Annotated in this window: 56 protein-coding genes and 2 tRNA genes (2 of these 58 only partly in view); 34 read left to right on the top strand and 24 right to left on the bottom strand. The window is 66.6% G+C overall.

Annotated features, from left to right (window positions below):
* Positions 1-81, bottom strand: the start of a protein-coding gene (gene selD, locus CDN36_RS10170) for a selenide, water dikinase SelD (RefSeq protein ID WP_150555274.1). The gene continues 999 nt to the left of window position 1, outside the view; only the first 81 of its 1,080 coding nucleotides appear in the window; the start codon lies at positions 79-81; the stop codon falls past the left edge of the window.
* 326 nt (positions 82-407) lie between these two features.
* Here selD and CDN36_RS10165 point away from each other — a divergent pair, with 326 nt between their 5' ends.
* Together CDN36_RS10165 and CDN36_RS10160 are read left to right on the top strand one after the other, a co-directional pair.
* A complete protein-coding gene (locus CDN36_RS10165) occupies positions 408-1,556 on the top strand; it encodes a transglutaminase-like domain-containing protein (protein WP_287496653.1) in 1,149 nt (382 codons plus the stop codon).
* A 33-nt stretch (positions 1,557-1,589) separates the two neighbouring features.
* Positions 1,590-2,180, top strand: coding sequence for a TlpA family protein disulfide reductase (locus tag CDN36_RS10160; protein ID WP_287496652.1), 591 nt, complete (start codon positions 1,590-1,592; stop codon positions 2,178-2,180).
* Between the two features lie 77 nt (positions 2,181-2,257).
* Here CDN36_RS10160 and CDN36_RS10155 read toward each other — a convergent pair whose 3' ends face one another.
* Positions 2,258-3,184, bottom strand: coding sequence for a LysR family transcriptional regulator (locus tag CDN36_RS10155; RefSeq protein WP_150555277.1), 927 nt, complete (start codon positions 3,182-3,184; stop codon positions 2,258-2,260).
* A gap of 155 nt (positions 3,185-3,339) precedes the next feature.
* On the opposite strand from CDN36_RS10155, the gene CDN36_RS10150 reads away from it, so the two are divergent.
* Both CDN36_RS10150 and CDN36_RS10145 read left to right on the top strand, forming a co-directional pair.
* A complete protein-coding gene (locus CDN36_RS10150; protein ID WP_150555278.1) occupies positions 3,340-4,026 on the top strand; it encodes a chromate transporter in 687 nt (228 codons plus the stop codon).
* On the top strand, positions 4,023-4,553 hold the full coding sequence (locus CDN36_RS10145; protein ID WP_287496670.1) for a chromate transporter: 531 nt from the start codon (positions 4,023-4,025) through the stop codon (positions 4,551-4,553). The genes CDN36_RS10150 and CDN36_RS10145 overlap by 4 nt, the downstream gene beginning before the upstream one ends.
* 47 nt (positions 4,554-4,600) lie before the next feature.
* On the opposite strand, the gene CDN36_RS10140 is transcribed toward CDN36_RS10145, so the two are convergent.
* Entirely contained in the window at positions 4,601-5,968 is a 1,368-nt protein-coding gene (locus tag CDN36_RS10140) for a hypothetical protein (RefSeq protein ID WP_287496651.1), read from the bottom strand.
* 336 nt (positions 5,969-6,304) lie between these two features.
* Between CDN36_RS10140 and CDN36_RS10135 the strand changes: the two genes are divergently transcribed.
* The 3 genes from CDN36_RS10135 (at position 6,305) to CDN36_RS10125 (ending at position 9,921) form a co-directional block, all read left to right on the top strand.
* Entirely contained in the window at positions 6,305-6,931 is a 627-nt protein-coding gene (locus CDN36_RS10135) for a LysE family translocator (RefSeq protein WP_150555280.1), read from the top strand.
* Between the two features lie 260 nt (positions 6,932-7,191).
* Positions 7,192-7,866 carry a DUF3047 domain-containing protein gene (locus tag CDN36_RS10130; RefSeq protein ID WP_150555281.1) on the top strand — a complete coding sequence of 225 codons (675 nt, stop codon included), beginning with the start codon at positions 7,192-7,194 and terminating at the stop codon, positions 7,864-7,866.
* 270 nt (positions 7,867-8,136) lie between these two features.
* A complete protein-coding gene (locus CDN36_RS10125) occupies positions 8,137-9,921 on the top strand; it encodes a peptidoglycan D,D-transpeptidase FtsI family protein (protein ID WP_287496650.1) in 1,785 nt (594 codons plus the stop codon).
* A 319-nt stretch (positions 9,922-10,240) separates the two neighbouring features.
* Here the strand turns inward: CDN36_RS10125 and CDN36_RS10120 are convergent, their stop codons facing one another.
* The 5 genes from CDN36_RS10120 to CDN36_RS10100 all read right to left on the bottom strand — a co-directional run bounded on the left by CDN36_RS10120 (position 10,241) and on the right by CDN36_RS10100 (position 15,437).
* Positions 10,241-10,606 (bottom strand): cytochrome o ubiquinol oxidase subunit IV, encoded by a 366-nt coding sequence (locus tag CDN36_RS10120; protein WP_174966338.1) that lies wholly within the window; start codon positions 10,604-10,606, stop codon positions 10,241-10,243.
* Complete coding sequence (locus CDN36_RS10115) at positions 10,607-11,233, bottom strand: cytochrome o ubiquinol oxidase subunit III (protein WP_174966339.1); 627 nt, start codon at positions 11,231-11,233, stop codon at positions 10,607-10,609.
* A gap of 2 nt (positions 11,234-11,235) precedes the next feature.
* Positions 11,236-13,215 carry a cytochrome o ubiquinol oxidase subunit I gene (gene cyoB, locus CDN36_RS10110; protein ID WP_150555348.1) on the bottom strand — a complete coding sequence of 660 codons (1,980 nt, stop codon included), beginning with the start codon at positions 13,213-13,215 and terminating at the stop codon, positions 11,236-11,238.
* A gap of 15 nt (positions 13,216-13,230) precedes the next feature.
* On the bottom strand, positions 13,231-14,292 hold the full coding sequence (gene cyoA / locus CDN36_RS10105; RefSeq protein ID WP_150555283.1) for a ubiquinol oxidase subunit II: 1,062 nt from the start codon (positions 14,290-14,292) through the stop codon (positions 13,231-13,233).
* A 518-nt stretch (positions 14,293-14,810) separates the two neighbouring features.
* A complete protein-coding gene (locus CDN36_RS10100; RefSeq protein ID WP_150555284.1) occupies positions 14,811-15,437 on the bottom strand; it encodes a LysE family translocator in 627 nt (208 codons plus the stop codon).
* 280 nt (positions 15,438-15,717) lie between these two features.
* Here CDN36_RS10100 and CDN36_RS10095 point away from each other — a divergent pair, with 280 nt between their 5' ends.
* Both CDN36_RS10095 and CDN36_RS10090 read left to right on the top strand, forming a co-directional pair.
* Positions 15,718-16,182: an Lrp/AsnC family transcriptional regulator gene (locus CDN36_RS10095; RefSeq protein WP_150555285.1), complete on the top strand. Its 465-nt coding sequence runs from the start codon at positions 15,718-15,720 to the stop codon at positions 16,180-16,182.
* 179 nt (positions 16,183-16,361) lie between these two features.
* A complete protein-coding gene (locus tag CDN36_RS10090; protein WP_150555286.1) occupies positions 16,362-17,825 on the top strand; it encodes a sensor domain-containing diguanylate cyclase in 1,464 nt (487 codons plus the stop codon).
* Here the strand turns inward: CDN36_RS10090 and CDN36_RS10085 are convergent.
* Complete coding sequence (locus CDN36_RS10085) at positions 17,750-18,796, bottom strand: LysR family transcriptional regulator (RefSeq protein ID WP_287496649.1); 1,047 nt, start codon at positions 18,794-18,796, stop codon at positions 17,750-17,752. The genes CDN36_RS10090 and CDN36_RS10085 overlap by 76 nt on opposite strands.
* Complete coding sequence (locus tag CDN36_RS10080; protein ID WP_287496648.1) at positions 18,793-20,268, bottom strand: MFS transporter; 1,476 nt, start codon at positions 20,266-20,268, stop codon at positions 18,793-18,795. Before CDN36_RS10080 ends, CDN36_RS10085 begins: the two co-directional genes overlap by 4 nt.
* Positions 20,269-20,333: 65 nt before the next feature.
* Here CDN36_RS10080 and CDN36_RS10075 point away from each other — a divergent pair, with 65 nt between their 5' ends.
* Positions 20,334-20,999, top strand: coding sequence for a helix-turn-helix transcriptional regulator (locus CDN36_RS10075; RefSeq protein ID WP_287496647.1), 666 nt, complete (start codon positions 20,334-20,336; stop codon positions 20,997-20,999).
* A 46-nt stretch (positions 21,000-21,045) separates the two neighbouring features.
* Here the strand turns inward: CDN36_RS10075 and CDN36_RS10070 are convergent, their stop codons facing one another.
* Entirely contained in the window at positions 21,046-21,363 is a 318-nt protein-coding gene (locus CDN36_RS10070; protein WP_150555290.1) for a YnfA family protein, read from the bottom strand.
* A gap of 103 nt (positions 21,364-21,466) precedes the next feature.
* Between CDN36_RS10070 and CDN36_RS10065 the strand changes: the two genes are divergently transcribed.
* Entirely contained in the window at positions 21,467-21,673 is a 207-nt protein-coding gene (locus CDN36_RS10065) for a SlyX family protein (RefSeq protein WP_150555349.1), read from the top strand.
* A gap of 201 nt (positions 21,674-21,874) precedes the next feature.
* On the top strand, positions 21,875-22,567 hold the full coding sequence (locus CDN36_RS10060) for a DUF1439 domain-containing protein (RefSeq protein ID WP_306440557.1): 693 nt from the start codon (positions 21,875-21,877) through the stop codon (positions 22,565-22,567).
* Positions 22,568-22,778: 211 nt separating this feature from the next.
* Here the strand turns inward: CDN36_RS10060 and CDN36_RS10055 are convergent, their stop codons facing one another.
* The 4 genes from CDN36_RS10055 to CDN36_RS10040 all read right to left on the bottom strand — a co-directional run bounded on the left by CDN36_RS10055 (position 22,779) and on the right by CDN36_RS10040 (position 27,738).
* Positions 22,779-23,204, bottom strand: a complete 426-nt coding sequence (locus CDN36_RS10055; RefSeq protein WP_150555291.1) for an organic hydroperoxide resistance protein — start codon at positions 23,202-23,204, stop codon at positions 22,779-22,781.
* Positions 23,205-23,649: 445 nt separating this feature from the next.
* Complete coding sequence (locus tag CDN36_RS10050) at positions 23,650-24,234, bottom strand: TetR/AcrR family transcriptional regulator (protein WP_287496646.1); 585 nt, start codon at positions 24,232-24,234, stop codon at positions 23,650-23,652.
* Between the two features lie 117 nt (positions 24,235-24,351).
* Positions 24,352-26,622 carry a TonB-dependent siderophore receptor gene (locus tag CDN36_RS10045; RefSeq protein WP_287496645.1) on the bottom strand — a complete coding sequence of 757 codons (2,271 nt, stop codon included), beginning with the start codon at positions 26,620-26,622 and terminating at the stop codon, positions 24,352-24,354.
* Positions 26,623-26,805: 183 nt separating this feature from the next.
* Positions 26,806-27,738 (bottom strand): LysR family transcriptional regulator, encoded by a 933-nt coding sequence (locus CDN36_RS10040; protein WP_150555294.1) that lies wholly within the window; start codon positions 27,736-27,738, stop codon positions 26,806-26,808.
* 139 nt (positions 27,739-27,877) lie between these two features.
* Here CDN36_RS10040 and ilvD point away from each other — a divergent pair, with 139 nt between their 5' ends.
* The 10 genes from ilvD to CDN36_RS09990 all read left to right on the top strand — a co-directional run bounded on the left by ilvD (position 27,878) and on the right by CDN36_RS09990 (position 39,787).
* Complete coding sequence (gene ilvD, locus CDN36_RS10035; protein ID WP_150555295.1) at positions 27,878-29,578, top strand: dihydroxy-acid dehydratase; 1,701 nt, start codon at positions 27,878-27,880, stop codon at positions 29,576-29,578.
* Complete coding sequence (locus CDN36_RS10030) at positions 29,575-30,942, top strand: MFS transporter (protein ID WP_150555296.1); 1,368 nt, start codon at positions 29,575-29,577, stop codon at positions 30,940-30,942. The genes ilvD and CDN36_RS10030 overlap by 4 nt, the downstream gene beginning before the upstream one ends.
* Positions 30,943-30,976: 34 nt before the next feature.
* On the top strand, positions 30,977-31,855 hold the full coding sequence (locus tag CDN36_RS10025) for a TauD/TfdA dioxygenase family protein (RefSeq protein WP_287496644.1): 879 nt from the start codon (positions 30,977-30,979) through the stop codon (positions 31,853-31,855).
* An 80-nt stretch (positions 31,856-31,935) separates the two neighbouring features.
* Positions 31,936-33,225 (top strand): aconitase X, encoded by a 1,290-nt coding sequence (locus CDN36_RS10020; RefSeq protein ID WP_287496643.1) that lies wholly within the window; start codon positions 31,936-31,938, stop codon positions 33,223-33,225.
* Positions 33,222-33,710: an aconitase X swivel domain-containing protein gene (locus CDN36_RS10015; protein ID WP_150555298.1), complete on the top strand. Its 489-nt coding sequence runs from the start codon at positions 33,222-33,224 to the stop codon at positions 33,708-33,710. Before CDN36_RS10020 ends, CDN36_RS10015 begins: the two co-directional genes overlap by 4 nt.
* A 23-nt stretch (positions 33,711-33,733) precedes the next feature.
* The gene (locus CDN36_RS10010) at positions 33,734-35,044 is read left to right on the top strand and encodes an FAD-dependent oxidoreductase (RefSeq protein WP_287496642.1); all 1,311 of its coding nucleotides are present in this window, start codon (positions 33,734-33,736) and stop codon (positions 35,042-35,044) included.
* 178 nt (positions 35,045-35,222) lie between these two features.
* Positions 35,223-36,593: an MFS transporter gene (locus tag CDN36_RS10005; protein WP_150555299.1), complete on the top strand. Its 1,371-nt coding sequence runs from the start codon at positions 35,223-35,225 to the stop codon at positions 36,591-36,593.
* A 98-nt stretch (positions 36,594-36,691) separates the two neighbouring features.
* On the top strand, positions 36,692-38,005 hold the full coding sequence (locus tag CDN36_RS10000) for a porin (RefSeq protein ID WP_287496641.1): 1,314 nt from the start codon (positions 36,692-36,694) through the stop codon (positions 38,003-38,005).
* A 365-nt stretch (positions 38,006-38,370) separates the two neighbouring features.
* The gene (locus CDN36_RS09995; protein WP_150555300.1) at positions 38,371-38,850 is read left to right on the top strand and encodes an Lrp/AsnC family transcriptional regulator; all 480 of its coding nucleotides are present in this window, start codon (positions 38,371-38,373) and stop codon (positions 38,848-38,850) included.
* Complete coding sequence (locus CDN36_RS09990; protein ID WP_150555301.1) at positions 38,843-39,787, top strand: DMT family transporter; 945 nt, start codon at positions 38,843-38,845, stop codon at positions 39,785-39,787. The genes CDN36_RS09995 and CDN36_RS09990 overlap by 8 nt, the downstream gene beginning before the upstream one ends.
* A gap of 54 nt (positions 39,788-39,841) precedes the next feature.
* On the opposite strand, the gene CDN36_RS09985 is transcribed toward CDN36_RS09990, so the two are convergent.
* On the bottom strand, positions 39,842-40,600 hold the full coding sequence (locus CDN36_RS09985; protein WP_150555302.1) for an SDR family NAD(P)-dependent oxidoreductase: 759 nt from the start codon (positions 40,598-40,600) through the stop codon (positions 39,842-39,844).
* Between the two features lie 239 nt (positions 40,601-40,839).
* On the opposite strand from CDN36_RS09985, the gene CDN36_RS09980 reads away from it, so the two are divergent.
* Complete coding sequence (locus tag CDN36_RS09980) at positions 40,840-41,745, top strand: LysR family transcriptional regulator (protein WP_287496640.1); 906 nt, start codon at positions 40,840-40,842, stop codon at positions 41,743-41,745.
* A gap of 61 nt (positions 41,746-41,806) precedes the next feature.
* On the opposite strand, the gene CDN36_RS09975 is transcribed toward CDN36_RS09980, so the two are convergent.
* A complete protein-coding gene (locus CDN36_RS09975; RefSeq protein WP_150555304.1) occupies positions 41,807-42,466 on the bottom strand; it encodes a TetR/AcrR family transcriptional regulator in 660 nt (219 codons plus the stop codon).
* Positions 42,467-42,704: 238 nt separating this feature from the next.
* On the opposite strand from CDN36_RS09975, the gene CDN36_RS09970 reads away from it, so the two are divergent.
* The 4 genes from CDN36_RS09970 (at position 42,705) to CDN36_RS09955 (ending at position 45,623) form a co-directional block, all read left to right on the top strand.
* On the top strand, positions 42,705-43,124 hold the full coding sequence (locus CDN36_RS09970; protein ID WP_150555305.1) for a YybH family protein: 420 nt from the start codon (positions 42,705-42,707) through the stop codon (positions 43,122-43,124).
* A 109-nt stretch (positions 43,125-43,233) separates the two neighbouring features.
* Positions 43,234-43,662, top strand: coding sequence for a VOC family protein (locus CDN36_RS09965; protein ID WP_150555306.1), 429 nt, complete (start codon positions 43,234-43,236; stop codon positions 43,660-43,662).
* 261 nt (positions 43,663-43,923) lie between these two features.
* Positions 43,924-44,853, top strand: a complete 930-nt coding sequence (locus CDN36_RS09960; protein ID WP_150555307.1) for an ABC transporter ATP-binding protein — start codon at positions 43,924-43,926, stop codon at positions 44,851-44,853.
* An 8-nt stretch (positions 44,854-44,861) separates the two neighbouring features.
* Complete coding sequence (locus tag CDN36_RS09955) at positions 44,862-45,623, top strand: ABC transporter permease (protein ID WP_150555308.1); 762 nt, start codon at positions 44,862-44,864, stop codon at positions 45,621-45,623.
* 54 nt (positions 45,624-45,677) lie between these two features.
* Here CDN36_RS09955 and CDN36_RS09950 read toward each other — a convergent pair whose 3' ends face one another.
* A complete protein-coding gene (locus CDN36_RS09950; RefSeq protein WP_150555309.1) occupies positions 45,678-46,292 on the bottom strand; it encodes a glutathione S-transferase in 615 nt (204 codons plus the stop codon).
* A gap of 283 nt (positions 46,293-46,575) precedes the next feature.
* Between CDN36_RS09950 and CDN36_RS09945 the strand changes: the two genes are divergently transcribed.
* Together CDN36_RS09945 and CDN36_RS09940 are read left to right on the top strand one after the other, a co-directional pair.
* Positions 46,576-47,265: a type 1 glutamine amidotransferase domain-containing protein gene (locus CDN36_RS09945; protein ID WP_287496639.1), complete on the top strand. Its 690-nt coding sequence runs from the start codon at positions 46,576-46,578 to the stop codon at positions 47,263-47,265.
* Entirely contained in the window at positions 47,262-47,795 is a 534-nt protein-coding gene (locus CDN36_RS09940) for a GNAT family N-acetyltransferase (protein WP_287496638.1), read from the top strand. Before CDN36_RS09945 ends, CDN36_RS09940 begins: the two co-directional genes overlap by 4 nt.
* Before the next feature lie 69 nt (positions 47,796-47,864).
* On the opposite strand, the gene CDN36_RS09935 is transcribed toward CDN36_RS09940, so the two are convergent.
* A complete protein-coding gene (locus tag CDN36_RS09935; protein WP_287496637.1) occupies positions 47,865-48,386 on the bottom strand; it encodes a DUF1993 domain-containing protein in 522 nt (173 codons plus the stop codon).
* Positions 48,387-48,734: 348 nt separating this feature from the next.
* On the opposite strand from CDN36_RS09935, the gene CDN36_RS09930 reads away from it, so the two are divergent.
* The 3 genes from CDN36_RS09930 to CDN36_RS09920 all read left to right on the top strand — a co-directional run bounded on the left by CDN36_RS09930 (position 48,735) and on the right by CDN36_RS09920 (position 50,701).
* Positions 48,735-49,472 carry a YoaK family protein gene (locus CDN36_RS09930; protein WP_287496636.1) on the top strand — a complete coding sequence of 246 codons (738 nt, stop codon included), beginning with the start codon at positions 48,735-48,737 and terminating at the stop codon, positions 49,470-49,472.
* A gap of 233 nt (positions 49,473-49,705) precedes the next feature.
* Positions 49,706-50,209, top strand: coding sequence for a hypothetical protein (locus tag CDN36_RS09925; RefSeq protein ID WP_150555355.1), 504 nt, complete (start codon positions 49,706-49,708; stop codon positions 50,207-50,209).
* Between the two features lie 174 nt (positions 50,210-50,383).
* Positions 50,384-50,701 carry a VOC family protein gene (locus tag CDN36_RS09920; protein ID WP_150555313.1) on the top strand — a complete coding sequence of 106 codons (318 nt, stop codon included), beginning with the start codon at positions 50,384-50,386 and terminating at the stop codon, positions 50,699-50,701.
* Between the two features lie 65 nt (positions 50,702-50,766).
* Here the strand turns inward: CDN36_RS09920 and CDN36_RS09915 are convergent, their stop codons facing one another.
* Positions 50,767-51,693, bottom strand: a complete 927-nt coding sequence (locus CDN36_RS09915) for a DMT family transporter (protein ID WP_150555314.1) — start codon at positions 51,691-51,693, stop codon at positions 50,767-50,769.
* 126 nt (positions 51,694-51,819) lie between these two features.
* On the opposite strand from CDN36_RS09915, the gene CDN36_RS09910 reads away from it, so the two are divergent.
* Positions 51,820-52,587, top strand: a complete 768-nt coding sequence (locus tag CDN36_RS09910) for an AraC family transcriptional regulator (RefSeq protein WP_287496635.1) — start codon at positions 51,820-51,822, stop codon at positions 52,585-52,587.
* Positions 52,588-52,624: 37 nt separating this feature from the next.
* Positions 52,625-52,921, top strand: coding sequence for a YciI-like protein (locus CDN36_RS09905; protein WP_150555315.1), 297 nt, complete (start codon positions 52,625-52,627; stop codon positions 52,919-52,921).
* A 185-nt stretch (positions 52,922-53,106) separates the two neighbouring features.
* On the opposite strand, the gene CDN36_RS09900 is transcribed toward CDN36_RS09905, so the two are convergent.
* From CDN36_RS09900 to CDN36_RS09885, 4 genes are all read right to left on the bottom strand, one after another.
* Positions 53,107-53,182, bottom strand: a tRNA-Glu gene (locus tag CDN36_RS09900).
* 15 nt (positions 53,183-53,197) lie between these two features.
* Positions 53,198-53,273, bottom strand: a tRNA-Ala gene (locus tag CDN36_RS09895).
* 89 nt (positions 53,274-53,362) lie between these two features.
* Complete coding sequence (locus tag CDN36_RS09890; protein ID WP_502920355.1) at positions 53,363-54,568, bottom strand: DSD1 family PLP-dependent enzyme; 1,206 nt, start codon at positions 54,566-54,568, stop codon at positions 53,363-53,365.
* A gap of 160 nt (positions 54,569-54,728) precedes the next feature.
* Positions 54,729-55,263, bottom strand: partial view of an FAD-binding and (Fe-S)-binding domain-containing protein gene (locus tag CDN36_RS09885; RefSeq protein WP_287496634.1) — the end only. The gene runs 2,513 nt beyond the window's last position; 535 of the gene's 3,048 nt are visible here — the last part of the coding sequence; its start codon lies off the right edge, out of view — the gene reads right to left on this strand; its stop codon occupies positions 54,729-54,731.

Raw genomic sequence — 55,263 nt, 5'->3', positions numbered from 1 at the left:
GCAGCCGCCGCCGTGCGAAAGCGAAGTCAGACGCGGAGCCGCCGCTGCGGCGCCCGCTTGAGTTGCATCGTTTGCGGTCATGGTGGTTGGGTTCGTTGAATGGCCGGAGCGCGCCGCCAGGCCGTCTGCCGTGCGCGCAGCGCACACGGGCTCCGGAATGACGACAGTTTGCCAAAAGTCGACGTATTATGGTGCAGCTTTGGCGCCCTGACTCGTTGTGATGCGTCGCGATTCGTGGTGACTCGTGGTGATTCGTCGTGATGCGCTCCGATGCGTCCCGAAATGGCTTCGATCCGGCGGTCGACGGCGTCCATGCTACCGCTTCACATCGTCCCTGCATGGGACATTCGAGCGCAGCACCCTAACCACCATGCGCCGTGAGCGCTGACGCACAAGGGGACTTCATCATGCAACGCCGTCGTTTTCTCTCGCTGGGCGCCTGCGCCCTTCCCGTATCCTTCCTGTCCACCTCGCTCGTCACGGGCGGCGCACATGCCGCGCCCGCACGCGCCGCGGCGCCGAGCGCCGCCGAAGGCTGGCGCACGTTCGAGCTGACCACGCAGGTCGACCTGCCGGCAACGAGCGCGCCGGCCAATGTCTGGCTGCCCGTCGCGACCACGCCGTCCGGCGGCTATCAACAGGCGCTCGGCGCGCGCTGGGAAGCCCCCGGGGCGAACGCCGAGGTGCGCACGGTGCGCGGCGCCGCCGGCATCGACGTGCCGATGCTCGCCGTAGCGTGGCCCGGCGGCGGCGAACCGACGGCGCGCCGGGTGACGCTCGTCAACACTTTCGCCACACGCGATCGCCACGTCGATCTGTCGCGGCCGCCATCGGCCAACGCGCCGCGCGAGTCGCCGCAGGTACTGCGCCGCTACCTCCAGCCGACCGAGCTTCAACCGACCGACGGTCTCGTGCGCGAGACGGCCGAGAAAATCACACGCGCTCGGCAAGGCGACGTGGAGAAGGCGCAGGCCATCTACCAATGGATCGTGGAGAACTGTCGCCGCGAAGGCGCCGTGCGCGGCTGCGGCACGGGCGATGTGCGCTACATGCTCACCACCGGCAATCTGGCCGGCAAGTGCGCCGACATCAACGCGCTCTTCACCGCGCTCGCCCGCTCGGTCGGCATCCCGGCGCGCGACGCTTACGGCGTGCGCGTGGCGAGCTCGCGCCATGGCTTCAACAGTCTGGGCAAGGCGGGCGACGTCACCCGGGCGCAGCACTGCCGCGCCGAGTTCTACGCCGCCGGTTACGGCTGGGTGCCCGTCGATCCGGCCGACGTGCGCAAGGTCGTGCTCGAGGAAGTGCCCGGCGGCCTGCCGCTCGATGACCTCAAGGTGCGTGCCGCGCGCGCAATGCTCTTCGGTCAGTGGGAGATGAACTGGGTGGCGTTCAACCACGGCGCCGATATCGCGTTGCCCGGGGCGCGGACGGCCGGCGACGGCACCGTGCCGTTTCTCATGTATCCGAACGGCGAAGTGGCGCACGCGCGGCTCGACAGCCTCGATCCCGACACGTTCCGCTATCGCATGACCGCTCGCGAGCTCACTGCCTGAGCGGCGCCCCCGCTCGCCTGGGAGAAGATCACGATGCAACGCCGTCATTTTTTCCACACGCTCGCCGCCGGGGCCGCTTGCGCGCTCGGCGGACCGGGCGCGCGGGCCTTCGCGGCCGGCGCCCCGGGCAGCGCAGTCGACGACCGCACGCTTGCCGGCACGTCCGGCGGCACGCTCTCGGCCTGGCGCGGCGAGACGCCGGCGTTCACGCTCGAGGCGCTCGACGGCAAGGCGCGATCGCTCTCCGACTGGCGCGGCAGCGTCGTCATCCTGAATTTCTGGGCGACGTGGTGCGGGCCCTGCCGCGAGGAGATCCCGGCGATGGGGCGGGTCGCGCGCCAGTATCGCAGCCGCGCACTGGCGCTCGTGGCCGTGAACTACAAGGAGCCGCCCACGACCGTGGCGCCATTCATCGCCCGGCTGCCAATCGACGGCACAGTACTGCTCGACCGCGACGGCGCGGTCTACAGGCGCTTCGGGTCGCTGGGCCTGCCCGCGACGTATCTCGTCGATCGCGAAGGCAAGGCCCGCTTCTGGCGCATGGGCGAACTCGACTGGAGCGACGTGGGCCTGCACGGACACATCGAGGCCCTGCTCGGCAAGCAAGGCGGTGCGGTGACGTGAGCGCCGCGAGCGCGCGAGACGCCGGCACATGCGCGAGGCGCACCGAAGGCCGAACGGTCCGGTTGCCCCCGTCCCTTTCAGGGTCTGGCAACGAACGATTGCGCCGTGGCCCGCACGTGATCGAGCAGGCGCGCGCTCGGCCCGGCAAGCACGCCTTCGCGATAGGCGAAGTGCAGCGGTGCGCGCGGCGCGGGCGAGAGCGGCCGATAGACGATGCCCTCGATCTGCATGCGCATGAGCGAAGCGGGCACCACCGACACGCCGAGCCCTGCGGCGACCAGCGAGAGCGTGGAGAGCAGGCGCGGCGCCTCCTGTTCGATGTTCGGACTGAAGCCCGCGCTGTGGCACGCGGCGATGATGGCGTCGTATAGCCCCTGTCCGGTGCGGCGCCGATAGAGGATCAGCTTTTCCGCCGCGACGGCCGTCATCGGCACGGCCGCTTTGCCTGCACGCCCCGTCAGCGCGAGCGCATGCGCCGAGGGCACCGCCAGCACCATCGCTTCCTCGAGCACCGGCACGAACGCGATCTGCCCGATGTCGCCTTGCGGCTGACGGATGAAGGCCGCGTCGAGCTGCCCGTCGCGCAGGCCGTCGAGCAGCTCGCTGGTGCTGCTCTCGTCGAGCATGAGCGAAACCGACGGCGCGTCGCGTCGGAAGGCGCGAATGACCGTCGGCACGAACGGATGCAATGCCGATGAACTCGTGAAGCCGACCGACAGGCGCCCCTTGATGCCGGCAGCGACGCGGCGCACGTCGTCGACGGCCTGATCGAGCTTGCGCACGACCTCGCAGGCGTCCGCGAGAAAGGCCTGGCCGGCGTCCGTGAGCGCCATGCCGCGTGGCAGCCGGTCGAACAGCGTAACGCCCAGTTGCGTCTCGAGCACGCGGATCTGCTGCGAGAGCGGCGGCTGCCCAATGCCCAGGCGCTCCGCGGCGCGCGTCATGTGCCCCGTTTCGGCCACTGCAATGAAATAGCGCAACAGGCGCACGTCGATATTTGCCATATTGATCCAATATGAATTAAGTCACTTCCATATATTGGACAATATAGCGCAATCGACCTACGCTGACGGTATCCCGTGCGGCACGCGCACCACGCCTTCTCGGTGGCGCGGCAGCCTGACGGCCCCACAGCAGTTGCGCTTTCAGAAGATTCGCCATGAGTATTCCGGCTCCCTCCTCTCCCCCTGCCGGGCAGGACGCCAGCCCCGTCCCCACCCCGTCGTCCCCGTCTCTCGAACGACGCAGGCCGCGCGAACCTCGCGCTGCCCGCGAATCCCGGGATTCGCGCCCTCCCGACGCGACCGACGCCATCGGCACGCCGAGCCTGCGCGCCCTCTTTCTCGGCTTTCTCGGCCTGGGCATGACCGCCTTTGGCGGCGCGTTGCCGCTCGCGCGACGCATGGTCGTCGAGAAGCACCGCTGGGTCTCGCCTGGCGAATTCACCGATCTGCTGGGTCTGTGCCAGTTTCTGCCCGGCGGCAACATCATCAACCTCTCGGTGGCGCTCGGCATGCGCTTTCACGGGTGGCGCGGCGCGCTCGCGTCGATCCTCGGACTGATCGCGGCGCCCTCGGCGGTGGTGATCGTGCTCGGCATGATCTACCAGCGTTTCCAGAACGATCCGCACGTGAAGCATCTGTTCGCGGGGCTCGCGGCCGCCGCAGCGGGGTTGCTCGTTCAGATGGCGTGGAAGGTGGCGTGGCCGCTGCGCAGGTCGGTCGTGCTCGGCGGCGTGGCGCTCGCATGTTTCATTGCGATTGCCGTGCTGCGCGTGCCGCTCGTCCTGACCATGCTCGTGATGACGCCGATTTCGATCTATGCCACATGGCGGGTGTCGCAATGACCGGCACGCTCGTCTCGCTTGCGCTCATCTTCACGCAGTTGTCCGTACTGGCGTTCGGCGGCGGCAACGCCATCCTGCCCGAGATGGAGCGCCAGGTCGTGGACCTGCACCACTGGATGACGTCCGAGGAATTCAGCGCGCTGTTCGCGCTCGGGCAGGCCGCGCCCGGGCCGAACCTCATGATCGTGACACTGGTCGGCTGGCATGTTGCCGGCTGGCAGGGCATGCTCGTCACGTCGCTGGCGAAGTTCGGACCGTCGTCGCTCATTACGGTGGCTGTGCTGCATTTGTGGGAGCGCTTCCGGGACCGGCCGTGGCGCCGCATCGTCCAGGCTGGTCTGGCGCCGATGACGGCCGGTCTCGTGGCCGCGAGCGCCGCACTCATCGCCCAGGCGTCGGCCACGTCGTGGTTGCTGGCGGGAATCACCGCGAGCGTGGCCGTGCTGGCCATCCGCACGCGCGTGCATCCGCTGTGGTGGCTCGCGGCGGGCAGTGTCGCGGGGCTGCTGGGCGGCGCCTATCTTTGACGTCCGTCACATTTGCCACATCCACCACTTCAGCCACTTCAGCCACTTCAGTCGCTTCGGCCGCCCCCGGGGAGGCGCGCCTCGCCGGCTTGGCGGCCGACGGCCACGACGCGGGCATATGACGTGCGCCAGTGATCGCGCCCCAGTTCGCGGATGCCGTCGACCAGATGCACCCACTCGAGCGAGCCGATCACCAGCGCCGGCGGTGTGTCGCCGCGGGCGAGCGCCGCCAGGCGGGGCGGACACGGTTCGCGCCGGGGCGGCATGCCCGCGAGCAGCATGAGCCGCGCGATCCACTGAGCGGTGTCCATCGACAGCGCGGGCGCGACGCCGTCGCTGCGGCGCGGCGTCGGTTCGTCCGACCAATGCCAGAGGCGGCGCGCGCTGACGCCCGAGCGTGTGGCGGTCCCGAGCGCCGCGATTACGTTCTCGCAGCACAGACCGCGTTGGGCCGCCAACGCCAGCGCGCTTTGCGCCAGAGCGCGCCAGTCGCCGACGCCGCCGCAGTCGTTGCGCACGCTCGCGGCAATCAGGCGGACGACGCGCGATCGCACGCGCCGCAACGCTCCGGGGTCGGTCAGACGAAGGCGGGCGGCGCGGGTCTCGTCCGACAGATCGGCGGTCGTTTCGGCCGGATCGAAAAGCTGCACGTCCACGGGGTGGACGCTGAACGTCGGCGAATCCTCCTCGTCGTGGCGCCAGTCGGGCTCCAGACGTTCCCGCAGCAATGTGAAGGCGTCGTCGAAGCGGATCAGCGACGGCTTGTCGTCGTCGATCCGGAGCGCGCGACGGCAGGCGCCGGGCAGGCGAAAGCCCAGGCCGTGTGCGAGCAACTGACTCAATGCCATCACGCGATCGCTTTGCGCGAGCGAGCTTTGTGGTGCATCCGCCACGTGCAGGACGAGCGCTTGCGCGATTTCCCGTTCGGCGAGTTGGCGACGGTTCACGGGATCCGGGTAACGGCTGTCGTGCGTGGCCTCGAAGGCGGCGAAGCACTGGCGCATGGCGCTCGTGTCGCCCAGCGTGCGGCGGCGCAGTTGCGCGTGCGTCTGCGCGCCCCAGCGGCGTTGCGCCGGCTCGCCCGATGCGAGAGCCGCTTCGAGGGCGCGCCATTCCGGAGCAAGGCATCGATACATTGCACCGATCGTGAGGACGCCCAGCGCGCAGGCGAACGCGACGTCGAGCGAGCCTGGCAGGCCCGCGCCGTTGGACGCGGCGTATGCCCCCCCGGGGCCGGCCCCGCCCCATGTGCCGGCGAATGCGGCGTCGGGCGCCTGCAGCGCGCCTTCGCGCGGGCCTTGTCGGGCGCTCACGAAATTGTCGCGAAATCCTCCACAGACGCCGTGGGCCGCCTGCACGCCGGCGCGCAGAACGGTGCCCATCGTGGCGGATACGGCATCGGCCATCCACGGCATTTCGGATCTCCTTGGCCGCGTTGCGGCGGGTGTCAAAGGCGGCATGCTGCGCCGCGCCGACGCGGCGCGCTTCAGGATTCGCCCGGCGGCCGGCGCTTTTCGGCGGGGTCCGTCGCGCCCGGGAGAGGCAGGCGCCAAGGCGGGCAAGAGAGCCAGCAAGGGGCCAAGTGAGCGGCCAAACGCGGGGCCAAGCGAGGGGTCAAGCGAGAAGCCAAGCAAGGGAGCCGGAAGGGGACGCCGGCAAACCGGCCCGGAATCTGGGATGATGTCGCCTGTCACCCCATCGCGCGCGGCCGGCCTGGCAGTTGGCGGCGCGCCCGACGCTACGGAGCTGCCATGCCGACCATTGCCACGCTTGCCACGTTTGTCGCAGTCGTTCTCGGGCTGTTTCTCATTCCGGGCCCGGCGGTGCTGCTCACCATCACGCGGACCGTCCAGGGCGGGCGCCGGGCAGGTGTCATGACCGGCATGGGCATTGCGATGGGTGATCTTGTCCACACGTTATGTGCCGCCGTGGGACTGTCGGCAGTGCTGATGACCTCGGCGTTGGCGTTCGACGTAGTGAAATACGTGGGCGCGGCCTATCTCGTCTATCTGGGCGTCAAGGCATTGCGCGAGCGTCCCTCCGATCCGCGGCTGCCTGGCGCGCCGAGCGTGTCGCCTTCGCGGGCATTCGTGCAGGCGGTGGCGACCGAGGTGCTCAATCCCAAGACGGCGCTGTTCTTTCTGGCGTTCATGCCGCAATTCGTGCACGCGAGCGAGGGCAACGTGTTTCTGCAGTTCTTGGTGCTGGGCCTCGTGTTCGTGGCGATGAGCGCGATATACACGTCGGCGATCGCACTGTCGGTGCGACCGCTTGGCAAGTTCGTGCGCCGCTTCACGTGGCTGCTGCGCTGGCAAGGCAAGATCATCGGCGCCCTCTTCATCGGCCTGGGATTGCGAGTGGCGCTGCAACAGCGCTAAGCGCCCGGTCGCCTGGGTAACGTTGCAACCTCACAATGCCGGAGTCGTCTGCCATGGCTCGCCCTTCATCAGGTTCATTGCTGAGTTTGTTGCCGGGTCCGCCGTCGCGCACGGATGCGCCCGCCCTGCCGTGTCGGCCGTGTCGGCCGTGGCGTTCGCGCGGGCGCGGCGGGACGCTCGCCCCTTCTCTCTGGCTTTCTCTGTGTCTGTCGTTCGCGACGTCGCTCACGTTCCCGGCGGCGGCGCAGGCGGCCGAAGGAATGGCCGATGCGGGCGGCGCCACTGTATTTTCCAGGGCGGCGGCGGGTACGGCGTTACCGGCAGGCTGGCAAAACCTGCCGGTCGTGAAGGGCAAGAAGCTCACGGCGTACACCGTCGTGGCCGACGGCGGGCGCAACGTCATCGAAGCGAAGTCGGCCGACTCGGCCTCGGCGCTGATGGCCAAGGGGGACGGGATCGACGTGAGCGCCACGCCGATCGTGTCGTGGCGGTGGAAGGTGGAGCAGGCGATTCCCGGGGCGGATAACCGGGTGGCCGACAAAGAGGATTCGCCGGCGCGGCTGGTCTTTTTCTTCGACGGCGACAAGTCGACGTTGCCGTTCGGCGACCGGGCGGCGATGACATTGGCCAAGGCCGGCGGTGAAGACTTGCCGTATGCCACGCTCATGTACGTCTGGTCCAACGATGCAGCGCCGGGCGGGGTCATCGAAAATCCGCATACCGATCGCGTGCAGATGATCGTGGTGGCGGGTGGCGAGGCGTCGTTGGGCAAGTGGCAGACGTTCACGCGCAACCTCGCAGCCGACTACGAACGCGTCTACCGGGAGAAGCCGGGCAGGCTGCTCGGATACGGCCTATTCACTGACAGCGACAATACCCATGCGAGCGCGCATGCGTGGTATGGCGACGTGCGTTTCGGCACAGTGAAGCCGTGAGCCCGATGGGGAGCGGCAAGGCGCAGGGCAAGACAGCGGGCAAGGCGCAAGGCAGGAATACCGGACAAAATCCGCTTTCGGTTTCACCTGTCGACACCCTTGCGAAAGTCTTGCCCCGACGGCTCGAAAAAAACCTTGAAAGCCCCGTCCGACGGGGCTTTTGCGCTATTGCAACTGGCGCTTGCGTGCTACGCTATCTCGCCTAGAATTCCAGCCAGGGTCTTCCCCCGGACCCGATGCTGTTCACGCATCTCACGCCCCGCGAGCGCCATGCAAAAGAAACGCCAATCCAAGGACGTCACGTTCTCCTCCAGTCCTGTTTTGCAGTCGCGCATGTCGCTTTGGCGCTCCAAGCTGGTCGTCATCATGATCACCCTGGCCTTCATCGGACTGGTGGTTCGGGCGTTCTGGATCGCCGGCCCGGGCAATGATTTCTACATCGCGCAGGGCGAGAAGCGTTACGAGCACACCATCGTGATGCCGGCGGTGCGCGGCAAGATCGAGGATCGCGATGGCAGGGTGCTGGCGACGAGCCTGCCGATGCGCACCGTGTGGGCCGTCCCGGCCGAGGTGCCGGACGACTTGTCCGACAGCGACATCCAGAAGGCGAGCAAGCTGCTCGACATCCCGGCCAGGGAACTGCGCACCAAGCTGATCGGCGAGAAGAAGTTCGTCTACATCAAGCGCCAGGTGTCGCCCGAGATCGGCAAGCAGGTCGAAGCGCTGGGTATCCCGGGCGTGTACGAAAGCAGCGAATACAAGCGCTTCTATCCCGAGGGGGAAGTGGCGGCGCATGTCGTGGGCTTCACCAACGTCGAGGACAAGGGCCAGGAGGGAATAGAACTGGGCGAGGAGCCGCTGCTCGAGGGTACGGCGGGGGTTCGCCGCGTCATCAAGGACCGGATCGGCCGCACCATTCAGGATCTCGACGACTCCAGCCCGCCGCGCGACGGCAAGGACATCCGGCTGACGCTCGACACGCGCGTGCAGTACATCGCCTACGAGGCGCTCAAGAACGCGCTCGAGCGCACCGGCGCGAAGGCGGCGATGGCGGTCGTCATCGACGCCAAGTCGGGCCAGGTGCTCGCCCTGGCCAATCTGCCGACGTACAACCCCAATGATCGCGAGCACCTGACCGGCGAACAATTGCGCAACCGCGTATTTACCGACGTCTTCGAGCCGGGGTCGATTCTCAAGCCGTTTACGATGGCGTTGGCGCTGGACTTGCACCGCCTCACGCCGACGACCCTCATCGACACCGGCCCCGGTCGATACGTGTTCGAGGGCGCGACCATCAGCGACGACAGCGCAAACGGCGTATTGACCGCGGCGGGCGTGATCCAGAAGTCCAGCAACATTGGCATGACCAAGGTGTCCACCATGTTGCGCGCCGAGGAAATGTGGGACATGTTCACCGAGATCGGACTGGGCCAGCAGCCGAAGCTCGGCTTCCCGGGCGCCGTCTCGGGCCGCCTGCGTCCCTACAAATCATGGCGTCGGATCGAACAGGCGACGATGGCATATGGCTACGGGATTTCGGCGTCGCTGTTCCAACTGGCGCGCGCATACACCATCTTCGCGAACGATGGCGTGATGATGCCGATTTCCATCGTCAAGCCCGATACGCCGGTGCAGCCCGAGGGCGTGCGGGTCATCGATGCGCGCACGGCCGCGGAGATGCGCAAGATGCTGGCGAGCGTCGTCGATACGGGAGGTACGGCGACCACCGCGCAGGTGGCCGGATACAGCATTGGCGGGAAGACCGGCACGGCGTACAAGGCGGGTGCGCATGGGTATGACCATTCCAAGTACCGTGCGTCGTTCGTGGGGATTGCGCCGTTGTCGGCGCCGAGGCTCGTGATCGCCGTGTCGGTGGACGAGCCGAAGGCGTCTCAGCACTTTGGCGGTCAGGCGGCGGGCCCCGCGTTTGCCGAGATTGCATCGCAGGCGTTGCCGTTGCTCGGAATTCGGCCGGATTTGCCCGTGCGGCCCGGGGTGATTCTGGCGGCGCCGACCTCCGATACGCCGCCGGACGACAAGGCGTCGCACGGGTAAGGGAATAAAGCGGACTGGCGTCCGCGGGTCCGCACCCGCTTCATCCGCCGCGCACCAGATCCAGTTGGCGGCCGCTAATCCGCTAATCCGCTAATCCGCTAATCCGCTAATCCGCTAATCCGCTGACGGGGCGACCTCAAGGCGGAGCGCAGTCACTGAGCGGCAACCGGCGCGGCGCGTCAACGAAAGAAAAAAACAAACCCCGGAGCCGGCAGAAAGCCGACATCCGGGGTATGACGAAGGCGCGACAAGCGCCTCCGGGCAAGCCCCCTCTCCGGTCGTCCTGCACCGCTGCACCGGAAAAAGGGGGGGGGCGGCATTACATGCCCGGCATCATCAGCGAGTTGGCGTTGTGCATGATCCACAGCGAGCCGACGAGCACGATCGCCACGATCAGCACGGTAAACAGGAACGCCATCACGTTCCAGCGCTGTTCCGACGAGCGGTCCATGTGCAGGAAGTAGACCAGATGAACGATGATCTGCACCAGCGCCGCGCCGAGGATCAGCGGGAGCACCGTCGACGGCGGCATCGTGCCGTCCATCACCAGCTTGAACGGCACGACGGTCAGAATCACCGCGAGCACGAAGCCGATCAGGTACGACTTCACGCTGCCGTGGCTGCCGCCCGCCGCGTTGTGGCCAGCTTCGTGGCCATGCGATTGCACCGAATTCGTATTGCTCATTTACATCGCTCCCATCAGGTACACGACCGTGAACACGCCGATCCAGACCACGTCCAGAAAGTGCCAGAACAGCGACAGGCATTGCAGGCGCGTCGTGTTCGTCGAAGTCAGGCCCTTCTTGCCGATCTGGAACATCAGCACGGCCATCCACAGCAGGCCCGAGGCCACGTGCAGACCGTGAGTCGCCACGAGTGCGAAGAACGACGACAGGAAACCGCTGCGGTTCGGGCCCGCGCCTTCCAGGATCAGGTGATGGAATTCGTACAGTTCCATCGCCACGAAGGCGGCGCCCAGCAGCCAGGTGATCGCCAGCCAGCCCTGCACGGCGCCCTTCTTGCCGTTGTGCAGGCCAACCATCGCAAAGCCGTATGTGATGGACGAGAACAGCAGGATGAACGTTTCGACCAGCACGAACTTCAGGTCGAACAGTTCCTTGCCGGTCGGGCCGCCCGCCGTGGCGTCGCGCAGAACCGCGAACGTCGCGAACAGGCTGGCGAACAGCACCAGGTCGGTCATCAGGTACACCCAGAAACCGAAGATCGTGTTGCCTCCGGTGTCGTGGTGCGCGTGGTCATGCGCATGCGCATCGGCATGCGCGCCAGAGTGTTTGAGAACTTCGCTCGTCATGATTATGCCTTTGCTGCTGCGGCCAGCGCCTGGTGGTGAGCCGTTTCAATGGCCACCACTTCCGGCGATTGCACGTAGTAGTCGATCGAATCGTCGTTGCTGCGGCAGATGAACGTCACGATCATGCCGACGAAACCGACGATGGCCAGCCACCAGATGTGCCAGATCGCGGCGAAACCGAACACCAGCGAGAACGCGCTGATGATGAAACCGGCGCCCGTGTTCTTCGGCATGTGAATCGGTGCGTAGCTCGTCTTCAGATCGCTCTTGATGCCGTGTTCCTTGCGATAGGCCAGCTCGTCGATGTCATGCACGCGCGGCTCTTCCGCAAAGTTGTAGAACTGCGGCGGCGACGACGTCATCCACTCCAGCGTGCGGCCGTTCCAGGGGTCACCCGTCGTATCGGCCAGCGCCTTGCGGTTCTTGATCGAGATGACCAGTTGCAGCACCTGGAAGCCGATACCCGCGGCGATGAACAGCGCCCCCACCCAGGCAGCAATCAGCCACGGCTGCCAGGCGGCGTTCTCGTAGTGGTTCAGACGGCGCGTCATGCCCATCAGGCCCAGCACGTACAGCGGCATGAACGCAAGGTAGAAGCCGATCAGCCAGCACCAGAAGCTTGCCTTGCCCGTGCGCGAATCCAGCTTGAAGCCGAAAGCCTTCGGGAACCAGTAGTTCATGCCGGCGATGTAGCCGAACAGCACGCCGCCGATGATCACGTTGTGGAAGTGAGCGATCAGGAACAGCGAGTTGTGCAGCACGAAGTCCGCGCCCGGCACGGCCAGCAGCACGCCCGTCATGCCACCGATCACGAACGTGACGATGAAGCCCAGCGTCCACAGCACCGGCACCGTCATCTGCACGCGACCGCGGTACATCGTGAACAGCCAGTTGAAGATCTTCACGCCGGTCGGGATCGAGATGATCATCGTCGCGATACCGAAGAAGGCGTTCACGCTCGCGCCCGAACCCATCGTGAAGAAGTGGTGCGCCCACACGAGGAACGAGAGCACCATGATCGCTGCCGTGGCGTACACCATCGACTTGTAGCCGAACAGCTTCTTGCCCGAGAACGTCGCGATGATCTCCGAGAAGATGCCGAACGCCGGCAGAATCAGGATGTACACCTCCGGGTGACCCCAGATCCAGATCAGGTTGATGTACATCATGGGGTTGCCGCCCAACTCGTTCGTGAAGAAATGGAAGTCGAGGTAGCGGTCGAGCGAGAGCAGCGCCAGGGTCACCGTCAGCACCGGGAACGCGGCGCACACCAGCACCATCGTGCACAGCGACGTCCAGGTGAACACCGGCATCTTCATCAGGTTCATGCCCGGAGCGCGCATCTTCAGGATCGTCACCACGAAGTTCACCCCGGTGAGCAACGTCCCCAGCCCCGATATCTGCAAGGCCCAGATGTAGTAATCCACCCCCACGCCCGGACTGTATTGAATGCCCGAGAGCGGCGGGTAAGCCAGCCAGCCCGTGCGCGCGAACTCGCCCACGCCCAGCGACAGGTTCACCAGCGCCGCGCCGGCCACGAACAGCCAGAACGAGAGCGTGTTCAGGAACGGGAAAGCCACGTCGCGCGCGCCGATCTGCAGCGGCACCACGAGGTTCACCAGCCCGGTCATGAACGGCATCGCCACGAAGAAGATCATGATCACGCCGTGGGCGGTGAAGATCTGATCGTAGTGATCCGGCGGGAGCACGCCCGGCGAGTTGTGCGCGAGCATGAGCTGCGTGCGCATCATGATGGCGTCGGCAAAGCCGCGCAGCAGCATGACGAGCGCCACGAGCACGTACATCACGCCGATCTTCTTGTGATCGACCGACGTGATCCACTCGTTCCACAGGTATTTCCACTTGCCGAAGTAGGTGAGCAGCGCAATGATGCCCAGCCCGCCCAGCACCATCATGCCGACCGCGCCGACGATGATCGGCTCGTGGTACGGGATGGCTTCGAGAGTCAGTTTGCCAAACAGCGTTGACATTGTCGTTTACTCCTTATGCGCGTGCGCAGCCGTGCCGGCGTGCATCGCGTGCGCGCCGGCGTTGTCCATGGCCATGGTCATCGACTGGCCGTTGCGCACCTCGGCGGCGGCGGCCGGAGCCGTCGCGGCGTCCGTGCCCGCGCCCTTCATTTCCATCTTCATGTCCATGCCCTTCATTTCCATGGCGCCGTGGTTTTCATGACCTTCATGCTGCTTGGCCATGGCGGCTGCCATCGGGGCGTGCACGATCGACTGGAACATGTTCGCGTCGACCGAGCTGTAGTACGTGACCGGCGAGTTCTCGCTCATCGGCACCAGCGAAGCGTAGGCCTCCTTGTCGAGCACCTTCTTCGACTCGCGCACCTTCTTCACCCACTGCTGGAAGTCGTTGTCGCTCATCGCCAGCGTCTTGAAGCGCATGCCCGAGAAGCCGCCGCCGCTGTAGTTCGCCGAAATCCCGTCGTACTCGCCGACGTGGTTCGCGATCAGGTGCAGCTTCGTTTCCATGCCGGCCATCGAGTAGACCTGGCTACCCAATTGCGGAATGAAGAACGAGTTCATGATCGATTCCGAGGTGATCTTGAAATTCACCGGGGTATCGACCGGAACGGCCAGCTCGTTGATCGTCGCGATGCCCTGTTCCGGGTAGATGAACAGCCACTTGTAGTTCATCGACACCACTTCGACCGTGATCGGCTTCACGTCGCTCTCCAGCGGCTTGTAGGGATCGAGCTCGTGAGTGGAGACCCAGGTGAGGCGGGCCAGAATCACGATGATGATGATCGGCACCAGCCAGACCACGACCTCGATGGCCGTCGAGTGCGACCAGTTCGGCTCGTAGCGCGCCGACTTGTTGCTCGCGCGGTACTTCCACGCAAACCACAGCGTCATCAGGATGACCGGAATCACCACGATCAGCATCAGCCACGTGGCCGTGAGGATCAGGGACTTGTTCTCCACTCCGATCTGCCCTTTCGGGTCGAGCAGCGTCATGTTGCAGCCGGCCAAAAGCAGCGGCGAACACAAGGCGAGGAGCCTAAACAATCGCGGGTTTCTGTGTTTCTTCATGTCACACGACAGGTTGAGTTGGCCAGCGAGCGGCGCAACACGGGCTTACCGGCCTGATGCAGGGTCGCAGTAGGTTGGCAAGGGTTAAGGGGACGGGAGCAGTCGTCGCGCCGGTATTGCACCGGTCGAACTACGACGACTGTGTCATCGAAAAGACGGGAACCGGGGCAGAGTGCCGCCCGCAGACCTCAAGTCACTGTCCGACTTCTTGTCTTTTACTTCCATCACGGTGCGGCATTATGCCGAAGTTTAATTAGGCCGGACATCGACCTGCGGCCGGCGCGACAATGTGTCGCGCGGCCCTCCCGCGTACGCGCGCGAGCTTTTCCAAGCAGATCGGCACCTTTTTGGCGGTAAACGCTGTGCAATGCAGCAACGCGGGAACGTTCACTGGTTTCAAAGGGTGCGACGTTGTGTCGCACCCGGATTTGCGGTGTTGCAGCGAATTCAGGCGACATGCACCAATATAGTGCAACCGCATCGTCCGTCCGGTCGGACTGGCGGTTGTGCACCGCCGGTCAGTCGAGCGACAGTCGCACGGCGAAGGCCATGAGCGCCGCCGCGAACGACCAGCGTTGTACTTTTTGCGCAAACGGGCGCGTGCGCAGCCAGTGCGCGATGCGAGCCGCACCGAAGGCGAGCGTGACGTCGAAAATGGCGCCCACGAGCAGCAGCAATACGCCGAGTTCGAGCACCTGGGTCCAGACCGCGCCCGCCTCTGCACGCACGAACTGCGGCAGCAGTACCGAACAGAACAGAAGCGCCTTGGGATTGAGCACGCTCGAGAGCACGCCGCGCCGCACGGCGTGTCCCAACGGCGGCGCCTCGCCCGAAGCCTCGGCCGGTGCCATGCCGAAGACCGGCGAACGCCAGATCTGGATCGCGATCCACGCAAGGTAGAGGGCGCCCGCAATGCGCACCGTCTCGAACAGCCACGGGGCGGCGCGCAGCAGCGCGGCCACACCGCAAGCCGAGAGTATGACGTGCCCCGCGCGCGCGAGCGCCAGCCCGAGCGCCGTGGCCAGGCCGTGCCGCACCCCTCGCGTCATGCTCGTCTGCATCACCAGCGCCATGTCCGGCCCCGGCAGGGCGTAGACCACGATCAGGGCGCCGACGAAAACCGTGAGCAACTGCAGCGAAACCATGGTGGAAGTCCCCTGTGAAGCCATGGGTAAAACATGGGTAAAAGGAGCAGACATGATCGCGCCAACCGCGTAGCGATAGATGGCGTTTTCCTCCCCAATTTCCCGCCCACGCGGCTGGTTTCAACCAAGAAAATGCGCCCAGCAAAGCAATTCCATCTCGCCCTCCCGGGCGCCGGAACCGGCCAGCCTAGGCCGCGCGGATGAGGGCAACACTTCCCCGCAGGCCCGGTTCGTGGTGGAATGCCATCTTCGCAGTTGCTTTTGTAGCGGGATACCCACAATGAACGAACTCGACGCTATCGACCGGGCGATCCTCGCCATCGTCCAGCGCGATGGCCGCATCTCCAACGCTCGCCTCGCCGAGCGCGTGTCGTTGTCCGAAACACCCTGCGCCCGACGTCTCAAGCGCCTCGAAGCCGAGGGCTACATCACCGGCTACCGGGCCGAGCTCTCGCATCGGGCGCTGGGTCTTGGCGTGATGGCATTCGTGCATGTGCGCTTCGCGGTCCACGATCGCGCGCTCTCCGAGCAATTCGAGCGCGAAGTGCAGGCGATCGATCGCATCGTGTCGTGCCACAACATCTCCGGCAGCGCCGACTATCTGCTCGGCGTGGTCGCCACCGACCTCGACGACTACGGCCTGTTCACGCGAGACGTGCTGCGCGCGCTGCCCGGCGTTTCGTCCATCGAATCGATGCTCTCGCTGCGCGAAGTCAAGCGCGACACCGGCGCACCGTTGCTCTAACGCCCCCGGGCATGGCGCGGCGCTCGTTTGCCCTTAGAATGGCGGCCTGACCCGACCTCAGGTGCCACATGCCGGACGCCACGCCTGCCGTACCTTCTCAGCCGCCTTCGTCGTCGACCACGCCTCCAGCGGCGCCGTCGCTGCCGTCTCAGCCCTCCCCTGCCAGCGACGACGCCCTAATGTTCGACCTCGCGCCGGTCTCGCTCTGGCTCGAGGACTTCAGCGGCGTGCAACAACTGTTCGACATCTGGCGCGCGCAAGGCGTGGCCGATCTGCGCGCGCATTTCAAGGCGGATCCGGCGCACGTGTCGGCGTGTTCGCAGCGCATTCGCGTCATCAAGGTCAACCGGCGCACGCTCTCGATGTTCAATGCGCCGTCGCTCGACACGCTCGTGGCCAACTTGCCGCGCGTGTTCCGCGACGACATGCTCAAGACGCACATCGAAGAGCTCTGCCAGCTCTGGGACGGCCGCACGCACTTCACCAGCAAGACCGTCAACTACACGCTCGACGGCCGTCGCCTGGACGTACTGCTCAACGGCACCGTCCTGCCCGGCCACGAAGCCACGCTCGCGCGCGTGCTGATTTCACTCGAAGACGTGACCGAGCTTGAACACGCCCGCCAGCGCGTGACCATGGGCGAGCAATACGCGCGCGGTCTGTTCGAATACTCGCCGGTGTCGCTGTGGGTGGAAGATTTCAGCGCCATCAAGATGCTGCTCGACGACGCACGCGCGCGCGGCATTACCGACTTCCGCACGTTTACCGACGTCCACCCCGAATTCGTCGAGCGCTGCATGACCGAGATTCACGTGCTCGACGTGAACCGTCATACGCTCGCGATGTTCGTCGCGCCGGACAAGGCCACGTTGCTCGCGCACCTGCCGGACGTGTTTCGCGACGACATGCGCCAGAACTTTCGCGAGCAGCTCATCGACCTTTGGGACAACAAGCTGTTCCAGCAGCGTGAGGTCATCAACTACGCGCTCGACGGCAACGAGATCAACGTCCACCTGCAGTTCGCGGTACTGCCCGGCCATGAAGCCCGCTGGGACCTGGTGCTCGTCGCGCTCACCGACATCACCGCCCGCAAGAAGGCCGAGTCGTACCTCGAATTCCTCGGCAAGCACGACGTGCTTACCAAGCTGCGCAACCGGTCGTTCTATGCGGACGAACTCAATCGGCTCGAGCGCAAGGGCCCCTATCCGGTCACCGTGATCGTGGCGGATCTGAACGGTCTGAAGGGCGTGAACGACCAGCTCGGTCACGCGGCCGGCGATGCGCTGCTGCGCCGCGCAGGCGAAGTGCTGGGCAAGGCGATCGTGGCGCCGCAGATCGCTGCGCGCATCGGCGGCGACGAGTTCGCGCTGCTGCTGCCGTCGACCGACGCCACGGGAGGCGCGGCCGTGATCGAGAGCATTCGCCAGTTGGTGGAACTCAACAACTCGTTCTACCCAGGCACGCCGCTCTCATTCTCGATGGGCATGGCCACGTGCGAAGCGGGCGAGCGGCTCGAGGCGGCCATCCAGCGCGCCGACCTGCTGATGTACGAGGAAAAACGCAATCACTACGCCGGCACGGTCAATGGGCGCCGCTCGCTCGACGCCCTGGCGCCCGGCTCCGGCGGCAGCGGCGGCGTGTAATCGCGCGCGTTGCCCAGCGGCTCGCAGATTTCGGCAAGCCAGTCGACGAACGCCCGCACGCGCGGCGAAATCCGCTTTTGTGCCGGATACGCCGCCGAGAGCCGCAGCGGCGGCGGCGGGCACGTCGGCAGCACCGGCACGAGGCGCCCTGAGGCGAGGTATGGCGCCGCAGCAAGCACCGTCGGCTGAATCAGGCCAAGCCCCTCCAGCCCCGCCGCGAGATATGCGGCTTCGTCACCGACGTGCAATTGCCCGCGCGTGCGCACACAAGTGACCTTCGCGCCGACCATCAGCGTGAGATCGCCGCAACGCGCCGGCAGCGGCGCGACGCCTTGCGCTTCGGCCTGTCGGCCGGCGCCGGGCGCCCCGGGCGTCTCCACGGGCGCCGTCAGCCACTTCACCGACGTGTGCGTGGCGAGATCGTCCGGATCCGTGGGCGTGCCGTGAAGATCGAGATAGCGGCGGCTCGCGCACGTCACCCGGGGCAAATCGCCGAGATAACGCGCAACGAGCCGCGAGTCGGGCAGCTCGCCCAGCACCACGCCGCAGTCCACGCCGTCACCGCGCCAGTCGCCGTGCGCGGGCGTGGCGTCGAGCACGATCTCCAGACCGGGATAACGCGCCTGAAAACCGGCGAGCGACGGCATGACGACCTCGCGCGCGATCACCGGCGGCAGGACCACCACGAGCCGTCCCCGCAATTGCGCCTGCGCGCCGAAAAGCCCCGATTCCACCTCCTCCACGTCGGCCAGGATCGCGACGCATCGTTCGTAGTACGCCGCGCCTTCCATCGTGAGCGCCACGCGGCGCGTCGAGCGCGTGAAGAGCGCCACGCCGAACCAGCGTTCGAGATGCTGCACCTGTGTGGTGACGGTGGCGCGCGGCATGTCGAGCGACTGCGCCGCCTTCGTGAAGCTGCCAACGTCGGCCACGCGCACGAAGGTGCGCATGGCGGTTATGCGATCGATCATGACGCCTCCTGCCCCGTGACGGGAGCGGCCACCTTGCCGCGCAATGCCAGCACTGCCGCACCGGCAGGCGCCAGCGCGAACGTTGCGAACAACCAGACCGCCGCGCGCTGCGCTTCGTCGAGCGCGCCGTCGGCCAGGCCGGCCGAATTGACGACGAGCCCCGCCAGTGCCGAGCCTAGCGCCATCGAATACAGTTGCACCGTGGTGATCGACGCCGACGCAAGGTGCGCCTCGCCGGGGCGCGCCGCTGTCATCACCCGCGTGAGCAGATGCGGCCACCCCATGCCCACGCCCACGCCCACCGCGAACAGCGCGAGGCTGATCGACGCCGCGCCGGCGGTCGTCGCGAAAAGCGCCGCCTGCGGCAGCAACCATGCCAACGTCAGCATGCCGAGCGTGACGACGACGGGACCTGCGCGCACGCGCCGCTCGGCGGCCTCGCCCTGACGCCCGGCGCTCGTCATTGACCCGACCGACCAGCCCGCTGCCATGAGCGCCGCGAGATAGCCGGCGGCAAACGGGGTCTGAGCGTGAATCGTCTGCAGGAAATAGGGAACGTAGATCTCGCTGGTCGTCGCCAGCCCGAGCAGGCTCATCGCGGCGTACAGACTGCCCAGGCGCGTGCGCAACGAATAGGCGCCGGTCGGCAACAGACGCGGCACCGCGTGCCGCACGCCGCGCTCGCGCTGTGCGAGCCACCACGCGAGCGCGAGTCCCACGACGACCCAGGCGCTCGCCATCGCGTAGGAACCGACGAGCGCACCGAGCGAGATGGCCACGGCCGAGGCGCACAACAGAATGACCTTGAACCAGGGCACCGGCTGTGTGTCGGGCGCACGCGCACCATCGTTGCCCGCCATGGCGCCTGCGCGCCCCGGCCGCACCTGCGCGCGGACGATCAGGCCGAGGCCGAAGACCACCGGCAGCAGCGACCAGAAGGCCCACCGCCAATGACCGAACTGCGCAAATATGCCGCCGAGCGCCGGTCCGCACAACGTGGCCACGCCCCACATTCCCGAGACCAGTCCCATCGCACGAGACCATAGCGGCGGCGCGAACACGATGCGAATCAGTGCGTAACTGAGCGCGAGAAGAACGCCGCCGCCAAAGCCTTGCAGCGTGCGACCGGCGAGCATCCACGGCATGTCGGGCGCGGCCGCGCAGACGATCGTGCCCGCACTGAAACCGAGCAGCGCGACAAGATACGCCGCTCGCGGGCCGAGCGCCGCGAGCGTCTTCGAGGCGAGCACCGAGCCCAGAATCGAGGCGACGACAAAGAGCGTGGTATTCCACGAATACAGATCCAGCCCGCCGATGTCCTTCACGATGGACGGCAACACCGTCGTTGCCACGTACACGTTCGTCGCATGCAGTGCGACGCCCCCCGCCAGCGCCAGCGACCGCCAGCCGTTGCTACCGCTCAACAAATCGCGCCAGCCGGGCGTCATGGCATTCGTCGTGCTCGTCGTCATGGATGGACAGCCGCACATGGGCGGACTAATATGCAAGGAAGTTCTTGGATATTACATGCCTCACAATGAATTACCCAAATACCCCCTTGGATAATAGGGCGACGGCGCCGGGCGCCGGGCACGAGCGCGTGCTGCACTGGCTCAAGACACAGGGGCCGGCGTCGACGGCGGAAGTCGCCTCGGGGCTGGGCATTACAGCCGAAGCCGCGCGCCAGCAGGTGCAAAAGCTCGTGGCCGAAGGCCTGCTCGTGGGCGAGACGATGCCCGCGCGCGGGGCTGGCCGTCCCCGTCAGGCCTGGACGCTGACCGAGGCCGGCCACGGTCGCTTTCCGGACGCGCATCCGCAGTTGACCATCCAGCTGATCGGCTCGATTCGCCAGTTGTTCGGCGAAGACGGTCTCGAGCGTCTGATCACGCAGCGCGCGGCCGACACGCGTGTGCATTACAAGCAGGCCATCGACGGCTTGCCGAGCCTGTCGGCGCGAGTGCAGAAACTTGCGGAGATCCGGTCGTCGGAAGGGTATATGGCGCGTGTGGAGCGCGACGGCGACGACTGGCTGCTGATCGAAGACCATTGCCCGATCTGCGCGGCGGCGAAGACGTGTCAGGGTTTTTGCCGCACCGAGTTGGAACTGTTCCAGGAGTTGATCGGCGAGCGCGGCACCGTCTCGCGCGAGACGCACATCCTTGCAGGCGGGCAACGCTGCACGTACCGTGTGAGTCCGTGTTGAGACGCGCCGTCGCGAATCGCGCCGCAGGCGGCAGCGTCGCTTCGTCTTATCTCGGCTGGAATGCGATCAGGCTCATGCCCGCCAGCGCGACCAACACTCCCGCCACGTCCCACGACGTTGGACGCAGCCCGTCGACGAGCCACAGCCACACGATCGCCACGCCGATGTAGACGCCGCCGTAAGCCGCATAGACTCGCCCGGCGGCAGACGGGTGCAGCGTGAGCAGCCAGGCGAACAGCGCGAGCGAAAGCGCGCCGGGCACCAGCAGCCAGACGCTGCGTCCCTGCTTGAGCCAGAGCCACGGCAGATAGCAGCCGACGATTTCGGCCACGGCCGTCGCGACATAAAGCAAAAAGGTTTTCATGATGCGATTATGCCGGGCGCCGACGCGAGACGTCACCACGGCGCACGGGCCGCCCCGCCGATGACCTACAATGCCGCCTTCACCGGAGAAGCTCATGGAATCGTTGGAATCGCGTGTCGTCGAACTCGAAATCAAGGTGGCGTTTCAGGAAGACCTGCTCGAGACGCTCAACGAAATCGTCACCCGTCAGGAACAGCAGATCGACCTGCTCCAGAAGCAGTTCAAGGCGCTTTATCAGCAGATGCAGTCGCAAGGCCAGGGCGGTGGCAACGACGGCAATCCGCGCCATGAAATCCCGCCGCATTATTGAGTCGGCGGCGCGGGTCCCCTCAGCGGGGCGTCCGGGTCGCCGCCCCGCATGGACCCTCCCCACGCCCCACGTCCCCCACGGCTCCCCGGCGCCGCCATCGGCAAGTCCGGTCCGGGCAGAACGAATCCACGCCGTGCGAGTCACATCTGCATCGACGATTCAGGCACGGCGTCCCCGTGCCGTCTGCCGGACATTCGCCACATGATCTCTCCCCGCTCGCCTTTCGGCTCCGCTTTCAGTGCTGGTCTCGGTTCCGCCTTCAACTCGCCGTTCAGCTCGCCGCGCTCGCGCCGCAGCGCACCGGACGATTTTCACGTCACTCGCGTCACCCGCCGTGACACGCTGCGCATGGCCGCTGCCGGTCTGCTCGCCCTTGTTCCACTCGTGCGCCCGGCGCGCGCCGCCTACAACATCTGGACGGGCGAGTACACCATGACGCGCAAGGAAATCGAGGCTGCCGTCGGCAAACGCTTTCCAACCACGCTCAACTACGGCCAACTGCTGAGCGTGGAGCTCACGAATCCGCAGATCGGCTTCAATCCGCAGGCCAATCGCATCAACACGCAAGTCGACGCGCAATTGCAGAACGTGCTTTTGCAGGGCCAGCCGCTCAAGGGTGTGCTCGCGATCTCCAGCGCGTTGAAGTACGACCCGCTCCGACGCGCCGTGCTGCTCGACAACCCCAGCGTCGAGCGCGTGGACGTGAACGGCATGCCGCCCGCCTACGGTCAGCAGTTGACGGCCATTGGCGGCACGGTGGCACAGCAGGTGCTCAACCAGTATCCGATCTACACCTTCAAACCGGAGCAATTGCGCTACGGCGGCCGCGAGGTGGAGCCGGGCGCAATCACCGTGCTGCCTGATGGCATCAAGGTGGAAGTGAGGACGAAGTAACGGATGATGGGCGCCAACCGACGGCCAATGTCGATGAATGCCGATGAATGGTGATGAAGCGCATCGAAAAAGCGCGTGACCGCAAGACTGCCCCAGGCGTCTTCGCGCGACGCGTTGCGATGTTCCGCAACGAAAAAGGGCGACCCGCGGGTCGCCCTTGTCACGACCGGCGCAAGCCGGTCGCCATGACGTGGTGCGATGCCGGCCGCGCTCAGACCACCGTCAGCGTCACGTCGATATTGCCGCGCGTGGCGTTCGAGTACGGGCACACGACGTGGGCCTTTTGCACGAGCGCCTCGACAGTGGCGCGATCGACGCCCGGCACGCTGATCTTCAGCTCGGCCTGGATGCCAAAGCCCGTCGGGATCTGGCCGATGCCCACGCTGCCGTCGATCTTCGTGTCGGCCGGCAACGTAATCTTTTCCTTGCCGGCGACGAACTTCAGCGCACCGAGAAAGCAGGCCGAATAGCCGGCGGCGAACAGTTGTTCCGGGTTGGTGCCGCCCACACCCGGGCCGCCCATTTCCTTGGGCACCACCAGCTTGACGTCGAGCACGCCGTCGGACGAGACGGCACGGCCATCACGGCCTCCGGTGGCGGTGGCATGAGCGGTGTACAGCACTTTTTCGATCGACATGACGAACTCCTGGTAAGTAGACGAATTTCACTTCCAAACTTCGACCGCAGCAGCCGGATACGCCCTCGCGGCGCCTTGCCAACTCCACGATCCAACCGACATGCGCGCATCCGTTATCTGACCAGACGCCCGATACGCGCGTGTGTTCCCGAGTCGACGTTGCCCGCGCTCACCGCACGCGCGGCGATATTCGCGCTGCGTGCGTGCCGGCCCGGCGCCGTCGACGATCTTAATGCACCCGCCGCAACCTCACGGTGAATGCTTCTGGCCACCTCGTCCCGTTTCCTGCAACTCGATTATCATCTATCTATTGATAGATAGATGATAACGCCCAAATAAATGGGAGACACAGCCCCCGGGACATCGAACCTGCCGGCTCCTCCGAACCTTCCGAGCCTCCCTCCCTGCGCGCCGGCCCGCACGTGGCGGTGTACGACAGGGCGCCCTACGCCCGGCCGCACACCGAAGCGACTACGTCCTCCAGCCGCGACGGCGCCCGGAACAGCCGCGAGGCCATCACGCTGCCCTGGAACCCCGCGAACAGCGCACGGGCGGTGGCATCGGGCGACGACGTCAGCACCAGCGATCCATCGGCCACGCCTTGCGTGAGCACGTCAGCCAACCACGCCTCGTGCTTCGCGAAGAACTCCTGCACGGCGCGGCGTACCGTCTCGGGCAGCGTCTCGATATCGGCGGCGAGCATGCCGCACAGACAAATACGATGTCCGTCCGCCGCGATCCGGCCGAAGCCCTGCGCGTACTGCGCGAGTTTCCGCGCGGGAGACAGCGTCTCGCCGATGCCGCCCACCCCCTCGTCGATTGCCGCGTCGTAAGCCCGGATCGCCTCGAGCACCAGGTCTTCCTTTGCCGGGAAGTAGTAGTGAATGCTCGACGTCTTCACTCCGACCCGCTCGGCCAGATCCCGATAACTGAAGCCGTTGTAGCCTCGCGTCATCAGAAACGTCTGCGCGTGATCGAGCAGTTGATCCCGGACGGTCGATACGGCTTGCGATGTCGTTTTGCGATTCATGGAGCGAAGTTTATCTATCAGTAGATAGATAAACAAGTGCTTTTCTCGCCCTCACCGATTGATTTTTTCGATGAGGGCAATAGCCGGGCGCTCGGTGTCTGGCAGGGCCGCCCTCCGTCAGAAGTCGATCTTCGCGTTCAGGCTGACCATGCGCGGGTCGGCTGCCTTGATGTAGTTGTCGTACTGATACTCCCAATACTTGCGATTGGTCAGGTTGGTGACGGCCGCACGCAGCGTGACATCCTTGCCCGAGACGCGTGTGCGATAGGTCGCGCCGAGGTTGATCAGCGTGTAGCCCGACACGGTGAGCGAGTTCTGCGGGTTGAGCGCCGTGCGACCGTTGTAGCGAATGTCGCCGCCGACCGAAAGACCCGGTACGTAAGGAATCTTGTACTCGACGTTGCCCGCGAGCACGAAACGCGGCGCGCCGCCCACGCGATTGCCGTCGAAGCCATTCGTTCGGGCGTACCAGCTGTCGAGCGCCATCGCGCTTGCGCCGACCGTCCACAGCGGGCCGAGCTTCACCGAGCCGGCCAGTTCGATCCCCTGGTAAATCGACTGGCCGTCAGACACGCGCGCGTTGGCGCTGTTCGTGTAGACGGCGCCGCGCTCGATGCGAAAGAGCGCCGCGGTCGTGCTCCAGTTGGCCTGCTCCGTCTTCACGCCGAGCTCGTACTGACGGCTCTTGAAGGGATTGAGCACGGCGCCGGCGTTCGCGTAGGTCGAACCGACCACTTCACCGGCCTCCAGCGCTTCCACATAGCTCGCATAGGCGGTGGTGTTCGCCGCGAGCTTGTACATGACGGCGAGCGTCGGTGTGAATACACCGTTCTTCGAGTAGGTCGAGAGCCCTTGCGCGTTGGTCTGGTCGTAGTTCGTGAAACGCACGCCGCCCAGCACCGACCAGCGGTCCGTGAGTTGCACCGTATCCGCGGCGAAGACCGAGCGCTGCTCGATCGCGCTCGAGCGTTGCGCCTTGAGCGTGGAGCCGTCGCCATAGAACTGGTACGACGCGCCCTGGTACAGATTGCCGGAGTACGTCGAGAAAATGTTGTCCGGATTCGGCGTCAACGGGCTGTACAGATACTGATAGTCGTTCGTCTGGTATTGCGACGCGTAGCCGAACGTTAGTTGGTGCGTGAACGGCCCGGTGCGGACCTTGCCTTCTGCGGTGACCTGCCACGCGTGGAACGTGTTGATTTCGTCGCCCAGATCATTCAGGCCGCGGTAGTCGCCCGCGCCGTTGAGCAGATACAGCGTGGCTTCGTTGCGGTCGCGCGTCGACTTGTTGTAGGCGAAGTTCGCCGAAACCTTCCAGTCCGGATTGATCTGGTAATGCAGGCCCGTGTTGTAGAACTGCGTGATGGTGTTCAGGTGCGTTGCCTGCGTTTGCAGATTCGCATTCGCAATGTTGATCGGGCCCGGCAGCTGGTTGCCGCTGAAATATGCCGTGGAGAGCGAGGGCGACGTGCCCGTGGCGCGGCGATCCTGATACATCGCGTTGAAGTCCCATGTCAGATCCGGCGTGATGCGCGCGTCGAGTGCGAGCGAGACGGTGTCGCGGTTCAGGTTGCCGTCGGTGTATGTGCGGCCTTCCTCGTGCGTATAGTTCAGACGCGCGCCGAACATGTCGTTCGGGCCGGCGCGGCCGCCCAGATCGACGTGCTCGCGCCAGATGCCTTCCGAATGAAAGCCGACGTCCACGCTGGCGATGCGCTCGTCCGTCGGTTTCTTCGTCACGTAGTTCACCACGCCGCCCGGCGCGACGAAGCCGTACATGAAGCCGGTAAGCCCCTTGAGCAACTCGACGCGATCGAACTGCTCGTAGGGCATCGTCACGCCATAGGTCATCACCGGCATGCCGTCGAGCTTGAAGCCGTACTGCCAGTCGATGGGCATGCCGCGCACGTAGATGTAGCCGGCCCACGCGTCGAATGCGTTACTGCCGTCGGTCACGGACGCATCCGTCGAGAACACGTCGCCTAGCTTGGCCGGCTGCCGCTGTTCAAGCTGTTCCTGGCTCACCACGGTGGTGGAGAACGGCGTATCGAGCTGGCTGCGCGAGCCGAGCGCCCCGGACTGGACGGATTGCCTGAGGTTCTGCGGCGTCTCGCGCAGTACCGTGCTGGTGACGGTGGTCGCGCTGAGTTCGGCCTGCGCACCCGCGCCCGTACCGGCGCCGGCGCCAGCGCTGGCGCCGGCGGCAGCCTCGGCGCCGGCATTACCGCTGGCGCCGCTTGCCGTCGACTGCGCGAGAGCCGGGGCGGCGGCGAAGACGAGCCACGCGGCCAGGGCCAGCGGCGCGACGGTGCTGCGGGGCTTGACGGCGTCGCGCGCGACGAGGCGACCGTTCGCACGCGGCGTGCGAGAGGCGTGAGCGAAAGACATTGCTTGAATTCCCGTGTAATGACGAATTTTTTATTAATGAGAATCGTTAACGTTCTCATTTAGATTTTCGGGATATTAGCAAACCTCGGCGCGGCGTCAACAACTGTTGTCACGCGAGAGCGTCGACAACACCGAAATACAACATTTCCGATCCTTACCGGCGCTCGGTGCCGTCGCCCCCGCTCACACCCCGGGCGGCGCCGCCCGTCTCGGCGTGCTCACCAGCGCCGACATCACGTCGCGCATCCAGGCGTTGGCCGGATCGTTGTGAAAGCGCGAATGCCAGTGCAGGTGCAGGTCGTAGGCGGGGACGTTGAACGGCAACGGCACGAGTCTCACGCGGGCGAAGTCGGCAAACCGCCGGCCGACCGACAGCGGCACCGTCGCGATCATGTTCGAATCCGCAACGATGAACGGCACGCCCATGTAGCGCGGCAACGACAATCGCACGTTGCGGTGCACGCCGAGCCGCTCCAGCGTCTTTTCGAACTGGTCCGCGCGACGCCCTTCGGGGCGCACGGCCACATGATCGGCGGCTTCGTATTGCTCCTTGGTCATCGTCTGCCCGATGTGCGGATGATCGATGCGCATCACGCACACGAACGAGTGCTGATACAGCAGCTTCTGCCGAATGGACGCGCTCTCCAGATCGGGAAACACCCCCACCGCGAGGGCGATGTCGCCTTGCGTGAGCCCCGCCTCGAGTTCCTGCGGCGTGGGTGCCACCGTCTTGATCTTCACATGCGGCGCCACGCCGTCCAGATGCTTCAGCAAGCGCGGCAGGAACACCATCTCGCCGATGTCCGACATGCACATCACGAACGTTTCGCGCGACGACGCGGGATGAAACGTCGGGCGCGGAAGGATCTCGTCCTGGATCAGATACAGCATGCGCGTGACCGGCTCGGCCAGTTCCTGCGCCCGAGCGGTGGGCTCCATGCCGCGCGCGGAGCGCACGAAGAGCGGGTCGTCGAACATCGCGCGCAGTTTCGAGAGCGCAAAACTCATGGCCGGCTGGCTCAAGCCGAGCACGATGCCCGCCTGCGTCACGCTGCGCGTGCGCATCATCGCGTCGAAAGCCTTGAGCAGGTTCAGGTCAACCTGGTGAATATCCATATTTTGGATTTACCAAATAAATCGGATCGAATTGACGGATTATATTCGGCTACCTAGCATGGGTCACCGTCTTCGAGAAGCACCGAAGAGTGCGTCCGGGACGGCGTTTTTCACCGAAAAAACGTTGGAGTGAGACACCATGCCTCGTCGCTTGCGAAGCAATTTCCCCCGTGGTTCCTATCTGTGGGCGGTGCGCGCTGCCCAATGGCGTGCGCTGGGCATCGCCGAAGAAGATCTCGAAAAGCCGAAGATCGCCATCGTCAATTCGTCGTCCGAGCTTGCGAGCTGCTTCAGCCATCTGGACGGCGTCGCTGCCGCGCTCAAGGAGGCCATTCGCGCCGCCGGTGCCCTGCCCTTCGAAATCCGCACGGCCGCACCGAGCGACTTCATTACCGGCGCGGGTGCGCGCGGCGCCTATATCCTGTCGGCCCGCGACCTCGTCACCAACGACATCGAAGTCGCCGTCGAAGGCGCCCTGCTCGACGGCATGGTCTGCCTGGCCTCGTGCGACAAGACCGTGCCCGGACAACTGATGGCCGCCGCGCGGCTCGACATCCCGAGTCTCATCGTCGCCTGCGGCTATCAGGCGAGCGGCGAATATCGCGGCAAGCACGTCGATATCGAAGACGTGTTCGTCGGCGCCATGCACGTGGTGACGGGTGATCTGCCGGTGGAAGAACTCGTCGGCATGAGCCGCCATGCCATCCGCGGCCCCGGCGTGTGCTCGGGCCTCGGCACGGCCAACTCGATGCATCTCGTGAGCGAAGCCCTGGGCATGGCGCTGCCGGGCAGCACGCCCGTCGCGGCCAACAGCGAGCGGATGTTCGCGACGGTGCGCGACGCCGGCAAGCGCATCGTGGAGATGGTCGAGGCCGATCTCACGCCGCGCAAGATCCTCACGCCGCAGGCGTTCGCCAACGCCGCCATGGCGGTGCTCGCCGTGGGCGGGTCGATCAACAGCGTCAAGCACCTGCAGGCCGTGGCCACCGAGGCGCAGTGCGACGTCGACGTCTACCACCTGTTCGAATCGCTGGCCGACCGGATCCCGGTGCTCACGGGCATTCGCCCCGTCGGCGAGGACACCATCGAGGCGTTCGACGCCGCCGGTGGAGCGCGCGCCGTGCTGCGCCGTCTGCTGCCGTGGCTGCACGGCGATGCGCTCACCGTCAGCGGCGCCACGATGGCGCAAAACGTGCAGGACGCTCCCATCCACGACGACGACGTGATCCGGCCCGTCGAGCGTCCGTTCGCATCGCGCCCCGCCATCGTGCTGCTGCGCGGCAACCTCGCCCCCGAGGCGGGCATCGTGAAATTCGGCATCTCGCCCGACAAGGCGCGCCGCTTCGAAGGCGCGGCGCTGTGCTTCGATACGTCGGACGCCGCGATCGAGGCGCTGCGCCGCGGCGACATTCGTCCCGGCCACGTGGTCGTCATGCGCGGCGCCGGCGTGTGCGGCGGGCCGGCCATGGGCGGCGGGGCGTCGCGCGTGGTGTTCGCCATCGACGGTGCAGGGCTGAGCGAATCGGTCGCGCTGCTCACGGACGGCCACCTCTCCGGGCTCGTGTGCAAGGGACTCGTAGTCGCGGAAATCGCACCCGAAGCGGCCACGGGCGGGCCGCTCGCGCTGGTGCGCGACGGCGACACCATCGTCATCGATCTCGACACGCGCCGCTGCGACGCGCTGCTCGACGACGCCCAATGGGCCGAACGCCGCCAACAGTGGCGCGCGCCGGCGTGCAGCACCGCGCGCGGCTGGCTGAAACTCTATCGCGAGAACGTGTCGCCGATGCCGCAGGGCGCCGTGCTGAGCGGGCGCAACGGCCACGGAGAGCGCGCATGAGCGCCCCCGCCACGGTCGACGTCGATCAGGTCGTCGAGACACAAAAGGTCGGCAGCTTCTCGATCCGCATCATCGTGCTGATGGGATTGATGATGCTCACCGAGGGCTACGATCTCGGCGCCCTGTCGTTTGCCGCGCCTGCCATCGGGCGCGCCTGGGGCATCGATCGCGGGGCGCTGGGCCCGGCGTTCGGTGCGTTCGTCTTCGGCACGATGCTCGGCGCCTTCGTGCTGGGCTATCTGGGCGACGTCATCGGGCGCAAGCGCGCGATCCTCGTCGGCTCGAGCATCCTCGCCGCGCTCACGCTGGCCGTGGTATTCGCGAGCGACCTGCGCACGCTGCTCGTGCTGCGCTTGCTTGCCGGCATCGGCATTGGCGGCGTCGTGCCCAACGCCATCGCCTACATGACGGAATTCGCGCCGCGCCGGCTGCGCGCGACATGGGTCACGCTGATGTACACCGGATACAGCGTGGGCACCGGCCTGGGCGGCGTGGTGGCCGCGTGGATGATCCCGCGCTTCGGCTGGCAGGCGATCTTCGTGATCGGCGGCGTGGGGCCCTTGCTGGCGGCCGTCATGCTCGCGCTCTGGGTGCCCGAGTCGATCCGCTTTCTCGCGCTCAAGCGGCGGCGCACGCACGAGATCGCGCGCGTGGCCGCGCAGCTTCACCCCGGCAAGGTCTTCAACGCGCAGATGCAATACGTGGTGAGCAGCGAGGCGACGGGCGCACAGCACGCTCGCCTGCGGCAATTGCTCGCCGGCCGGCTGCGGCGCGTCACGCCCCTGTTGTGGGCCGTCTATGTCGCGAACTCGATGGCGCTGTTCTTCCTCGTCAGCTGGCTCCCCATGCTCATCGAAGCCATCGGCGTGCCACCCGCGCGCGCGGCGCTCGTCTCCAGCGCTTTCTCGGTGGGCGGCACGATCGGCGGATTGGCGCTGATGCGATTCGTCGATACACGCGGCGCGCTGATCGTCGCGGTGCTGCCGCTGATCGGCTGCCCGCTCGTGGCCGCGCTCGGTTCGGGCATTGCGCAAAGCGCGTTGATCGCGGCTGTCTTCATGATCGGCTTTTGCGTGGTCGGCGCGCAGTTCGGCCTGAATGCCGTGGCCGCCATGGTGTACCCGACGGCGTTGCGCGCCAAGGGGGTCGGCGTGGCGGTCGGTATCCAGAAGATCGGCGCCATTGCGGGGCCGGTCATCGGCGGCGCCCTGCTCTCGCTTCACTGGCCGGTGAGCGCCCTGTTCTACTTCGGCGCGGTGCCGGTCGGACTCGTGGCGATCTTCGCCTTCGCGCTCGGCATGCTTCATCGCCACGACGGCGGCGCGCCGCCAGATCCCGCGCCGCATCGCGCAAGGTCGGCGTGAGCGCCCCAACACACAACATTCCACAGGAGACAACATGCTTCAGGTCACTGCGATGCGTGCTTCGACGGCCAATGCCGCCCCCACGCCGCCCGACTTCGTGGGCCTCGTGCACGACTTCGATACCGCGGCGCCCGTCGACGCCGAGACCGCGCGCGCCATCGACGACGCCATGACGCACTACGGCGTACTCGTGTTTCGCGCACAATCGCTCACGCCGCAGCAGCAGCTCGATTTCGCCAGCGCGCTCGGCCCGCTCGACGTCGGCTTCAAGCGCGTGGCCAAGCCGCACAACCGCCTCGGCCACGACACGCTCGCCGACATCTCCAATCTCGACGAAAGCGGCGCGATCGTCGGTCGCGAGCATCGTCGCATCGTCGGCAACATCGCCAACCAGCTGTGGCACAGCGACAGCTCGTTCCAGCGCCCCTCGGCGCGCTACTCGATGCTCTACGCCGTCGTGGTGCCACCGGCGGGCGGACAGACCGAGTTTGCCGACATGCGCGCCGCGTTCGAAGCGCTGCCGGCCGATCAGCAGGCGTGGCTGCGCGAACTGAAGGCCGAGCACGACGCCCTGCACTCGCGCTTCCTTCTCGGCGACACCGAGTACGACGCCGCGCAGCGCGCCGCGATTGCGCCCACGGTCTGGCCGCTCGTGCGCCAGCACCCGGGGGGCCGATCGTCGCTGTTCATCGGCGCCCACGCGAGCCGCATTCTGGGCATGACGATTGCCGAAGGCCGCGTGCTGCTGCTCGACCTGCTCGAACACGCCACGCAACCGGCGTTCGTCTATCGGCATACGTGGCAGCCGGGCGATCTGGTCATGTGGGACAACCGCTGCACGCTGCATCGTGGCCGGCGCTTCGACTTCTCGCAGCGCCGCGAGCTGCGACGCGCCACGACGCTCGACGCCTGAGGCGAACCGATGCGCTCGCGCCTGCGGCGGCCGACGCCCCGAAGCTGCGGCGCCCCCACTCTCACCAAGGAGCTTTCCCCATGCAACTGACCCCCGACGAGCAGGCCATGCTCGACGGCGCCCAGGGCCCCGCCGTACAGAAGGCCATGGACCTGCTGGTGCGCTATGGCGAGGCGCTCGGCGCCGAACGCCTCGTCGACACCAACAACGTGTGCGGCACGCTCGGCGCGACCACGCCGTTCCTGCGCGAGTACGGCACGCGCGGCGGCGCGCTCGATCTCGATGCCGTGTTCTCCGAATTCAACCTCGACAGCGCCGAAGTCGTGCCCGTGCCCCCGATGAAGGCATACAGCAGCCACCTGCAGCAGGGCTTCGACCCCGAGCATGCCGAGCGGCAAGGCATTGCGCCGGAGGTGGTCACGCTGTACCGCGCCGGCGAAGCATACGCCGGGCGTCTCGGCGTGCAGCCGCTGCACACGTGCGCGCCGTACCAGGTGGGCAACGTGCCGGTGCGCGGCGAGCACTGCGCATGGATGGAGTCCTCGGCGGTGGTGTACATCAACGCCGTGCTCGGCGCGCGCAGCAATGCCGAGGGCCGCGAGAGCGCGGGCGCCGCCATGGTCACCGGCAAGATTCCGTACTGGGGCCTGCATCTCGCGCAGAACCGTTACGGGACCGATCTCGTGCAGGTCGAGGTGCCGATCGACAACGTCTTCGAATGGGGGCTGCTCGGCTACTACGTCGGCGAAGTCGTCTCGGAAGGCATTCCCGTGATGCAGGGCATTCGCGGCCCGGCCAACCTGCCGCGCCTGAAGCACTTCGGTGCGGCGGCCGCGTCCTCTGGCGGCGTCGAGATGTATCACATCGTGGGCATGACGCCCGAAGCGCGCACGCTCGACGAAGCGTTCGGCCCGCGCAGGCCGCGCCAGACGCTGCGCTACGGCGCCGCCGAGCGACGGCTCGCCTACGAGCGCGTGAACACCACCGCGCGCGATCGCGACATCGATTTCGTGATGCTCGGCTGCCCGCACTACTCCATCGAACAGATCTGGGAAGTCTGCCAGCTGCTCGAAGGCCAGAAGGTGCACGAAAACACCGAGCTGTGGATCTTCACGCCGCGCGCCACGCGGCAACTGGCCGATCAGGCCGGCTACACGCGGATCATCGAAGCGGCCGGTGCGCATCTGATGAGCGACACCTGCTCCGCGCTCGGCCGCGTCGTGCCCCGCGGCACGCGTGTGGCCGCCGTCGATTCGGCCAAGCAGGCGCACTACCTGCCGGCCATCATGAACATCCAGGCGTGGTGCGGCACCACGGCCGAGTGCATTTCGGCCGCCGTCAGCGGTCGCTGGACGGGAGCGCTGGCATGAGCACCACGACACCAACGACACGGCAGGACGCTGGCCAGGCGCCCGGCGCGCACGAGACGCGGACCTTCTTGCTGCATGGCCGGCGCGTGGTCGGCGGACGCGCCGAAGGCGAGGCGCTCGTCACGCGCGATCGCATCTCGGGCTGGGGCGGCATCGATCCGCGCACCGGCACGGTGATCGAGACGCGCCACGAGCTTCGCGGCGTGAGTTTCGCCGGCAAGGTGCTCGTCTTCCCCGGGGCGAAAGGCTCGTCGGGATGGTCGAGCCAGTTCCACATCGCCCGGCTGGCCGGCGCCGCGCCCGTTGCCATGCTGTTCAACGAGATGACGACCAAGATGGCGCTCGGCGCCGTCGTCACGCACGCGCCGGCGCTGACGGACTTCGACCGCGATCCGCTCTCGCTCATCCGGACGGGCGACTGGGTGGTCGTCGACGCCGATCGCGGCGTGGTCGAAGTGACCCGGCGCGTCGCGCCCCTTCCCTGAACCGGCTTTTACTGGAGACGCCATTGGACACCCAATTGGACACCCATATTCGCGTGGTACGCCGCGCGCCCCATCCCCCTGCCTGGCACGTCGACGCCGACATCTGCATCGTCGGCGCCGGCATCTCGGGCACCTCGGCCGCGCTCGAGGCGGCCGCGCTCGGCCGCAAGGTCGTGCTCGTCGACAGCCTGCCCGCCCTGGGCGGCCAGGCCGTCAACTCGATCATCGGCACGTTCTGCGGCCTGTTCTCGAACGGCCCCGGGCGCTTTCAGGTCACGCACGGGATTGCCGACGGCATTTTGCGCGACCTCGGTGCGCAAGGCGCGCTGCACTACAAGGAAGGCCCGCTCACGACCGTGGTGCTGTACGACGAAGTCGCGCTCTCGCGCTGGATCGAGCGCAAGATTCTCGAAGCGGGCGTCACGGTGATCCTGGGCGCAGTCATCGGCCACGTCGCCCGGGAAGGCCGCCGCGTGCAACGCGTGACGCTCGCCACGCGCTACGGCGACGTACACGTGGACGCCAGGGGCTTCATCGACGCGAGCGGCGACGCCGCCCTTGCCTGGAACGCGGGCCTGTCATGCCGCGAGCCGGCAACGCCGGTGCACGGCACGCAGATGGTCGTGCTCGAAGGGCTCGACGAGACGCACGCGCCGACGCCGGCCGAATTCAAGGAGCGCGTGGCGAGCCGCGCGAACGCCTACGGACTCGAGCGCAAGGACGGGCTCGTGTTCTATTTCCGCGGCCGCAACATCGGCATCGCCAACATGACGCACATCGAGACGCCGCTCGAGCCGGTGGCCGCCTCGCATACGGCGCTCGTGGGACGCGATCAGGCGGACCGCGCCTTCGAGTTCCTCAAGGCGGAATATCCCGACGTCTACCGCAACGCGCGCATTCGCAGCTACGGGCTGCCCGGCATCCGGCAAACGCGCTGGATCGTCGGCACGCACACTCTGAGCTCGGACGAAGTGATCGCCGCCACGCAGTTCCCCGACGCGGTCGCGCGCACGTCGTGGCCGATCGAGCTGCACGACCGTCCGGAAGGTTATGTCTGGCAGCCCTTCGGCGACGACCACCTGCACACCGTGCCGCTGGGCAGTCTGCTCGCGGCGGACGCCGACAACGTGGTCGCCGCGGGCCGCTGCATCGATGCCGACGCCAGCGCGCTGTCGAGCGTGCGCGTGATGGGGCCGTGTATCGCGATGGGCGCGGCGGCGGCGCATGCGCTCGATCTGGCCGACACCGGCAGCGTCCACGAGATCGACCGCGCGGAGTTGCGCCGCCGTATCGCGGACAACGTCGATCGGATCGACCCGCCGCATCTGTCATGAGACGTGGCGCGCCTCGCGGCAAGGCGCCGTGCGGCGCCGGACGCGACGCGGCATGGCGCGAGGCGGGCCGAAGCGAGGTGACGACGTAGTGAAACTTGCCGGGAAGGCGCGCATATACGTGCGGCCTCCCGGGTTCCTGAAGCCGGCGCTTACGGGCGACCCGGCATATGGAGGAGACATGGCAACGCTGCAATCGATGGATATCTCGCGTCTCATCGACGCGCAAAAGCCCGGGCGCTTCGCATTTCTGACCATCTTCTGCGCCTGGATTCTGATGCTCACCGACGGCTACGAACTCACCGCGCTCGCCTACGCGGCGCCCTCGCTGGTGCGCGACTGGCAGATTCCGCGCGCCGCACTGGGCCCCGCGTTCGGCATCAACGTGTTCGGGATCATGGTCGGCTCGATCCTGTTCGGCATTCTCGGCGACCGCTACGGACGCAAGCGAGCGCTGCTGTGGGGCGCGCTCTGGTACGGTGTGCTCACGCTCGCGACGGTCGGCGCGAGCACCATCGACCATCTGCTGATCCTGCGCTTTCTGGCCGGCGTCGGCATCGGCGGCGCGGTGCCCAACGCTTTCGTACTGATCTCCGAGTTCGCGCCGAAGCGCCTGCGCGCCACATGGGTCACGCTCATGTTCACCGGCTATACGCTCGGCGCGAGCCTGGGCGGCGCGGTCGCGGCCATGCTCGTCGGTCCATACGGATGGCAGGCGATCTTTCTCATTGGCGGCATCGCGCCGATCGCCGTGGCCGCCGTGCTCGCCGTGGTGATGCCCGAGTCGCTGCGCTTTCTCGTGCTCAAGGGCTGGCGTCCCGCCGAAGTCGTGCGGCTCGTGCGCAGGATCGATCCGGCGGCCAACGTCGACACGTCCACGCGCTTTTACGTTGGCGACGAGCCCGCGCCCACGCCGTTTCGCTGGGCCATGCTCTTCGAGGGGCGCCTGCGCACGCTCACACCGGTGCTGTGGCTCGCCTACATCGCCAATTCGATGGCGCTCTTCGCACTGCAGAACTGGCTGCCGCTGCTCGTCGAAGCCGTGGGCGTGCCCGCCAGACAGGCCGCGCTGGTCTCGGCGATGTTCTCGATCGGCGGCACGGCCGGCGGGCTCGCGTTGATGCGCTTCATCGACCGTTACGGCGCGCGCATGATCGTGTTCCTGCCGCTCGTGGGCTGCCCGCTCGTCGCGCTGCTCGGCAGCGGCATGCCGGCAATGCTGCTAAGCGCCGTGGTGTTCCTCGTCGGGTTCTGCGTGGCCGGCACGCAGTCGGGGCTGAACGCCGTGGCGCCGACCGTCTATCCGAGCGCGATTCGCGGCAAAGGCACGGGCACGGCCATCGGCGTGGCCAAGATCGGCTCGATCTCGGGACCGATGATCGGCGGCCTGCTGCTCTCGCTCTCGCTACCGGTCTCCACGCTGTTCGTGGCGGCGGCCGTACCGGTTGCCGTCGTCGTGCTGCTCGCGCTGGTGCTCGGGCGCACGACGCGCCATGCCGGTGCCGACGGCGCTCCGGCTGCGTCGGCAGCTTCGGCCGCAGCCAAGAGCTGAGACGCCGGCGCCCCGGCCGGGCGATGCGGTTTCGCACGAGCGCGGCGCGCCGCCGCACGCGGCCCCCCATTCATTACAAGACATCTACAGGAGACAACATGATCCAACGCCCTGCGCGCGTGGGACGGCCCTTCTCGTGCCCGCCCGATCGCCACACCGAGTTCGCCGGCCCGGTCCGGGCCGCCTGCACGCCACGTTCGCGTCGCATGGCGCGCACGCCGGCGCGCCTCGCCGCCCTGGGGCTCGCTGCCGCCGGCCTCGGGCTGAGCCCGTTGCCGGCGCTCGCACAAAGCTCGGTGCAGCTCTACGGCATCATCGACAACGGCATCAGCTACACGAACAATGTCGCGTCCAGTGTGGGCGCCAAGGGCGCGAGCCGCGTGGGTCTGGCCACAGGCTTCGGCAGCGGCGACCGCTTCGGCCTGACCGGCAGCGAAGACCTCGGCGACGGCACGAAGGCCATCTTCACGCTCGAGAACGGGTTCAGCGGCATCAACGGCACGCTCGGGCAGGGCGGGCGCATGTTCGGCCGGCAGGCGTTCGCCGGATTGTCCAATCCCCGCTGGGGCACGCTGACCTTCGGGCGCCAGTACGAATTCGGTTTCGTCTATCTGTCGCCGTTCGAATCGTGGACGCAGTTCGGCAGCATCTATGGTGCGCACGTGGGCGACGTCGACAACACCTTCTCGACGTTCCGCCTGAACCAGTCGGTCAAGTACGAGTACTCGCCGATGGCCGGCCTCACGCTCGGCGCGCTCTACGCGTTCAGCAACCAGAGCGCGAACTCGGGCAGCAGCGGCTTCGCGAACAACCGCGCGCTCGGTTTCGGCATCCAGTTCCAGCGCGGGCCGCTCGCCGCGGCGGCATCATTTCTGCATCTGAGCAACCCGTCGGCGTCGGCCGCCACGTCGACCAATCCGGGCGGCGCCATCGGCGACGAATACACGCTCTCGACGAGCCTTTTCTACAACTCGGGTTTCGTCTCGCGTCAGGACGTGATCGGCGTGGCGGGCAGCTACCGCTTCGGCAACGCGCGCGTGAGCGCCGTGCTCACCGACACGCGGCTGCGCTATCAGAACGGGCAGGACCTGCGCGTGGACAATTACGAAATCAACACGCGCTACCAGTTCACGCCGGCGATCATGGCGGGCATCGGCTACATCTTCACCGATGCTTCGGGCTATACCGGCGCGGGGGCGACGTCGTTCGCCTCGGGCACGCGGGCGCGCTGGCATCAGATCGACGCGGGCGCCGCCTATTACTTCTCCAAGCGCACGGACCTGCATGCGTCCGTGATCTATCAACGCGCCGCGGGCGATGCGACAGTGGCCGCGATCAACGCGTTCGGCCCGGCCGGCGCCGGCGTAAGGAACCAGGTGGCCGTGCTCGCGGGGCTGCGCCATCGGTTCTGATCGCGTGCGAGGCGTCACGCGCGTCGAGCGGCGTCCAATGTCGCATCCGGTATCGAGGCAGGGGTCCGGCGATTTGCAGGCGCAGCACCTGTTAGCGCATCGAGGCGAAATTCAGATCCCGATTGCGGGCCCATTATCAGGTTACCTGTGAATTGCCGGGCGCCTCGGGGCACGAGACAATGGTGAACCCGGCGGCATATCCGTTGGCGACCCCGCTGTGAACCCGTTGGTGAACCGATTGGTGAACTGATTGGTGAACTGATTGGTGAACGGCCAAATAGGCTAGTATTGCGGCACTGTCGCCGACCGGGCGGCCAATTGACTGGAACGCCGGCCCTCATCCGGGGCCGCGAGCGCACTGTGGTATGGAACTCGACGCCATTGATCTGAAGATTCTGCGGGAGCTGCAAGCCGACGCCCGCCTCACCAACGTAGAACTCGCCTCGCGGGTAAACCTGTCCCCGTCGCCGTGTCTCGCGCGCGTCAAGGCGCTCGAAGCGGCGGGCTACATCCGGCAGCGCGTGACGCTGCTCGATCCTTCCCGCCTCGGGCTGCACATCAACGTCTTCATCCACGTCACCCTCGAGAACCAGAATCGCGATGGGCTCGACGCCTTCGAGGCCGCCGTCACCGCGTTACCCAACGTCATGGAGTGTTACCTGATGTCGGGCGATGCCGACTACCTGCTGCGCGTCATGGTGAGCGACATGAGCGCCTACGAGACGCTCATCACCGATCGCCTTTCGCGCATTCCGGGCATTCGCAACATCCGTTCGAGCTTCGCGCTCAAGCAGGTCATGTACACCACGGCCGTCCCGGTGCCCGACGCGCCAAGCGATGCCTGAGGGCGCGTCGTCCGCGGCGGCCCGCGCGCGAGCGCCGCATGGCGGCGCCGGCCACCAGATCGCCCTGCACGCCGCGGCCATGCTGTTCGGCGCCTCGGCGCTGTTCGGCGAGCATATCGCCGCGTCGAGCACCATGATCGTGTTCGGGCGCGGACTCTTTTCCTGGATCGCGCTCACGGTCATTGCCCTCGCGGGACTCGCGGGCTTGCGCGCCGCGGCTCGGCTCTCGGGCGGCGCACCCTGGCGCGGCCTGCCGGCGAGCGCCGCGCTGCGGCTCGTCGTCGCGGGGGGGCTGCTTGCCGTGCACTGGCTCGCATTCTTTCTCGCGATCAAGGCGGGCGGCGTCGCCGTCGGCACGCTCGGCTTCGCGTGCTTTCCTGCGTTCGTGATCCTGCTCGAATGGCCGCTGCGGCGAGAACGCCCCGGCGCGGGTGATCTCGGCGTCATCGGCCTGGTGTGCGTAGGACTGGCGCTCGTGACGCCGGCCTTCGACTGGCGCGCCGGCGCGAGCGTCGGCCTCGCGTGGGGTGTACTCTCGGGCGCCATCTATGCCGTGATCGCACTGTCCAACCGCGTGCTCGGCGCGCAGGCGTCGCCGCTCCAGGCGAGCTGGTGGCAATGCCTGGGCATCGTGCTCGTGCTCGCCCCGCTCGCATGGCGCGAAGCGCTTACGCTGCCCGCCGCGCAGTGGGGCTGGCTCGCGTGCCTGGGTGTGGTGTGCACCGCGCTCGCCTACACGCTCTTCATTCACGCGCTGCGCGCCGTCAAGGCCAGTCAGGCAGCTGTCGTGATCGCGCTGGAGCCGGTCTACGCCATTGCCTTTGCGTGGGCCCTGTTCGGCACGTCGCCCACGTTGAAGATGGCCGTCGGCGGCGTGTGCATCGTCGGGGCCGTTGCCTGGTCCGGCGCCATGCGCTCGCGCCGCGCCTCGCGCTGAACGGCGCGAACGCCCGGACTTCCCGGGCGTGCCGTGCAGGCTTTGGGCGCCGTCTCAGATGAACATGCCGCCCGAGGCCTCGATGCGTTGCGCATTGATCCAGCCGGTCTCCTCGGCCAGCAGCGACGCCACCATGCCGCCGATGTCGTCGGCCTCGCCCACGCGGCCGAGCGCCGTATTCGTCGCGACCATCTGGTGCACGCTATGGTTGTCGCGCACCGTGCCGCCGTTGAAGTCGGTGGCGATCGCGCCGGGCGCGACCGTGTTGGCGCGAATGCCGCGTGCGCCCAGCTCCTTGGCGAGATAGCGCGAAAACACTTCGATGCCGCCCTTCATCATCGCGTAAGCCGACGAGCCCGGCAGCGAGAAACGCGCCAGACCGCTCGACACGTTCAGAATGCGGCCGCCGTCGGCGATCAGCGGCAGCAACGCCTGCGTGAGAAAGTACGGGCCTTTCAGATGCACGCGCACGAGCTCGTCGAACTGCGCTTCGGTGGTCTCGGCGAACATGGCGTGCAGTCCCGTGCCGGCGTTGTTCACCAGAAAGTCGAACGTGTCGCGCCTGAACACCTCGCGCAGCACGCGACGGATTTGCGCCGCGAACGGGGCGAACTGCGCGGCGTCCGCGACGTCGAGCGGCAACGCCACCGCATTCGCGCCGAGCCTGTCGATTTCGGCGACGACGGCGTCCGCTTCGGCGCGCTGGCTGCGATAGGTGAGGATGACGTCGATGCCGCGACGTGCCGCCGCCAATGCCGATGCACGGCCCAGTCCACGGCTGCCGCCGGTGATGAGTACGATCTTGCGAGTCATGGTGATTCTCCTGTGAGCATCGGGCCCCGCCGCGCGGGCGGCGGCCCCGTTGAACGACGCGTCGACCGGCCTGTACACCGCCCGTCGCGTCCCGTGTTCGCGCCGCACCCGCCTTGCTGCATGCCGGGCGCCTCGCTATGTTCAACATGCTATTGCAACGAATTTCACCAATAAATCAGGCAAATTTAATTACACTGATCAAATTCTGATAACAATCGATCGACGGATCGCGACTCGCCATGCATCAGCTCGACGCCATGCGCATCTTCGTGCGCGTAACTGAAACCGGCAGCTTCACACAGGCGGCCGACAGCCTCGGCCTGCCGCGAGCGAGCGTCTCCAACGCCATCAAGCAGCTCGAGACGAAGCTCGGCACGCGTTTGCTGCACCGGACCACGCGGCGGGTACAGCTCACGCAGGACGGGCAGGCATGCCTGGAGCGATGCCAGGACCTGCTCGCCGACATGGAGGAATGGGAGACGATGTTCGTGGCGAGCGACGAGGCGCTCACGGGTCGTCTGCGCGTAGACCTGCCGGCCACGCTCGCGCGCACGACCGTCATTCCGCAATTGCCCGCGTTTCTCGCCCAGCACCCGGCGCTGCAGGTGGAGCTGTCGAGCACCGACCGACGCGTGGACCTCGTGCGCGAGGGCTTCGACTGCGTGCTGCGCGTGGGCGCCATCGGCGACTCGACGCTGATCGCCCGCCCGCTGGGCCGCATGCGGCAGATCAACGTGGCCAGTCCGGCGTATCTCGAACGCTACGGCGTGCCGCAAACGCTCGAGGATTTGAGCGCTCATCGGCTGGTGTACTACACGACCACGCTCGGTACACGCCCGGCCGGATGGGAGTATTTCGACGGCGAGCGCTACGCGCAATGGCCCATGGAGGGCGTGCTCACCGTGAACAACGCCGACGCCTATCAGGCGGCGTGCCTCGCCGGGCTCGGCCTGATCCAGGCGCCCGAGAGCGGCGTGCGCGGACATCTGGCGGAAGGGACGCTGCGCGAAGTGCTGCCGCAATATCAGGCCGAGCCGCTCGCCGTCACGCTGCTCTATGCCAATCGGCGGCATCTGCCGCGCCGCGTGCAGGCGTTCATGAACTGGCTGGCCGATCTGCTCACGCCGCGCCTGACGGCCACTTGAGCCAGCGGTAGCGCGCCTTGCCGGCCCACGGCCCACATCCGGTCGACGTCAATGACGGCCGTTACTGCGCCAGCCCGCGCTCGACCATCGCAACGAGCCGATGACCGAGAGCGTCGACCTCGTTGTCGGGTAAATCGCGTAGCGGACCGTCGATGACGAGCACCGACAGCCCGTGCACCGCCGCCCACGCCAGATATTCGGCGCCGGGTCGCTGTGCCGGATCGATGATGCCCGCGGCCAGCATGCCGTCGAGCGCTGCACCGAGCAATTCGAACGGATTCAGCCCGCTCGCCCCCGCTTTGGCCGGATCAGCGGGCGAACGCACGTTCTCCGACGGCGCGAACGCCGTGTGAAAGAGCCCCGGCTCGGCCCGCGCAAAACGCAGATAGCCCACGCCCACGGCCCGCATGCGCGCCCGCGCCAGCGCCACGCGGTCGAGCGAAGGCAGCGCGATGAGCGCCGATAGCTCGCGCTCGATGGCCACCGCCAGCTCGGCGAGCGCCGCCGAGCGCACGGCGCCGAGCAGATCCTGACGATTCGCGAAATGCCGGTACGCGGCGTTTGGCACGACGCCGGCCCGGCGCGTGGCTTCGCGCAGCACCACGGCGTCGGGCCCTCCGTCGCGCGCCAGTGCGATTCCCGCTTCCAGCAATGCCCGGCGCAGATCGCCGTGGCGGTACGTCGTGCGCGCCGGTCCCGTCGTCGTTTCTTGTTCTGACATTGCAACTCCTTGTGGACAGTGTCCATTATGTCTGCTATTGTTTGTGTACACTGTCCACAAAGACAAGTGGCAGCGCCCTCGCGGTCGGCGAATCACCCGCATTGCGGGCAATGCGCGCGATCCGTTGCAGCGGCCCCCCCCCCCGGCGCACGGTGCATGGCGGCGCCGGAGGGCGCCGTGAAAGTCGCCGCTGTTGCAGTCCCCATCGGTAGTCACTCGTTTTGCATCAGGAGGCACTATGGTTGAGACGTATCCCGCACACGGCGACGAGGCCGCGATCCGTGCGATCCAGTCGGCATGGCTCGACGCCGTGCGCACCAAGCAGGTTGGCACGCTGCTCGATCACTACGACCCCGAGGTCGTGGTGTTCGACGTGATGCCGCCCACCGAGCATCGCGGCCATGACGCCTATCGCCGCCTGCTCGAAGGCTGGTTCGGCCACACCGTGGGGCCGATCCACTTCGAAGTCACGCAATGGCATCTCGAATGCGCCGGTGAACTGGCGTTCAGCCACAGCGTGAATGTCGTGCGCAATACCGGCCCGGACGGGCAAACGCACGGGGCCACCGTGCGGGCGACGGTGGCGTATCGCAAGTCGCAGGGTCGCTGGCGCGTGGTGCACGAGCATGCGTCCGTGCCGATGATGTTTGCGCCCTGACCCGCCGGCGCTTCGCGTTTTTCCCCCGCGGGATGAACGGGGCCACGAAACCATGCAGCCATGAAGTCATGAACTGGCCCCCCTTTTCTGACATATCCAGGAGCGTTCCATGCAAGTCCATTCCTATCTGTTTTTCGAAGGCCGCTGCGAAGAAGCGATCGAGTTCTACAAGAACGCGCTCGGCGCGAAACCGGGCATGCTCATGCGTTACGGCGACAGCCCGCAGGGTTGTCCGGAAGGCATGATTCCGCCGGGCAGCGAGCAGAAGATCATGCACGGCGAGATCACCGTCGGCGAGACGATGCTGATGGTCTCGGACGGCAGCGTGAGCGGCAAGCCGAAGTTCGACGGTTTCTCGTTGTCGGTCGACTTCCCGGACGCGGGCGCCGCCGAAAAGGCGTTCAACGCGCTCGCCGACGGCGGCTCGGTCACGATGCCGCTGGGGCCGACTTTCTTTGCAAAGACGTTCGGCATGGTCAAGGACCGCTTCGGCATGCAGTGGATGGTCATCGTGCCGCAGGAAATGCCGAAGGGCTGACACGGCTGCCCCTGGCCTCACAGCACCGTGAGGCCAGGGCGGCGCACGGACGCCGGGGCGCGGGCGGCGCGCATGCACCCCGGCATCCGCCCGCTGCCTGGTACGGCGCCCGATCCCCACCCGGGGCGCGTCCGCCGCAAGCCGTCCGTCCCCCTCCGCTCCCCCTCGGTTTCGCCCCGACCGTGCGCGCCCATCGGTGCCCACCCGTTCCTGTCCATCCCTGCCCAACGCGTCGGGCAAGCCTGTGCTATCGTCGCCGCCATGTCATCCGTGATCTCAATCCAGAATCTGTCGAAGACTTACGCGACCGGCTTCCAGGCGCTCAAGAACATCAACCTGGACATCCGGCGCGGCGAGATCTTCGCCCTGCTCGGCCCGAACGGCGCGGGCAAAACCACCCTCATCAGCACCATCTGCGGCATCGTGCGCCCGAGCTCGGGCACGATCACCGTCGACGGTCACGACATCGTCACCGACTACCGCGCCGCGCGCGAAGCCATCGGCCTCGTGCCGCAGGAGCTGACCACCGATTCGTTCGAGTCGGTCTGGGCCACCGTCTCCTTCTCGCGCGGGCTGTTCGGCAAGCCGGCGAACCCCGCGTACATCGAAAAGGTGCTGCGCTCGCTCTCGCTGTGGGAGAAGAAGGACAACCGCATCATGCAGCTCTCGGGCGGCATGAAGCGGCGCGTGCTCATCGCCAAGGCGCTCTCGCACGAGCCGCGCGTGCTGTTCCTCGACGAGCCGACCGCCGGCGTCGACGTCGAACTGCGCCGCGACATGTGGCGTCTCGTGCAATCGCTGCGCGAGACCGGCGTGACGGTGATCCTCACCACGCACTACATCGAGGAGGCCGAGGAAATGGCCGATCGCGTGGGCATCATCACCGGCGGGCAGATCACGCTCGTGCAGGAGAAGACCGAGCTCATGCGGCGCCTGGGCAGCAAGCAGCTCACGCTGCACATTGCCGAGCCGCTCACGAGCGTGCCGGAATCGCTGGCCGCCTACGGGCTCACGCTCGGCAATGCCGGCCACGAACTGGTGTTCTCCTACGACGCCAATATCGAACAGACCTCCATTGCCGCCCTGCTGCGCGACGCGGAGCGCGCCGGCATCTCGGTGAAGGATCTGAACACGACGCAAAGCTCGCTCGAAGACATCTTCGTCTCGCTCGTGCACAGGAAGGAAGGATGAGTCGCGCCATGAATCTCTACGCCGTCAAGGCGATCTACAACTTCGAGATGGCGCGCACGCGCCGCACGCTCATGCAGAGCATCATCTCGCCGGTCATCTCGACCTCGCTCTATTTCGTGGTGTTCGGCGCGGCCATCGGCTCGCGCATCCCGGAGATCGAAGGCGTGCCTTACGGGGCCTTCATCGTGCCGGGCCTCATCATGCTCTCGCTGCTCACGCAAAGCGTGTCGAACGCCTCGTTCGGCATTTACTTTCCACGCTTTACCGGCACGATCTACGAGGTGCTCTCGGCGCCCGTGTCATACATGGAAATCGTGGTCGCCTACGTGGGCGCGGCAGCGACGAAGTCGATCATTCTCGGGGTGATCATGCTGGGCACGGCCGCGCTGTTCGTGCCGCTGCGTATCGAGCATCCGCTATGGATGATTCTCTTTCTGGTGCTCACGGCGGTCACCTTCAGCCTGCTCGGCTTCATCATCGGCATCTGGGCCGACGGCTTCGAGAAGCTGCAACTCGTGCCGCTGCTCATCATCACGCCGCTCACGTTCCTCGGCGGCAGCTTCTACTCGACGCACATCCTGCCGCCGTTCTGGCGCACCGTCACGCTGTTCAATCCGGTCGTGTATCTGATCAGCGGTTTTCGCTGGAGCTTCTACGGACTGGCGGACGTGAGCGTCGGTGTGAGCCTGGGCATGACGCTCGTTTTCCTCGCCGTCTTCCTCGCCGTCGTGGCGTGGATGTTCAAGACCGGCTACCGCCTCAAGAGCTGACGCCGGGGCCGGCCGCGCCGCCCCGGTGTATCGCGCCGGCCGCGCCGCCGTGCTTCAGAGCGGCGGCGTCTCGCGAAAGGCGGGCAGCGCCTCGGCGCGCGCCGAAAAGCCGGCAAGCTCGGGAAACTCGCTGCCGAAATCGACCTCCGGCAGCAGCAGCTGATGAAAACGCCACGCCACGGCGACCGTCACGCCATGCTCGCCGATCTGGTCGGGCGTTGCCACGATCGGCGCTTGCGCCAATTCCAGTTCCAGCGCCCGAAACGCCGCATGCACCTGCTTGCGCACGCGCTCCGTCCACGGTGCATGCCGCTTTTCGCTCGGGCGCAGCTCGCGCTCGTACACGAGTTGCACCGACTTCTCGCACGCGGCCAGCGCCAGGCCGGTGAGTCGCAGCGAGCGCAAGTGCGCCGCCGGCTCGACCGGCACCAGACGCCGCTCCGGATCGACCAGCGATTCCAGGTATTGGAGGATGAGGGTGGAGTCCATCAGCACGGTGCCGTCGTCGGTCACGAGCGTCGGCGCCTTGACGACCGGGTTGATGGTCGCGAATTCGTCGAACGTGCGGAACACCGAGAGCGAACGGTGCGTGTACGGCAGGCCGAGCAGCTTCAGACAGATCGCCGTGCGGCGTACATAGGGGGAGTCCAGCATTCCAATCAACTGCATGTGTCGCTCCTGTGGGTGGCAGCGCAGGTCGCTGCCGATATCGGTATGCTCGAGCGTTCGCGCGGAACGACGGCAACGGGCGAGGCCCGCATTTGCACAAGCATAGCGGACGCCCGTCGGCGTGCAAATCGAATTCCATTGCGCTTTTGTGTGAATCTCGCTCACATGCGCGGGCGGGCGGGCACGTCCGACGGGAACCTGCGATGCTGCTGCCTGTCACCTGCGAGTGACGGGCATGACAGGTAGAATGATTCGCATGGCCGACTCGACAGGGAGACGTTTCATGAACATCCTGATGGTGCTGACCTCGCACGACCGCCTCGGCGACACGGGCAAGAAGACCGGCTTCTGGCTCGAGGAGTTTGCCGCCCCCTATTACGTGTTCATCGACGAAGGACTCGACGTCACGCTGGCATCGCCCGCCGGCGGCCAGCCGCCGCTCGACCCGAAGAGCGACGAGCCCGATGCGCAGACGGAGGCGACACGCCGCTTCCGCGAAGATCCCGACGCCCAGAAGGCGCTGGCCAACACACTCCGGCTCGCCGACGTCAACGCCGACGACTATGACGCGATCTTCTATCCCGGCGGCCACGGCCCGCTCTGGGATCTCGCCCAGGACCCGAATTCCATCCGTCTGATCGAAACGTTCGAGCGCGCGGGCAAGCCCATCGGCTTCGTCTGCCACGCGCCGGGCGTGCTGCGCCAGGTGCGCGCCGCAAACGGCGAGCCGCTCGTGCGCGGGCGCCACGTCACCGGCTTTTCGAACGACGAGGAGGCCGCCGTCGGCCTGACCGACGTCGTGCCGTTTCTCGTCGAAGACGAGCTCAAGCGACTGGGCGGGCGCTACGAGAAAGCGGACAACTGGCAATCGCACGTGGTCGGCGACGGGCGCCTCGTCACCGGCCAGAACCCGGCGTCCTCCGAGGAGGCCGCCCGCACCGTACTTGCCATGATGGAACCGCGCCTGCCATGAGCATGACGACCGCTGCCGTGGACGTGAGGCGCCTGGTGCCGGCCGACGCCCTCGCCTTCCAGGCGTTGCGCCTGTCCGGACTGCAGGCTTACCCGCAGGCATTCGGGTCCAGCTACGAGGAAGAGAAGGACTGGCCGATCGAGCGCGTGCGCGAGTGGCTGGAAGTTCGTCCCGACGCCGGCGTGTTCGGCGCGTTCGACGAGACGGGGCGTCTTGTCGGCACGCTCGGGCTGGCGCGTCAGAAGCGTCCGAAGTTCGCGCACGTCGGCTTTTTGTGGGGCATGTACGTGCACCCGGACGCCATGGGCCGCGGCGTCGGCCGAGCGCTCGTCGATGCCGCGCTCGCGCTGGCGCGCTCGCAGCCCGGACTGCGCCACGTCACACTGCAGGTCGGTGCCGACAATCGTGCCGCTATCGCGCTGTATCAATCGTTCGGCTTCGTCGAGATTGGACGCGAGCCCGACGCCATGCGCGCGGGCAATGCGTTTGTCGACGAGCTGCGCATGTATCTGCCGATCGCGACGCGCTAACGCATGCCGCGTGCGACGCCGCGCGGGGGCGCTGCGCGCGCCGCACCGGTCGCACGCGACGTTCGTGCGTCAGATCTTTTCCATCTCGTATGGCCCGAGGTAGTCGGCCTTGCCGACTTTCACGCCTTGCGCCCGCAGGATGTCGTGCGTGGTCGTCACATGGAAGTAGAAGTTCGGCAGCGCGAACTTCAGCAGATAGTCCACCGCGCCCATCGTCGTCTGGTGCTCCCTGAACTTCAGCGTGATGCTGCGCGCCTCGGCGCCTTCGAAGCGGTCTTCCAGGATTCCGGCGATGTACGCCTCCGTGTTGGCGATACGATCGCGCAATTGGTCGAACGTGGTCTCGTTGTCTTCGAAGCGCGGCGACTCCGTACCGGTCAGCCGGGCCACGGCGAATTTCGCCGTATCGCTCACGCGCTGCACCTGCCCGATGAAGTCGAGCATGTCCGGGGCGAGCCTTGCCTTGAGGATCGACTCGGGAGCAAGGCCGGCGGCGTTGCAATGCGCACGTGCGACCTTGATGTAGTCGGCCATGACGGTCAGGCCGCGCAGGTAGACGGGAATCGTGGCGCGATAAAGGGAAATCGGCATCGGAAAACTCCTCGGTAGAAGGCGCCGTGACGTGGGATCGCCAGGCGAGCGCGAGTCAAAGTGACATGCTAGCAGCGCTGCGCGAATCGCGCCGTGCAGTGGGTCGGATGGCGAACGGGGTGTGTCGCGCCGCATGGCAACGCTCCCGGCATGGGCCTCGTTGCACGGTGATATGCTTCACGGGCGCGCCGAGCGGCGACTGCAAGCGGTCAGGCGAAGACATGCCCCGTGACGACAGGCGCGCCGTACTGAACGTGTGGAACGTGCCGAGCGTGCCCGAGCGTGCCGAGCGTGCGGAGCGTGCCGAGCCTGCGCGATGCGCCACGGTCATCGCCAAAGGAGCTGCCCATGAGTCGTGCCCCCCGCCCCCTCCCCGCCGCGGACGAAGCCGCCTCGCTCGCGCGCGCCTGGGTGAGCCACTTCGCGAAGCCGTCGAGCATCGGCATGACGCTCGCCTTCATCGCGGGCTACATCGACGTCGTCGGGTTCATCGCGCTGTTCGGCCTGTTCACGTCACACGTGACCGGCAACTTCGTGATGATCGGCGTGCAGCTCGTCGCGGCCACGCACGTCGGCGTGGTGGCCAAGCTGCTGGCATTGCCGGTGTTCGTCCTCTTCGTGGCGATGGTCAAACTGGTCGTACAGGCTGCCTCGCGCACCGGGCGCCGCCCGCTGCGTCTGCTGCTCGGCGCGCAGACGCTGCTGCTGCTCGGCTTCATGATCGTGGGGCTCGTCGCGCAGCCGATCGTCTCGGCCGACGCCCCCCTCGCTGTCCTCTCGGGCATGTTCGGCGTGGCGGCCCTCGCCGTCCAGAACGCCGTCGGCCGCATCGTGCTGGCCGACCTCGCGCCGACCACCATCATGACCGGCAACACCACGCAGATCGTCATCGACATGGTGGAACTCGCTGGCGGCGATCGCGGCAGCGGCTCGGCCGCTCGCGCGCGCCTGCGCAAGATGCTGCCGGCGCTGGCTGCATTCGCCGTGGGCGCGATCTTCGGCGGCTTCGCCTATCAAGGCGCGGGCTTCTGGAGCGTGCTGCTGCCCGTCGCACTGCTCGTGGCACTCGCGTTCGCGAACGAATGACACGAATGACACGAATGACACGAATGGCGCGAGCGGCGCGCCGCCGCACCAACGTGCGAGCCGGCCGCTCGCGCCCGCGCCTCGGGCGAACGCGGTAAAATCGCTCCCTTCGCGCGCGAGGCAAATGCCACGGCGTGCTTCGCAACATTCCCGGTTCCGGCGGGCGCCTGGCTTCGTCGGAGCGTCCGCCGGCTCCCCGCCACTCGGTTTCATTCCTCACGACAGTGACTACCATCGCCTCCGATCTCCCGCCGAACGACGACATCTGCGCACACAGCGACGCCATTCACGAAGACCGCCTGTGGCGCGACGACGGCTGGACGGCGAAGGTGGTGAAGAACGAGGAGGATGACGGCTGGGCGGTGGCCATGTACAAGGACGGCGAGTCGGAACCGGCGCTCGTCGGACCGTGGACGATGGGGCGCGACAAGAAAAATCCGAAACCGCTCGACGTCGGTGCATTCCACACGCTGGTGAAGACGGCGGCCGAAGTATTGCGCCGCCACGAGCAGCAGTTGCACGCGCAGTTGCACAAGCGCGTGAGCATCGAAGGGCCGGACGGTGACATCGACGTCACGCTCGACATCGTGCCCGACGACTATGATCCCTATGCCATGCTGAGCGCGGTCGACCGCTTCGGCGAGACGATCGCATCGGTCAAGGTCGCGCCGACGTTCAAGCTCTCACGCAACAGTGCGCGCGCATGGGTCGAGAACGACTTTCAGCGCCCCCAGTGAGCGCCCGCTCCGCTCGTCAGCCAATGACTTGGAATACCGGGATATCCCACCGTCTGGCTGCTCGCGTGCGCGCTGCCTAAGATCTTAGCTCCCCGGCACGTCGCTCGCCGCGCAAGCGGGTACTCACACGGCGATGCGCCGACGTCTGGTAACGTCCGTTCTGGAGCTTCCCTCATGAAACGCTTTCACGTCGCGCTCGCCGTGCGCGACCTCGACCAATCCATCGCCGACTATTCGGCACGCCTCGGCCAGCCGCCCTCGGCGGTCGTGCCCGGCGCATACGCCATGTGGCGCACCGATCTGCTCAACTTCTCCATCAATCAGTCGCCGGGCCGCGCCGGCGAGTTGCGGCACGTCGGATTCGAAGACGACGAGACGCCGGGATATTCGAGCAGCACCGATTGCAACGGCCTGCTGTGGGAAGCCTTCTCGGCCGACGAGCAGGATCGCCGGATAGTGAGCACTTACGGGGTTGCGGTGCGCCACGCCTGACCCGGTGCGCGAGCGCGCGCCTGCGATCGTGCGTGGGCGCGCCGTTGCAGTATGGCCAACGCGCCTCACGCCGGCACTTCGTCCGACGCCTCGGGCGCGGCCGGCGTGCCGAAACCCGGCAGCGGGCGCTGCCAGCGCTGCGCAATGAACACACCGATGAGCGCGACGCCGCCGCCAAACACATGAAACGCGTGCAAGCGCTCACCCAGCATCACCACTGCAATCGCGGCCGTCATCACGGGCAACACATTGATGAACATGCTGCAGCGATTCGGCCCGAGGTGCCGAATGCCCTGGATCCACAGAATCGGCAACAGGATCGACGCGCCGAGCCCCGCATACAGCACGAGCGGCACGGTCGCCATGTTGAGCTGTGCCTGACCGTCCGGCACGATGGCCACCATCGGGATCATCGTCACGAGCGCGGCCCACGCCTGCACGTAGGTCGACTGCGCCGGCGGCACGGCCACATGCCAGCGCCGCAGCAGCACGCTGTACAGGCCATACGACGCCGACGCGATCAGCATGAGCACATCGCCCGGATGCACGCCCCCGTCGAGCAGTTGCGAGGGATGGCCCTGACCGATCAGATAGACGAGGCCCGCGAGCGAGAGCAGACCGCCGACGAGCATGCCGAGCGTGGGCGGCTCGCGCAGCAGCACCACGCTCCAGAGCAGCGTGAGCAGCGGCGCGAGTGCGGTCACGATAGCCATGTTCGTCGCCGTGGTGCTGTGCGCCGCAAGATACGACAGGCTCTGATAGAACGACATGCTCAGGAAGCCGAGGAACGCGAGCTTCGCGAGTTGCGGGCGGATATGGTGCCAGTTGCGCGCCAGCGGCCGAATGACGAACGGCGTCATGACGGCCAGGGCAAGCACCAGCCGATAGAACGTGATGGCCGACGGCGCAATCGCGGTGGCCGAGAGCTTCGAGACGATGACATTGCCCGCCCAGAGCAGCATGGCGCCGAGCGGATACAGGAAGTACCCCATGATGATTTTCCGCAAGTGTGAAGGTGGAACGAGAAGTGCGAAACGCCATCGTCCCCGATGCCATGCAGGGTGTCTCGCGCTAAAATGCCCAAACCTGTCTCAAAAGGGACACCAGCGAGCCGATTCATGGATTCCCGCCTGACCGACCACCTGCGCTACGAGAGCACACCCATGCCGATGGCGGCCATGGCGGTCGACTATGCGCACAACGAGTTCATCGCATCGCACAGCCACCGCCGCGCACAACTGCTCTATGCGATCGAAGGCGTGATGATCATCGGGTCGGCCTCGGGACGGTGGGTGGTGCCGCCCACACGCGGCGTGTGGCTCGCGGCCGGGCTCGAACACACCGTGCGCATGAGCGGCAACGTGAAGATGCGCACCGTCTTCGTCGAGCCGGGCAACGAGCCGCTGCCCGACAAGAGCTGCGTGGTGGAGATCACGCCGCTCATGCGCGAGCTGATTCTCGCCGCCATCGACGTGCCGCCCGACTACGCACCGGACTCGCGCGACGCGCGGCTCATGCGTCTGCTGCTCGACGAGCTCATCGCCCTGCCGGTACTGCCGCTCTACCTGCCGTGGCCGAGCAACGCGCGGCTCGCCCGCGTGTGCGAGCATCTGATGCGCTCGCCGTGCGACGATGCAACCATCGACGCATGGGCGCGCGACGCCGGGCTGTCGGCGAAGACGTTTCAGCGCAACTTTGCCCGAGAGACGGGCGTGACGTTCGGTCGCTGGCGTCAGCAGGCGCGGTTGCTGCAGGCGCTCGAAGCGCTCGCCCGCGGCGAGAAGATCGTCAATGTCGCCCTCGATCACGGCTACACCAGCCAAAGCGCCTTTGCCGCGATGTTCAAGCGCCACTTCGGCGTGTCGCCCTCGGCGTTTTATCGATGACCCCACGACGCATTCGTCGTTTCACCGGAGACCTCACATGCATTACCTGCTGACTTACGACCTCGTCGACGATTACCTGGAGCGCCGCGCGCAGTATCGCGAGGCGCATCTCGCCCTTGCGTGGGAGGCGTCCGAGCGCGGCGAACTGCTGCTCGCCGGCGCGCTGGAATCGCCCGTCGACACGGCGGCACTGCTGTTCGAAGGCGACTCGCCGGCAGCGGCAGAGGCATTTGCGACGGCCGATCCCTACGTGGTGAACGGACTGGTGAAATCGTGGCGTGTACGGCCGTGGAAGACCGTCGTCGGCAAGACGGCGAGTTCGCCGGTGCGCTGAACGAAGCAGAAAGAGGAGGAAGGAGGGCGAAGAGGAAGAAGAGGAAGAAGAGGAAGAAGAGGAAGAAGAAGGGACGGGAAGCGACTACCGCAGAAAAAACAAAACCCGCCTGGCCGTAAAGCCAAGCGGGTTTGCCGACAACCGATTCCCGTCGCGGGTTCGTAGGAACCTCACGCCGATGCATCTGGCGTCCCCTAGGGGATTCGAACCCCTGTACTCACCGTGAAAGGGTGATGTCCTAGGCCTCTAGACGAAGGGGACATAAAGTCTTCGTTTTGGTGGAGGTAAGCGGGATCGAACCGCTGACCTCTTGCATGCCATGCAAGCGCTCTCCCAGCTGAGCTATACCCCCGTACTGCGAAGAAGTGAGACTATAGCGCAGCTTCGCGAACTTGGGAAGCCCCCCGCGCAAATTTTTTCGGACAACCCGGATGTCACGCCCTACTGGCTCAGGCCCCGCGCCTCGATCGGCCACAAATCTTCGACGCGTCCATGCCGCACGGCGACGTATCCGTCATACAGATTGACGGTCGGATCACAATGGCCGGGCACGAGCAGGATCGGCTCGCCGAGCCACGCGGCGCCGTCGTCGTCGGGCGAGCCCAACTCGAGCACGCCATGCTCGTCGGAGGCCGTGCGGTAACGCGGCGTGCCCGCCAGTTGCGAGGACCAGAAGCGCGGCAATCCGGAATCGGTCGCCACGCTCTTGAGGCCGGCGTCGCACACGATGATGCCGGCGCGCGCCGTACTCATCACCGTCGACGCGAGGAACAGCCCATGCCGGAAGCGCCAGTCGTCTCGCCACTCGAGCGCCCCGTAGTGGCCATCGAAGAACACGTATGAGCCCGGCTGAATTTCCGTATAGACGCCACTGTCGATGTCGAACTCGGCCGTGCCGGTGCCACCGCCCGTCACCACCGGGCAGACGATGCCGCGCGCCTCGAGGAACCGCACGCAGGCCGCCGCCTGGTCGGCGGCAAGCCGCGCAGTGTCGCGACGCCGCGCCCACGCCTCGATATGCTGGGCACTGCCGTGATACGCCTGGATGCCACCAAAGCGCAGGCCTTCGTAGTGGTCGATGGCCTCGACGAGCCGCGCCACCTTGTCGGTCGAATCGACGCCACAGCGCCCCTGCCCCACGTCGACTTCGGGCAGCACCGCGATGCGCACGCCGGCGCGCTGCGCGGCCTTGCCGAGCGGCGCGACCTGACGCACGTCGTCGACGCAGACCGACAGCGCGACGCGCGACGCGAGCGCCACGGCCAGCGCCACGCGCGCCTCGCCGACGAACTCATTGCTGATGTGGATGCTGCCGATGCCGGCGTTGGCGAACGGAATGGCCTCGGTGAGCTTCTGGCAGCAAATGCCGACCGCACCCGCGGCGATCTGCTCGCGTGCGATCGTCACGCTCTTGTGGGCCTTTGCGTGCGGGCGCACGGCCACACCGCGCGCCGCCGCCGCACCGGCCATGCGCGCGACGTTGGCGTCGAAGGCATCGAGGTCGAGCAGCAACGAAGGTGTGGCGATCTGCGCGAGCGTGTCGCCAATGCGCGCCACGGGCGGCACGGCCAGCGCACTGTCGGCAGCGCGCGGCGCGCAGGACGCCGATGAAGCCGTTGCAGCGGACAAGTCATATGAATCGGACATCACAATCCCTTCGAGGAGAGACACGAGGCGGGGCGGTGCCGGCGTGTATTGTTGCAAGGGCTTGCACGCGCGCTGCCTATGCAACCGCATGAGCGCGTGAGAACCACGCACTCATGCAGGGAGCCCCACGGGAGCCATGCTGGACGATCAGGCAGAACGATCAGGCAGGCAGCGCACGGGCCAGGACACGCGCGACGTGGATCGCTTCAGTCTGCGCGCCATCGTGAATCTGATGCCGGCAACTGGTGCCGTCCGCGACGACGATGGCATTCGCACTGCGCTGCCGGATCGCCGGCAACAGCGACAGTTCCGACATGGCACGCGACGTGTCGTAATGCTCTGCCTCATAGCCGAAGCTGCCCGCCATGCCGCAACACGACGATTCGATCGATGATACCTTCAGCCCCGGCAGCCAGCCAAGCACGGTCGTGACGGGCGAATACGCATCGAACGCCTTCTGATGACAGTGCCCGTGCACCAGCGCCTCGCTCGCGCCGTCGGGCAGCGTCCGCCACGCCACGTCGAAGCGCCCGGCCGTCTTCTCACGAACCAGAAATTCCTCAAAAAGGAACGCGTTGTCCGCCAGCTTGCGGGCCGCCTCGCCAAAGCCGTAGCCGAGCACCTCGTCGCGCAGCGACAACAGGCACGACGGCTCGAGCCCCACGATCGGCACGCCTTGCTCCACGAAAGGCAGC

The sequence above is a fragment of the Pandoraea sp. CB10b_02 genome (assembly GCF_002216225.1).
Taxonomy (GTDB): domain Bacteria; phylum Pseudomonadota; class Gammaproteobacteria; order Burkholderiales; family Burkholderiaceae; genus Pandoraea; species Pandoraea nosoerga.
This window is presented reverse-complemented; position numbering and strand designations above follow the sequence as displayed.

What these genes read in the sequence shown, in the direction of transcription:
- CDN36_RS10060 (WP_306440557.1), top strand. Translation starts at nt 21,875, where the DNA reads ATGATCTCTCCCCGCTCGCCTTTCGGCTCCGCTTTCAGTGCTGGTCTC.
- CDN36_RS09985 (WP_150555302.1), bottom strand. Translation starts at nt 40,600, where the DNA reads ATGACTCGCAAGATCGTACTCATCACCGGCGGCAGCCGTGGACTGGGC.
- CDN36_RS10015 (WP_150555298.1), top strand. Translation starts at nt 33,222, where the DNA reads ATGAGCACCACGACACCAACGACACGGCAGGACGCTGGCCAGGCGCCC.
- CDN36_RS10005 (WP_150555299.1), top strand. Translation starts at nt 35,223, where the DNA reads ATGGCAACGCTGCAATCGATGGATATCTCGCGTCTCATCGACGCGCAA.
- CDN36_RS09980 (WP_287496640.1), top strand. Translation starts at nt 40,840, where the DNA reads ATGCATCAGCTCGACGCCATGCGCATCTTCGTGCGCGTAACTGAAACC.
- CDN36_RS10020 (WP_287496643.1), top strand. Translation starts at nt 31,936, where the DNA reads ATGCAACTGACCCCCGACGAGCAGGCCATGCTCGACGGCGCCCAGGGC.
- CDN36_RS09960 (WP_150555307.1), top strand. Translation starts at nt 43,924, where the DNA reads ATGTCATCCGTGATCTCAATCCAGAATCTGTCGAAGACTTACGCGACC.
- CDN36_RS10040 (WP_150555294.1), bottom strand. Translation starts at nt 27,738, where the DNA reads ATGGATATTCACCAGGTTGACCTGAACCTGCTCAAGGCTTTCGACGCG.
- CDN36_RS10075 (WP_287496647.1), top strand. Translation starts at nt 20,334, where the DNA reads ATGAATTACCCAAATACCCCCTTGGATAATAGGGCGACGGCGCCGGGC.
- CDN36_RS10125 (WP_287496650.1), top strand. Translation starts at nt 8,137, where the DNA reads ATGCAAAAGAAACGCCAATCCAAGGACGTCACGTTCTCCTCCAGTCCT.
- CDN36_RS10115 (WP_174966339.1), bottom strand. Translation starts at nt 11,233, where the DNA reads ATGACGAGCGAAGTTCTCAAACACTCTGGCGCGCATGCCGATGCGCAT.
- CDN36_RS09945 (WP_287496639.1), top strand. Translation starts at nt 46,576, where the DNA reads ATGAACATCCTGATGGTGCTGACCTCGCACGACCGCCTCGGCGACACG.
- CDN36_RS10150 (WP_150555278.1), top strand. Translation starts at nt 3,340, where the DNA reads ATGAGTATTCCGGCTCCCTCCTCTCCCCCTGCCGGGCAGGACGCCAGC.
- CDN36_RS09940 (WP_287496638.1), top strand. Translation starts at nt 47,262, where the DNA reads ATGAGCATGACGACCGCTGCCGTGGACGTGAGGCGCCTGGTGCCGGCC.
- CDN36_RS10165 (WP_287496653.1), top strand. Translation starts at nt 408, where the DNA reads ATGCAACGCCGTCGTTTTCTCTCGCTGGGCGCCTGCGCCCTTCCCGTA.
- CDN36_RS09905 (WP_150555315.1), top strand. Translation starts at nt 52,625, where the DNA reads ATGCATTACCTGCTGACTTACGACCTCGTCGACGATTACCTGGAGCGC.
- CDN36_RS09920 (WP_150555313.1), top strand. Translation starts at nt 50,384, where the DNA reads ATGAAACGCTTTCACGTCGCGCTCGCCGTGCGCGACCTCGACCAATCC.
- CDN36_RS10080 (WP_287496648.1), bottom strand. Translation starts at nt 20,268, where the DNA reads ATGACGACGAGCACGACGAATGCCATGACGCCCGGCTGGCGCGATTTG.
- CDN36_RS09910 (WP_287496635.1), top strand. Translation starts at nt 51,820, where the DNA reads ATGGATTCCCGCCTGACCGACCACCTGCGCTACGAGAGCACACCCATG.
- CDN36_RS10045 (WP_287496645.1), bottom strand. Translation starts at nt 26,622, where the DNA reads ATGTCTTTCGCTCACGCCTCTCGCACGCCGCGTGCGAACGGTCGCCTC.
- CDN36_RS10140 (WP_287496651.1), bottom strand. Translation starts at nt 5,968, where the DNA reads ATGCCGTGGATGGCCGATGCCGTATCCGCCACGATGGGCACCGTTCTG.
- CDN36_RS10090 (WP_150555286.1), top strand. Translation starts at nt 16,362, where the DNA reads ATGTTCGACCTCGCGCCGGTCTCGCTCTGGCTCGAGGACTTCAGCGGC.
- cyoA (WP_150555283.1), bottom strand. Translation starts at nt 14,292, where the DNA reads ATGAAGAAACACAGAAACCCGCGATTGTTTAGGCTCCTCGCCTTGTGT.
- CDN36_RS10085 (WP_287496649.1), bottom strand. Translation starts at nt 18,796, where the DNA reads ATGATCGATCGCATAACCGCCATGCGCACCTTCGTGCGCGTGGCCGAC.
- CDN36_RS09950 (WP_150555309.1), bottom strand. Translation starts at nt 46,292, where the DNA reads ATGCAGTTGATTGGAATGCTGGACTCCCCCTATGTACGCCGCACGGCG.
- CDN36_RS10130 (WP_150555281.1), top strand. Translation starts at nt 7,192, where the DNA reads ATGGCCGATGCGGGCGGCGCCACTGTATTTTCCAGGGCGGCGGCGGGT.
- CDN36_RS09890 (WP_502920355.1), bottom strand. Translation starts at nt 54,568, where the DNA reads ATGTCCGATTCATATGACTTGTCCGCTGCAACGGCTTCATCGGCGTCC.
- CDN36_RS09965 (WP_150555306.1), top strand. Translation starts at nt 43,234, where the DNA reads ATGCAAGTCCATTCCTATCTGTTTTTCGAAGGCCGCTGCGAAGAAGCG.
- CDN36_RS10155 (WP_150555277.1), bottom strand. Translation starts at nt 3,184, where the DNA reads ATGGCAAATATCGACGTGCGCCTGTTGCGCTATTTCATTGCAGTGGCC.
- CDN36_RS09915 (WP_150555314.1), bottom strand. Translation starts at nt 51,693, where the DNA reads ATGGGGTACTTCCTGTATCCGCTCGGCGCCATGCTGCTCTGGGCGGGC.
- ilvD (WP_150555295.1), top strand. Translation starts at nt 27,878, where the DNA reads ATGCCTCGTCGCTTGCGAAGCAATTTCCCCCGTGGTTCCTATCTGTGG.
- CDN36_RS09990 (WP_150555301.1), top strand. Translation starts at nt 38,843, where the DNA reads ATGCCTGAGGGCGCGTCGTCCGCGGCGGCCCGCGCGCGAGCGCCGCAT.
- CDN36_RS09955 (WP_150555308.1), top strand. Translation starts at nt 44,862, where the DNA reads ATGAATCTCTACGCCGTCAAGGCGATCTACAACTTCGAGATGGCGCGC.
- CDN36_RS09995 (WP_150555300.1), top strand. Translation starts at nt 38,371, where the DNA reads ATGGAACTCGACGCCATTGATCTGAAGATTCTGCGGGAGCTGCAAGCC.
- CDN36_RS10095 (WP_150555285.1), top strand. Translation starts at nt 15,718, where the DNA reads ATGAACGAACTCGACGCTATCGACCGGGCGATCCTCGCCATCGTCCAG.
- CDN36_RS10135 (WP_150555280.1), top strand. Translation starts at nt 6,305, where the DNA reads ATGCCGACCATTGCCACGCTTGCCACGTTTGTCGCAGTCGTTCTCGGG.
- CDN36_RS10030 (WP_150555296.1), top strand. Translation starts at nt 29,575, where the DNA reads ATGAGCGCCCCCGCCACGGTCGACGTCGATCAGGTCGTCGAGACACAA.
- CDN36_RS10100 (WP_150555284.1), bottom strand. Translation starts at nt 15,437, where the DNA reads ATGGTTTCGCTGCAGTTGCTCACGGTTTTCGTCGGCGCCCTGATCGTG.
- CDN36_RS10025 (WP_287496644.1), top strand. Translation starts at nt 30,977, where the DNA reads ATGCTTCAGGTCACTGCGATGCGTGCTTCGACGGCCAATGCCGCCCCC.
- CDN36_RS10000 (WP_287496641.1), top strand. Translation starts at nt 36,692, where the DNA reads ATGATCCAACGCCCTGCGCGCGTGGGACGGCCCTTCTCGTGCCCGCCC.
- CDN36_RS09970 (WP_150555305.1), top strand. Translation starts at nt 42,705, where the DNA reads ATGGTTGAGACGTATCCCGCACACGGCGACGAGGCCGCGATCCGTGCG.
- CDN36_RS10120 (WP_174966338.1), bottom strand. Translation starts at nt 10,606, where the DNA reads ATGAGCAATACGAATTCGGTGCAATCGCATGGCCACGAAGCTGGCCAC.
- CDN36_RS10050 (WP_287496646.1), bottom strand. Translation starts at nt 24,234, where the DNA reads ATGAATCGCAAAACGACATCGCAAGCCGTATCGACCGTCCGGGATCAA.
- CDN36_RS09935 (WP_287496637.1), bottom strand. Translation starts at nt 48,386, where the DNA reads ATGCCGATTTCCCTTTATCGCGCCACGATTCCCGTCTACCTGCGCGGC.
- CDN36_RS10055 (WP_150555291.1), bottom strand. Translation starts at nt 23,204, where the DNA reads ATGTCGATCGAAAAAGTGCTGTACACCGCTCATGCCACCGCCACCGGA.
- CDN36_RS10070 (WP_150555290.1), bottom strand. Translation starts at nt 21,363, where the DNA reads ATGAAAACCTTTTTGCTTTATGTCGCGACGGCCGTGGCCGAAATCGTC.
- CDN36_RS10160 (WP_287496652.1), top strand. Translation starts at nt 1,590, where the DNA reads ATGCAACGCCGTCATTTTTTCCACACGCTCGCCGCCGGGGCCGCTTGC.
- CDN36_RS09930 (WP_287496636.1), top strand. Translation starts at nt 48,735, where the DNA reads ATGAGTCGTGCCCCCCGCCCCCTCCCCGCCGCGGACGAAGCCGCCTCG.
- CDN36_RS09975 (WP_150555304.1), bottom strand. Translation starts at nt 42,466, where the DNA reads ATGTCAGAACAAGAAACGACGACGGGACCGGCGCGCACGACGTACCGC.
- CDN36_RS10145 (WP_287496670.1), top strand. Translation starts at nt 4,023, where the DNA reads ATGACCGGCACGCTCGTCTCGCTTGCGCTCATCTTCACGCAGTTGTCC.